The sequence below is a fragment of the Nonomuraea sp. CA-143628 genome, assembly GCF_050942315.1.
Taxonomy (GTDB): domain Bacteria; phylum Actinomycetota; class Actinomycetes; order Streptosporangiales; family Streptosporangiaceae; genus Nonomuraea.
On the sequence record NZ_CP192072.1, the window covers coordinates 7370591 to 7428261 of the forward strand.

Genomic DNA, 57671 nt, shown 5'->3' on the forward strand with positions numbered 1-57671 from the left:
TTGTGCCCAACGTGGACGTATGCCGAGGCGCTTGGCGCACTGCAGGGTGCGACCGCTCGTGACGACCGGCTCACCACCGCGTACGCGGCCGCTCTCACGGCCCCGCCCGAGCAGGACCCGATGCTTGTCGAGGCGTTTCGCGCGATGGCGGCCGACCCCGACCAGGGGATCCGGCAGGCCGTCGTGGTGGCGACCGGCTATTGTCCGTGGCCCGCACTGGTGGAGATCGTCCGGCGGCTACGGGACACCGACCCGGTCGAGCACGTCAGAGAGAACGCGCGCCTCCTCTGGGACGGGCTTGCCCTTCCCATCGATGCGGCGCTCGGCCTCGAAGACCCCGGGAACCGGAGCTGAGCCGGAACAGGTCCCTTAAAGAGCACCTGGAACCGTCAATACACCGAGATGTGCGGGTGGTCGTAGTGGTTGGCCGTGGTGCCGCCGCGGTCTGACATCGTGCGCCAGGAGCCGGTCCTGGAGTGCCAGATCCGCTGGCGGTAGATGATGTACATGATGCCCAGCCGCTTGGAGTTCTTGATCGCCCAAGCGGCGATCTCGTTGCCGCGCGCCACCTCCGCGGCCGTCGGCATCGAGCCGCCGCGACTCAGCATGAAGTCGCACGCCCTCCCGAGCGGGTGCTCGCCGCCGTCCTGGATCGCCCGATAGCAGCCGATTCCATTGGGTACGGCGAAGCGCTCCTTCACCAGGGTCTTGACCAGGCGCATCCGGGGAGTGATGTTGTCGGAGCCCTCGGGGAGCTGCGGGACCCAGGTGCCGTCCGACCGCCGGACCCCGGGCGCCTGGTAGAGCTTGTCGATCTTGTCCTTGATCTTCTTGATCAGCTGCTCGGCCTTGTCCTTGCGTTTGCCGAGGTCCGCGACCTGGTCGCCGAGTTCCTTGGCGCGGGCGGCCGCCTCCTCCTCGGCCTGCTTGCGGTCGTCCCTGACCTTGGCGAAGCCGCTCAGCCTGGCGCTCTGCTGGTCGACCAGGTGGTTGGACAGCGCGAGGCGGCTCATGAGCGCGGAGGGGTCCTCGTTCGCCGAGAGCATGGTGGCGGGGCTCGGGGGGCCGCCGTTGGTGTACTGGGCGACGGCCATCAGCCTGAGCTCGGCCGACTCTCGGTCGTAGACCTCCTGGGCGGCGGCCAGCTTGTCCTGGGCGGCCTTCTCCGCCTTCTCGGCCTTCTGCTGGGCGATGCGGCCGTTGTAGTACTCGGTGATCAGCTTGTCCGACTGCTTCCCCAGGGCGGCCAGCTCCTTCTTGAGCTGCTTGATCGTCGGCTTGGGGGCCGCGTGTCCGGGCGTGGCCAGGCTCACTAACAGGAACACCGCCGTCATCATCGCGGTGAGCGCTTTGGTGAGGATCGGACGGCGCCGCCGGTCGGCGGGGCATGCAACCGCCACACTTCTCCTTCGCCCGAACTGCGGGGCTCAGAAGTACGCCCCCTATCCGAGGCTAGATAGTAGGGGATCATCTGTATCGGTCGGCAAATCAGCAAATTTTGGTATGGGCGAAATGTCCGGCGCGTGGGGCGGGTCACGGCTTGTCGACGTCCGGCGGAGGACAGGACGACGTGTGCGAGGAGCGGGCCCGCCTGGCTCTGCGGACGGCCCAGTGGCGGCCGAGCAGCGCGGAGCCGGGGATCAGTACGGAGCCGAGCAGGCCGCTCCCGAGCCCGAGGCCGAGGTCGACGTCGAGCAGGCCGTCCTTGCCCTTGAGCACGGGTACGTCGATCGACACCTTGACCGACACCGAGACCAGCGGCCCGGCGGCCTTGGTCGGGGCGGGGGCCTGGGTGTCCGGGGGGCTGGTGGTGGCCGGACGGGCGGACGGCTTGGGCTCGCTGGTGGCGGGCTTCGTGGTCGACGCCTGCTTGGTGGTCGTTGGGGAGGCGGAGGGCTTGGAGGTGGCCGGACGCGTGGTCCGCGTCGGCTCCGGCCCGCGGGTGGGCTCCTGCGAGCGGGTACGGATGGGCTCCTGCGAACGGGTGCCGTCGGGCTCAGGGGACTCGGTGGGCTCGGTGTGGTCCCCGGTGACCACTGGATCCGCGGCGTCGGTGCTGGGCGGGGGGCTGGCAAGATCGCTGGGCCCCGGGGTGAGGATGGACGGCTCCGCCGTACCGGATGGCGTGGGGATCAGGGCCGACTCGGCGGGCGCGCTGACCGGCGGAAGCCCGGCGAGGCGCTCCGGCGGCGCGTCGTTCCAGATCACGAACGCCGATGCCACCGCGGCGGCGGTCGCGACCACCAGGCCGCCCGTCACCGCGAACTTGGTCACCGGCGCGAGCGCGGTGCTGAACAGGCTCGTGCCGCCGTTCGCCGACGTGGGCAGCGGCCGCGACAGAGGCAGCGAAGAGGCGAGCGGGACGGTCAGCAGGCCGAGCCCGGCCCGGCCGCGTACCTCCCAGCCGGTGCCATAGGCGGTGTCGGCGACCTCCTCCAGCTCCGCCAGGAACGCCTCGGCCGACTCCGGCCGTTCGGCGGGGTCCTTGGCCAGGCCGTGCCCGACCAGTGCCCGCATCGGCTCCTCGATGTCGGCCAGCGGGGGTTCGGCGTGCTGATGCTGGTAGGCGAGGGCGGCGAAATTGTCCGCGATGAACGGCCGGTGCCCGGACAGGCACTCGAAGAACACCACGGCCGCCGCGTACACGTCCGACGCCGGCCCCGCAGGGGCGTCCGCCCACTGCTCGGGGGCCATGTAGGAGGGGGTCCCGGCGAGTGGGGCGTTCTCACCGGAGTGGGCGGCGACGCCGAAGTCGACGAGCTTGCTCTGGCCGTCCTGGGAGACGATCACGTTCTCGGGCTTGAAGTCACGGTGTACCACGCCGTGCCGGTGCGCCTCGGCCAGCCCGAGCAGGGCGCCCTTCAGTACGGCCAGCGCCGCCTCGGGGCCGGTGGCGCCCGCGTGCTGTAACAGGCGGCGCAGGGTGATGCCGTCCACCAGCTCCATCACGATGCAGGCGTCGTCATGGCCTTCGACGTAGTCGAGCAGGCGGGCCGTGTGCGGGCTGTCGAGCTCGCGGATCAGCCCGGCCTCGGCGCGAAAGCGTTCGACGAACAGCTCGTCGTCGCGTAATCGCGCGGCGAGGTGCTTGATCGCTACGGGCGTCCCGTCGGACGTGCGTAAAGCGAGCATCACCCGTCCGGTCCCGCCGTGTCCGAGTTCCCGAATTTCGGTGTAGCCGGGAACATCCATCGGGGGGACCTCCAGAGACGGATAAAGATCCTTTCACCCGACGCTATCCCGTGGTAACGCCCCGTGTCGAGAGTGCTACCGGTCTCTGCCTCAATCGGTATTTTTACTACTTCTCATAGTAGGTCGGGCAGCTGGAATGGAGCAGGTGCGGCAAGGCGACGGCGGACGTCAGCAGGTCAGGCCGCCGGAACGGAAGGGGCCTGGGCAAGGAGGCGGCGGATGTTCCGGGCGGCGGTACGGCCCGCGCGGTTGGCGCCGATCGTGCTCGCTGAAGGGCCGTAGCCGACGAGTTGCAAACGCGGCTCGGCGATCACCTCGGTGCCGTCCACCCTGATCCCGCCCTCGGGCTCGCGCAGCCGCAGTGGGGCGAGGTGGTCGAGGGCCGAGCGGAAGCCGGTGGCCCAGATGATCGTGTCCGCTTCCACGTACCGTCCGTCATCCCAGCTCACCCCGCCGGCGGTGATGCGGCCGAACATCGGCAGCCGCTCCAGCGCCCCCTTGGCCAGCGCCTCCCGGACGACCGGTGTGTACCCGAGCCCGGTCACGGCGACCACGCTCTGCGGCGGCAGCCCGGCGCGTACCCGTGCCTCGACCAGGGCGACGGCGTCGCGGCGCGCGTCCTCGCCGAAGTCGTCCAGCGGGCGGAACACGGGCGGCCGGCGGGTGACCCAGAGGGTGCTCGCGGCGACGCCGGCGATCTCGGAGAGCACGTGCGCGGCCGAGGTCCCGCCGCCCACGACGACCACCCGCCGCCCGGCGAACTCCTCACGTCCCCGGTACGCCGCGTAGTGCAGCTGACGGCCGCGGAAGGAGCGCGCGCCCGGATAGTACGGCCAGTACGGGCGGGTCCAGGTGCCGGTGGCGTTGACCACGGCCCGCGCCGCCCACTCCCCCGCCCCGGAGGTGACCACGAGCCGCCCGCCCTCCCCCGGCGCCACGGCCGTCACCTTGACCGGCCGTAGCACGGCGAGCCCGAGCTCCCGTTCGTAGTCCGCGAAGTACTCGGGGACGACCACAGCCGCAGGCCGCCGCCCGTCGGCCTCGGACAGATCAGCACGACCGGTCCCAGGCGGATCGGCCTGATCGGCTCCGGGCGGGGTGCCCACCGGTGGATCGGAGCGCCGCGCACCGGGAAGGTCGAAGATGCCGTGCACCTTGTCCATGGTCAGCGACGGCGACCGGTGCCGCCACGCCCCGCCCGGCCCGTCGCCCGCGTCCAGCACCAGCGGCTCGAAGCCGAACCGGCGCAGGAAGTACGCGCTCGACAGCCCGGCCTGCCCGGCCCCGATCACCACGACGTCGATCTCGTCCACGTACGGATGCAACCTGCGAAGCCCCGGCGCTCTTCCCGGGAAGAACGATCAGGGCCTCGGCGCTCTTCCCGGGACGAGCGCAGCGTCCCGGGAAGAGCGATCGGGGCCGCGGCGGCCGCCCCCGCGTCACCGCCGCGGCCCCCACCGGTCGAACCCCGCAGGGCCGCCCGGCGGTCATTGGGCCCGTCAAACCGTCGATCCATCAGACGCCAGCCCGTCAGAGGGCCGACCCGTCAGACCGTCGATCCATCAGACGGGCGACCCATGACGGGCTAACCATTCAGACGGGCGGCGCGGTCCATCAGACGGGCGGTGGGACGGTGTGCAGGCTGCGCGGCGTGACCGACCGCGCCAGCCGATACGCGGCCGCGGCATCCACGAGCCCCGCCCCGGTCGCCCCGTCGAAGCCCTCCCCCGCGAGCTCCCCGGTCCCGCTCTTGCCGTCGACGACGTCCCGCGCCGAGGCCCTGAGCAGCGCCTTCACCAGGTCGGGCGACAACCCCGGCTGGACCTGCTTGAGCAGCGCGCACACCCCGGCGATCTGGGGCGCGGCGGCGCTGGTGCCGCTGATCACGCTCCAGCCGTCGTCGGGCGCGGTGCCGTCCTTGACGGGGTAGCCGGGACCGGCCAGCGAGGAGTCGATGACGTCGCCGGGCTCGGTCGGCAGCATGATGTAGAGCGCCCTGGGCTGCCGTCCGACCAGTCCGCAGACGTCGGGCACGTGCCGGCCCGGGTAGATGAGGCTGTCGAAGCTGCTCGCATAGTCGGACGCCTCCATCTTGAACTCCCCGTTGACCTGGGTCTCCTCCACGTACACGCCGCCCGCGGCGATGACGTCGGGCATCATCGCGGGGAAGGAGATGTGGCCGTTCCCGGCGGAGAAGCAGACCGTGATGCCGCGCACCCGTACGGCCTCCAGCACCGCTAACTCCAGCGGCCGCAGGAAGTTGGGCAGCCCGGTGAGCCCGTTGAGGTCGTAGCCCCAGCTGTTGGTCAAGACGGCGGGCGACAGGTCGACGGCGGTCTTGAACGCGAGCGTGGCGTTGCCGCCCATCTTCACGCCGACGAAGTCCACGTCACGCGCGCAGGCGAAGATGTTGGCCGCCTCGGCCGTGCCGTGGCCGTACTCGTCGTGGTCCACACGGGCGGCGTCCGGCGCGAGGGTGGCGTTGTAGTTGTAGCCGTGATGCGGATAGAAGGGATGCTTGTAGAAGCCGGTGTCGACCATGGCCACGAACACCCCCCGGCCGGTCACCCCCCGCTCGTGCACGTGGCAGGCGCGCAGGAGGAGCCCGACGTCGTCCGGCACGCGCAGGTGGTGATAGGAGACCCTGGGCGGCAGCGGCGAGCCGTAGAACTGCGGCGGCGCCTGCGGGTAGGCCCGTTCGACCAGCGGCTCCAGGTCGGCGGGCAGCGTGAACGGGACCCCGGACACATGCGACAGATAGGAGACCTCGTCGCCCGGCTCGGCCGCCGCGTCGGCCGGCGCGCCGCGCAGGGTGTGCGGCCTGACTGCCACGCGGGTGTTGAACGTCTCCTCCCACAACCGGCGCGGGCCCTCCGCGCTGATGGAGAACGTCCCGACGTGCCGGACGACGAACCCTCGGCGCTGCAGCGCGAGCGCGGTCTGCGCGGCCCGGTCCGGCGGTGGCCTGAGGTCGTCCAGGCCCGCGGCCTGTACGGCCGACGACTCGGCGAACATGGAGCCCCGGCCCGGCGGCCGCACCACTGCCTCGAAGTGGACGGTGGACTCGCGGCGTTCGGTGATCGTGGTCATGCTTCCCCCTCGGGGCGTGTCAGTGGGTCAGTGCAGGTCGGGAGGCCCGGCGAGATGGATCCCTGTGACAAGTCCCCGCAGTTCGCGGGGGATGGCGGGCTCAGGCAGGCCGAACGTCCGCTCCCAGACCTCTTCCGGGGCGCTCACGCTGATCGTCGGGCCGAGGTGCAGAACGCGCAGGCCGAGCCGGCGCAGCACGGCCGCCGCCTGGTGCCGTCGTCCCGGCACCGGCTCCACCTCGGCGGAGATGACCCGCCGCCCAGGGGACACGTCCGTGAAATCCGGCATGTCCCCAGAGTCGGGTCCGTGAGCGAATCCGGCCTCAGGTGACGGCTGAGGGCTAACCCTCAATGCGGAGGGCCAGCCCTCAATGCGGAGGGCCAGCCCTACAGCCCTCAATGCGGATGGCTAACCCTGGATGGGGCTCCTGCCACGGGCCAGAATCCGCTCGGCCCTCGCCCGGCAGGCGTCGGCCGACTCCTGCTCCCCCAGCACCTCGTACGCCTCCGCGAGGTCGAGCAGGGTGCCCGCGACGTCGGGATGGCCGCCCCCCAGCACGCGCTCGGTGCCCGTGAGCGCGCTGCGCAGCAGGTCCCGCGCCTCGGCGGCCCGGCCGTCGGCCAGCATGGCCTGGCCCAGCCGGCGGACGCCGAGGTGGACGTGGGCGTGGTCGTCGCCGTAGGCGTTCCTGAACACCTGGATCGCCCGCTCCTGGTGGTCCCTGGCCAGCTTCGGCTCGCCGGTGTCCAGGTAGACCAGGCCGAGGTTGGTCAGCGGCATGCCCACCTCGCCGTGGCCGGGGCCGTAGCAGAACTCCAGGATCGACAGCGCCCGCTCGTGGCTGACCCTGGCCTCCTCGAAGTGGCCCGAAAGGCGCAGCGCGTACCCGAGCTTGTCGAGCGTGTGGGCGACCTCGGGGTGCTCGTCGCCGTACACGGCGGTGAGCATGGACGCGGCCTGCTCCTGCAGCTTGACGGCCCGCTGCGGGCGGCCGGTGTCCTGGACTATCAGCCCCAGCCCGGACAGGGTGTGCGCGACGTCCGGGTGGTCGGAGCCGAGGATCGTCCGCGCGGTGGCCAGCGCCTTGGTCAGCCATTCCTGGCCGGCACGCAGGTCGCCCGCCGTCCACGCGGCGAAGCCCAGCTCCCGGCTTACGCGGGCGATCTCCCTGCGGTCCGGCTCTCGCCGGGCGGTCAGGATGGCCAAGGCGCGTTCGAGGGTACGCCTGGCCTCGGGCAGGCGGCGCTGGCAGACCAGCACGTTGCCGAGCCGTCGCAGGACGCGCGCCACGGCCGGGTCGTCGCCGCCCAGGGCGCGTTCGGCCAGCACCAGTGCCTGTTCCTGGGCGGCGCGGGCGCCGTTGACGTCGCCGGTGAGCTCCAGCAGGTTGCCGTGGTCGGACAGTACGGCCGCCAGGTCGGCGTCGGCGCCCGGCTGCCGCCTGACCAGCCGCAGCGCCAGCTCGAACAGCTCCTGCGCCCGCTCGAACGCCGCCCGTACCGTGAGGTAGTGGCCGGAGCCGCAGAGCATGCGCGGCAGGCCGGGCACGACGAGGTCCGCGCCGTCGGCCTCCTGGCCGAGGTGGATGACGTCGGGGATGACGCTGTCCCAGGTACGCCAGGTGGTGGGGTTCTCGGCGTCGGCGGGCACGACCGAGCTCAGGATCTCGACGGCGCAGGTCACCCAGGTACGCCGCTCCTCGTCGGGCAGCCTGGCCCAGACCGCCGCCTTGACGAGCGGATGCATGCGCAGCCGTCCCCTGTCGCGCTCGACGAGCGAGTGGCGCAGCAGGTGGGCGATGGCGTCCTGCAGGGCCAGCTCGTCCTTGACCGCGTCCCCGAGCGCCGGCGGCAGGACGTCCGGCATGGAGTCCAGCAGGTCGAGCGAGACGCCGCCGGGGCCCAGCGTCGCGCACAGGTGCAGCAGCTCGATGGCGACCGGAGACGCCTGCGCGACCCGCTCGAAGGCGAGCTGCCAGACCGTGGCGAACGCCTTGTCGCGGGTGAGCAACTGGTCGGCGCGGCGACGGAACAGGTCGCCGTACTCGTCGAGCTTCATGCCGGTCTGCTCGCTGTAGGCGGCGGCCTGCTCCAGCGCGAAGGGCAGGTCACCGAGTTGTTCGGCCAGCGCCCAGGCGCCACTGGTCCTGGCCACGCGCGTGGACAGGAAATCGACTGACTCGGCCCGGGAGAAGGAGCCCACGCGCACGCCCACGGCCAGCTGGCCCCAGGCGGGGTTGCGCGAGGTCACGATGACGTGCCCGGCCCGCAGGGACGACAGGAACGCCTCGATCAGCGTGCCGTCCTCGACGTCGTCGAGGATGAGCAGCCAGCGATCCATCCCGGCCAGGCGCTCGGCCAGCGCGGCGAGGATCTCGCCCCGGTCGGCCTGCTGACGTACGCCAAGACGCAGCGCCAGCTCCGCCAGCACGCTCCAGAAGGCGACCGGCTCGACGGCCGGCGCCTCCCAGACCACGTCGTAGTCGGCGGCGTGCCGGTGCGCGTACTCCAGGGCGATTTGCGTCTTGCCGGTGCCGCCGAGCCCGTGCAGCGCCACCACACGGGGCGGTGGGCGCGTCGTCGGCTCGGTCAGCGCGCCCTCGATCTCGGCCAGGATCTCCTGGCGGCCGGAGAACACGTGGTTGCGCGAGGGCAGGTTGATGATCCGCCGCGGCGGCGCGTCCTGGCGCGGCGGCGGGGCGGGGCTGCCGTCGAGTCCCGGATCGTGCAGCAGGATCGCCTGGTGGGTGGCCTGCAGCGCCGGGGCGGGGTCCACGCCGAGCTCCTCGGCCAGGATCCGGCGGACCCGGTCGTAGACGTTCAGGGCGTCGCCCTGCCGCCCGCACCGGTAGAGCGAGCGCATGAGCTGGGCGACGGACCGCTCGCGCAGCGGATGCTCACTGACCCGCTGCTCCAGCCGCGGCAGCGCCTCGGCGTGCCGTCCCAGGGCCAGCTCGGCGTCGGTCCTGCCCTCCTCGGCGCTGAAGCGTAACTCCTCGAGCCTGATGGCGTCGCACTGCGCCCACGGCTCGGTGGCGAACTCCGTCAGCGCGGGGCCGCGCCACAACTCCAGCGCCTGGCTGTACAGCGCCACGGCCGCCGCCCAGTCCTGCTGGGCCAGCGCGCGGGCGCCCTGCTCGACCAGCCGCTCGAAGCGGAAGGCGTCCACCTTGTCCGGCTCGACGACGACGCGGTAGCCGGAGCCGTAGGACTGCAGGATGTCGGCGCCGTTGAGCGCCTTGCGCAGGCGTGACACGTGCGCGTGCAGCGCGCTGAGGGCGCTCTTGGGCGGTGTCCCGCTCCAGACGTACTCGATGAGCTGGTCAGAGCTGAGGACCTCACCCTGGTGGAGGAGGAGGACTGCGAGAATGGCCATCCGCTGCGGTCCGCCGAGCGCGACGGAGTCGCCCTCGATCATGACGTCGAACGTGCCCAGAATCCGGATGTCCACGCCTCTCCTCTCCTCTTGCCTGCGACTGTAACCCGGTTCAGATTGGGCAGACAGGCAGGAATACACAGCCAAGGAGCCCGGCGCCATGGCGAACATCGACGAGATCATCGGCCAAGCCCCGCCCCGAAGCATTTGGGAGGCCGTCTGGCCCCAGCGTGAGAGCTATCACCCGTCGCCGTCCGACTGGCGCGACGAGGTCATCTATTTCCTGCTGCCCGACAGGTTCAGCGACGGCCGCGAGCACGGGCGCGAGCTCGTCGACCGGGCCCGGCCGGCCAACTCCCGCCCGGCCGGGTGGATGTGGAACCAGTGGGCGGCCTCCGGCCGGGACCGCTTCCAGGGCGGCACCCTGCGGGGGGTCATCTCCAAGCTCGGCTACCTGCGCGACCTCGGCGTGACCGCGCTGTGGATCGCGCCCGTGTGGAAGCAGCGGCCCGTCACGACCGTGGACGGCGTCCCCGCGCCGGACGACCCACACGGCTACTCCATCCAGCACTTCCTGGACGTCGACCGAAGATTCGGCACCCGCGAGGACCTGGTGGAGCTGGTCGGCAAGGCCCACGAGCACGGCATCCGGGTCATCCTCGACATCCTCATCAACCACACCGGCGAGAACTGGGACTACGACCTCGGCACCCCCGGCTCCCCCCACTACGTGGTCCGCCCGCCGTACGCGGGCCAGGACGGGAAGCTGCCGTTCGGCGCCTGGCGGGACGGCACCGGGGGGCGCCTGCCGCACGGCACCGCGCCCACCGAGCCCGACCACGGCGTGTGGCCGAGCGAGCTGCACGACCCCGACGCCTACACCAGGGCGGGCGGCGACGGGCTCGGCTGGGGCCAGGGCGGCGACGACGAGCCGGACGCGCCCTACCGGCGGGCCGACTGGTTCAGCCGGGACCTCGACCAGTCCAAAGAGCTGCAGACGCTCATCCGTATCTGGACCTACTGGATGGCGCTCACCGACATCGACGGCGTACGCATCGACACGCTCAAGCACGTGCCGCCGCGCGACGCCACGCTGTTCTGCGGAGCGCTCAGGGAGTTCGCCGACGGGCTGGGGAAGGCGAACTTCCTCATCGTGGGAGAGGTCGGCGGCGGCGACACGATCGAGGAGCGCTACCTGGACCTGATCGGGCGCAACCTCAGCGCCGTCCTGGAGACCGGCGAGACGCGGCGGCTCCTGCGCGACGTCGCGCTCGGGCGGGAGGGCTTCCCCTTCCCCGACGCCGTCGAGGAGTTCTTCCGCAGGTTCGCCACACGGGGGGTCTCTCATCGCTCTCTCGGTTCCGTCTACGTCTCGATGGTGGACGATCACGACGATCTGTCGATCGATCCCCAGCTCCGGTTCGGCGCGCTGACCCCGCCGGGCCACAGTGAGCCCGATCCCCGCCAGGTCACGGTCGGGGTGGCGCTGTTGCTGTACTCGCTGGGCATCCCGTGCCTCTACTACGGCATCGAGCAGGGGCTGACGGGCCCGGAGGAGAGCGAGCGGGGGTGGCTCATGGGCGAGGGGTGGGGCCGCCGCGAGCTGTCGGGGGATCGGTATCTGCGGGAGGCCATGTTCGGGCCGGAGCATCCGCGCAAGGCGGGCGCCGCCGGGCGGCCCGCCGATGGCGAGTCGCCGACCGCGGCGCACCTGTTCGACACGGAGTTGCCGGGGTTCGGCCCGTACGGCACCACGAGTCACCACGTCTTCGACCAGGACAATGAGGTCTACCAGCGGGTCAGGATGCTGCTGGCCGCGCGGGCGGCCCACCGGGCGCTGCGGGCCGGGCGGCAGTACCTGCGCAGGCTCGGCCGGGCCGACGGCGGCTACGCGCTCCCCCGGCCCGGCGACGTGCTGTGCTGGTCGCGCGTACTGGCCGGGACCGAGATGGTCTGCGTGGTCAACCCGAGCCTGACCGAGACACGCGGCGCCCTCGTCGAGATCGACGGCGCCCTCAACGCCCGCACGCAGGAGCTCACCGTGGTCGCCAACACGGCCGAGATCGGCGGGGTGACGAAGCACCCGCTCAGGTCGGCCGTGACCGTGCTGCCCGGCCCGGGTGCCTCGCGCCACATCGAGCTGCAGGATCTGCCTCCCGCGTCCGCGCTGGTCCTGACGAACCAGCCCGTCAACTGAATCCGGCTCAACCAGAAAGGTGGTCCGCCAACCGCATCGCCAAGGCCGTGAGCGTCAGCGAGGGGTTCGCGGCCGGCGATGTCGGGAAGACCGACAGGTCGCAGACGTAGAGGTTGTCGTGCCCCCACGCCTTCAGGTCGGGGTCGACCACGCCCATGCCGGGGTCCTCGCTCATCCGCAGCGTGCCGACCTCGTGACCGACCGCCCCGAGATCGGCGGCGAACGGCTCCGAGGCCGCCGGGTCGCCGCCCATGATGCGGATGATCCGGCCGCCGATCTCCCGCACCGCGGCGAGGTAACCGGGGATCTCGACCGGCTTCATCGTGATCACCGGCCGGCCGGTGTCCGGGTCCAGCTCGACGGTGTTGCCGTCGAGCAGCGGCACCGAAGGGAAGAAGACGATCTCGCAGTCCATCCTGGAGACGTCCGCGTGCGCCGGGACGGCGTCCTCGTCCACCCGGTACTGGTTCAGCCCCACACCCATCTCCACCACCACGTTGAGCGGCATCGCGCCGACCGAGCCGCGCAGCAGGATCTTGACCGAGTCGTGCGCGGCGTATCCGGGCGCGTCGCTCGGCAGCGTGAACTTCCAGACGTACGTAGGGTGGTCGGTGATCCCCTTGCCCACCCACTCGTTGTCGATCCGCGCCCGGCGGGCCAGCACGGCGCTGCCCACGGTGCCGGCCGCCATGATCACGCGCCCACCGTCCGCCACCCGGAACACCCGGTCCTTCCCGGCGATCAGGTCGCGGGCGCGCACGGCCGCCACCCTGGTCCGGCCGCCCGAGCGGTCCCACTCGAACCCGACGACCTCATGGTTGAGGTTGACGTGCAGGCTCTTGTTCCAGCCGTCGCGCAGGCGGTCCTCCATCAGCAGCGCCGCCGTCGAGAAGATCCCTGAGGGGATGCCCAGCCGGTGCGCCACCGAGTTCTCGGCCGCCACCTGCACCTCGTGCTGGCGGAAGCGCTTCATCTGGGTGCGGAGCAGCTCCTTGATCGTCCTGCGGTAGTCGCTGAGCGTCGGGCGCGTGCCGTGCATCAGGTCGGTGGCCTCGTCGTACCACTCGGTACGCAGCTCCTCGCGGACGCCGCGCGGCCACGACTCGAACTCCCGCCCGTCCATCTTCGGGATCAGCGCCCCCCAGAAGACCGACTTGCCACCCAGGCAGAACGCCTCGGCGACCTGCAACCCGGACGAGCTCGTCCGATAACGCGCCGACCGGTACTGGTACCACAGACCCCACACGGTCCGGTCGGCCTCCGCGCTGGAGCTCTGCTGCCTGGGCATGTTGCCGACGTGGGTCGAGAACAGGTACCCGCCGGCCTCCAGCACGAGGATCTGCGGCATCCGCCCGCCCTTGGCCGCGGCCATCCTCGTCAGCTCATGGGCCAGCACGCCGCCGCCCATGCCGCTGCCGACCAGGATGTAGTCGTACACCGCGTCCTCGTCCAGTTTGGGGGCGAAGTGACGGCGGGCCGGGAGCGGGTTGGTGACGATGATGTCGTCACGGGTCGGGAACAGCTCCGACTGGGTGCCGGTCATCGTCTCGATCCGCTCGCCCGCCGCGATGTCCGCGGGCCCGGCGGTACGGTTGCCGTCCAGCGCCTCCCACGCCCCGTCGCAGTGGAACTTGAACTCCACGGCCGTCCCGGCGGGCGGCCTGTCGAGCTCCACCCGCCACTCGTCCGCGCCCTCCACATAGCGGCAGGGCACGCGGGCCCGCCAGCCGTCGAGGCTGCTGAACACCCCCAGCCTCGCGTCGGGACGGATCGCCCCGCCCCTCAGCACGATCGTGAACGTCTCCCCAGCCATGCAAGCCCCCTCGCATGTCGCGCTAAATCTCCCGATGCTGGTATAGCTCGCGCCGCTTAACCTTCGCTTGCAGTCGGCGACAAGGGAGATGCGAGCGCGCAAGAGCACTGTGTGGGCATGCGAGAACGAGAGCTGGAATCGCTGACGGACCGCTTCGAGCTGGCCCGCCGGGGTGAACCGGGGCTGGTCCTGATCCACGGCCCCGCCGGCATCGGGAAGAGCACCCTGCTGCGCCGGTTCCTGGCCACCCTTGACGACCAGGCGCACGTGATCGCCGCCGACGCCGTGGAGAGCGAGTCGGCCCTGCCGTACGGCGTGCTCACCAGGATCGCCGGTCTGCAGCCCGCGGACCCGTTCGAGGCGGGGGCCCGGCTGCGCGACCGGCTCGACGAGCTGCAGGAGGCGCGGCCGGTGGTGCTCGCCGTCGACGACGCGCACTGGGCCGACTCCGTCTCGCTCACCGCGCTCGCGTTCGCCTGGCGACGGCTGCGGCCCGCCCGCGTCCTGGCCGTGCTGACCAGCCCGGACCCCTACCAGCCCGCCTCGCTCCAGCCGCTGCTCACCCGAGAGATGTCGGTACGGCTGGCGCTGACCGGTATCGGCGCCCGGCAGGTGCGCGCGCTGACCCACCTGCCCCTGACCGAGCAGGCGGCCGGACGACTCTGCGAGCACACCGGCGGCAACCCCCGGCACATCCTCCAGGTCCTGGAGGAGACGGACCTCGACGAGCTGGCCGACCCGCAGATCCCGCTGCCGGTGCCGGGACAGCACGCCCGCGACGCCCTGGCCCGGCTGGCCTGGTGCAGCGAGCCCGCCCGGTCGCTGGTCGAGGCGGCGGCGGTCCTGGCCTGCGACATCGGGCCGGGCGGCACCGGGAAGGCGGCGGGCGAGGTCGCGCTCGGCGGGTCGGGACGAGCGACGGCACTCGGCGGGGCCGGACGCGCGGCGGGTGAGGTTTCGCTCGGCGCGGCCGCCAAACTGGCGGGCGTCGGGGCGCCGCTGTCGGCGCTGGAGGAGGCGCTGGGGGCCGGGCTGCTCGTGGAGCGGCCGACAGGTGCCGGGATCCTGATCCGCTTCTCGTACCCGCTGCTCAAGGGGGCGGTCTATCAGCACATGGGCCCCACCAAGCGGCTGCGGCTGCACGCCGCGGCGGCGACGCTGACCGAGGACGAGACCACCCGGCTGGAGCACCTGCTGCGAGCCGCCGAACGTCCCGGCCCGGAGCTCGTGCGCGACATCGCGGCGGCGGGCCGACGCAGGGCCGCGGCGGGCGAGTGGGGACAGGCGGCGCGGCTGCTCGCGCAGGCGGCCCGGCTGGACCGGGAGCCGGGCGCCGACGCCGTCGAGGCCCTCCTGTTCGACGGCCGCCCGGCCGAGGCCCACGCTCTGGCGGTACGGCTCGGCGCCGACGAGCCGGCCACCCGGCCAGGCACCTCTGCGACGGCTTCCTCAGGGACACCCACCGAACCCCGCACCTCCTCGACGGCTCCGTCAGGCGCTGACCCAGATGCGGCGTCCCCCAGCATCGGTGCGGCCTCCCGGAACAGTCCGGTGTCCCCGTCGATCTCCGGCGTCGACGCGGCCTCCCCGACGGCGGACGGTCGTTTCGCGCGAGGGGTGCTGGCTCACTACGCCGGCCGTACCGATGAGGCGCGGGCGGCGCTGGCCGAGGCGCGGGACCGGTGCGCGCGGCCCGCGCTGCTCGCCAGGATCGACGCCTGGAGCTGCCGCCCCGAGCCCGGCGACTATCTGCGCCTGATGCGTCACTCCGGTGGGCTGGGGGGCTCGCCACCGGCCAGGCTGCTCACCGCTGTGATGGGCAGCCTGGCCGGCTTCCACCAGGGGCACTGGGACGAGGCGGCGGCCCTGGGGCAGCTCGCCGCCGCGGTCGCCGACGAGCTCGGCCCGTGCTGGATGTCGGCGCACGCCCACGCGGTGGCGTCTCTCGTTCCCGCGGCCAGGGGTGACTGGCAACGCGCCGGGCAGCACGCCGAGGCGGCCCGGCGGCTGGCCAGGGACGCTACGGCGCCGGTGGCGGTCATCGGCCCCGCGTACGCCGCGGCCCACCTGGCCGCTGCCCGGAACCGGCCGGACGAGGTGATCGCCCTGCTGACACCGCTGCTCGACCTGTTCACCGCCACCGGCCAGACCGCGTCCACCTCACCCGACCAGCCCGCGAACACCTCACCCAAGTGGACCGCGGATGCTCAGCCCGGTCTGCCCGACGCGACGGCGTACGCCCAGTCCGGGCCGCCCAACGCGACGGCCTACACGCAGCCTGGTCTGCCCGACGCAACGGACCAGGCCGAGCGCGGGCTGCTGCCGTGGGCCGATCTGCTGTTGGACGCGCTCATCACCGAGGGCGACCTGCGCCGGGCCGGTGACGTACCGGCCGGGTCTGCCGGTGTCCGGGCGCGGCTGCTGGCGGCGGGGCACGAGACCGAGGCGGCCACGACGGCGTTCGAGGCGGCGTGCGCGGAGACCGGGGAGCCGTTCGGCCGGGCCAGGATCCTGCTGGCGTACGGGTCGTTCCTGCGCAGGCTCGGCCGCCGGGCCGCCGCGGCCGAACAGCTCAAGGAGGCGCTGCGGGAGCTGGAACGCCTGGAGGCCGTGCCCTACGCGCAACGCTGCGAGATCGAGCTGGCGGCGTGCGGGCAGCAGCACGCGGTCTCCCCCCTCGGTCTGACGCCGCAGCAGGACGCCGTGGCCCAGCTGGTGGCCACCGGGCTGACCAACCGGCAGATCGCCCGCGAGCTGCTGCTGAGCGTCAAGACGGTCGAGTACCACATCAGCCAGGTGTACGCCCGCCTGGGCGTGTCGTCCCGCGTCGCCCTGGCCAACGGCGTCCGCGCCCGCGCGGGCTCCTCGTCAAGCTGAGGGGCCGTTCAGAGCGCACACTCCAGAACGGGGCGGCCGCGCACGCCCGGCTCGGCGGCGAACAGGGCGCCCGCGGCCGGCTGTTCCACCCGGTCGACGTCGAGGGCCGAGGTGGTGATGAACAGCTGGTCGAGGTTGTCGCCGCCGAAGGCGACCGCGGTGACCTTGCGTACCGGGAGCCGGACGACGGCCTCGAGACGGCCCTCCGGGCTGTAGCGGTGTACGGCGGCGCCGCCCCACAGCGCCACCCACACACCGCCCTCGGAGTCGACCGTGAGCCCGTCGGGGGCGCCATCGGCCGGGTCCACGACCGCGAACGGCCGCCGCCCGGTGAGCCCGCTCTCCCGGTCGTAGTCCAGCACGTCGACCCGCCCGGTGGTCGTGTCGGCGTAGTAGGCGAGGTCGCCGGCGGGGCTGAAGTCCAGACCGTTGGAGATCGTGACCTCCGGCAGCACCACGCGCAGCCCGCCACCGGCCTCGGCCACGTAGAGGGAGCCGCGGCCCGGGGTCTCGTCGTAGGCCATGCTGCCGATGTAGAAGCGGCCGTCGGAGTCGCAGCCGCCGTCGTTCATGCGTACCGACGCATCGCTCCACGCCTCGCCGAGCGAGCGCAGCGGCGCGTCCAGCTCGTCGGAGTCGGCCAGCAGCAGCTCCCGCTCGGCCGCGACCACATAGCCCGCGCCGCCGGCGCGCGGGCGGATCGTCGCCGCGACCGCGCCGACGTGGCGGCGGCGGACCGAGCCGTCCGGGTCGAGCGCCAGCACGTCGCCGGCCATCATGTCGACGAACCGGAGGCCGCCCCAGCGAGCGGACCACACGGGGCCCTCCCCGTGCTCGGCGACGGGTGCGGTCACGGTGTACGCGGCGATGGTCATGCCGATCTCCTCCAGCTGGGCTCAGACCTCCCCATTGTCGATCACGAACGGCCGACCGCCGGGTAGGTCCACCTCTGGCCCGTCGGCAGGTTCACCACGTCGGGTCCCTCCGCGCGGGCGTCCGCCAGGGATTTGGCCTCCATACCGGTGCCGTTGCGGCGGATCACGCGGGCGAGCAGGTCGTCGTCGCCATGGGCGTCGTGCACGGGAACCAGTACGCGCGCCCCCAGGGCGCTGCTCCCGGCCACGGCCTGCTCGGGCCCCATGACGATCGGCGGCCCGACGAACGCCCGCAGCCCGTTGACCGGCAGCAGCGCCAGGTCGACCGGCGGGTGTTCGGCCCGGTAGCGCTCCAGGAGCGACACGTCGCGGATCTCGCCGCCGAAGAAGACACGCAGCCCGCCGCTGCTGAGCACGTACGCGTTGTGGCGCCACAGGAGGGTGCGCCCGGCGGGGGTCGCCTCGATCGAGAGCTCCTCGGTGGGGTGGCCGCTCTGCCCCCATTCGAGGTGTTCCACCTGCCGGAAGCCGAGGTCCCGCGCCTGGCGGGCCATCCGGGGGCTGCTCACGAAGACAGGGGTGGCCGCCTTGCGGGGGAACGTCCGCAGCGCGCGCAGGTCCCAGTGGTTGGGGTAGGAGTGGCTGGCGATGATGGCGTCCAGCCGGGGCAGCTCGGCCACGGTCATGCCGAGCGGTTCGCCCCGGTGCAGGTGCCAGCGTTCGGTGAAGAACGGGTCGGTGAGTACGGCATGACCGTTGATCTCAAGAAGTACGCACGAGTTGGCCACGCGCGTGACGGCCAGTGCGGCTTGGTTGCTCATGCGGCCACGATGAAGGTTAATGTGCACATGAAGTCAAGCATGACCATCGGCGAGCTGGCCGCCCGGTTCGAGCTGCCCACGCACGTGCTGCGGCACTGGGAGAGCGCCGGGCTGCTGGCCCCGGCCAGGCACGAGAGCGGCCATCGCCGCTACGGCCCGGCCGACCTGCGGCGGGTGGCCATGATCTTGCTGGGCAAGGAGGCCGGATTGGGCCTGGGCGCCTTGCGCGAGGTGCTCGGCACGCCCGATCCCATGGACCACGCCGACCTTCTCAGGGGGCATCTCGCCGTGCTGGAGCAGCGCATCGCGCAGGCGCAGGCGGCCAAGGAGCTGATCGAGCACGCGCTGGCGTGCCCGCTGCGCTTCGACGAATGCCCGCACGCCCGCGAGCGGATCGAGGCCCGCATCCCGTGACGCGAGCCGGTGATCAGGCCGAGCAGGTGTTGAGCATCTCATGCAGCGCGGCCTTCTCCGCCTTCGTGATCCGCAGCGCGTAGTGCCGCTTGACGGTGATCCACGACCTGGCGTACGTGCACCAATAGCCGATGACCGGCGGCCGCCAGGTGATCGGCGTGCTGCCGCCCTTGTCGATGTTGGCGGTGGCGCTGACAGTGACCAGTTCGGGGCGGATCAGGTCGTTGGCGAAGGCGTGGCGCTGGGCGTCGGTCCAGGTGTCGGCGCCCGAACGCCAGGCGTTGGCCAGGGGGACGAGGTGGTCGACGTCGATGTTCGCCTCGCTGGTGAGCAGCTTGCCGTCGTAGCGGCTGTACCAGGTACCGGCCAGGACACGGCAGGACGCGTCGCGCCGGACCGCCTGTCCGTCACGGTTCAGGACGATCTCCCGGGTGTCGCACGCGCCCCGCTGCGGGGCCCATTCGGGCATGAAGCGGGTGTGGCTGTAGCCGAGGAGCGTGCCCCTCTCGCCGACGGTCAGGCCGTCGAGCGCCGTACGGGCTTCGGCCACCGAGATCGGGACGGGCATCGCGCGCGCGGTCGCGGCGGCGCCGGCCGGCGGGACGAGCAGGAGAGTCGCCAGGAAGGGGACCACGAACCGCCCTGAGAAGATGGTCATGGATTACCAGTAACAGCCACCCCAAAGGAATGTCACGAGAAGTAATTGAGATGGCACCTAAAGTGACTCCATCAAGTGATTGACGGAGCACCGGAGGCCGAACTAGTTTCGTTCCATGAGGGACAGCGACCAGGTCACCGTGATCATGAAAGTCGCGACACAGCTCTTCGCGGCACTCGGCTTCGACGGCACCTCCACCAGGCAGATCGCCGACGCGGCGGGCCTGAACATCGCCACCGTCAACTACCACGTCGGCGGCAAGCGGGAGCTCTACCTCGCCGTCATGGAGCGCGCCCACCAGGCCGAGCGCGCCGCTCTGGAGGGGGCGCTGGGCCGTCTGGGCGGCGACGACCCGGTCGCCGGGATTCACCGGCTGATCGACGACTACCTGGACTTCTGCGTGGTCCATCCCGAGGTGCCGGCGCTGTGGATGCACCGCTGGCTCTCCGACGCCAGCGACCTCACCGAGCTCGAACGGCACTACGTCCAGCCGCTGGTGGTCATGGTGACCGACGCCCTGCGTCCCTCGGTCGCGGCCGGGGTGATCGACCGCGCGGTCGATCTGGAGTACGCCATGTGGTCGGTGATCTGGTGCGTGCACGGGTTCGCCAAGGGCGGCGTGCTGGACGAGGAGGGCCACCGCAGGGGCGGGAGCGACACGGTGGCGCTGCGCCGCTTCCGCGCCCACCTGCACCTGACCGTGCACCGCATGCTCGGACTGCCCGGCGAAGCCCCATGAACCTGCCTGACACCGGGCGAACCACTGACGAGCTGCTGGCCGAGGTGGCCCGGCTCAAGGAGCACGATCTGCCGGTCAGGGGCGGCCAGGTGACCGCCTATGTCTACGACAGCGGCCGGGACGGCGTTCATGAGGCGGCGGCCCGCGCCTACGCGGAGATGCTGGAGGTCAACTGCCTCGACCCGACGGCCTTCCCCAGCGTGGTGGAGATGGAGAAACAGGTCGTCGGCGCCGTCGCCGACCTGCTGGGCGGCGGCCACGGCATCTTCACCAGCGGTGGCACCGAGTCGATCATGCTGGCGGTGAAGGCCGCCCGCGACGCGGCCGCGCGCGACCGGCCCAACCTGGTGCTCCCCGTCACCGCCCATCCGGCCTTCCACAAGGCGGCGCACTACCTCGGGCTCGAGGTCAGGCCGGTGCCGGTCGATCCGGTCACGTTCAAGGCCGGCGCGCGGGCCGTGGCGGCGGCGATGGACGACGAGACCGTGCTGGTCGTCGCTTCGGCGCCGTCGTACCCCCAGGGCGTGATCGACCCGGTCGAGGAGATCGCGGCCGTGGCCGCCGCGGCGGGAGTCGGCTGCCATGTGGACGCGTGCGTGGGCGGGTGGCTGCTGCCGTGGCTGCGCGCGGCCGGCGCGGCGATCCCGCCGTTCGACCTGTCGGTGCCGGGGGTCACCTCGCTCTCCTGTGACCTGCACAAGTTCGGGTACGCCCCGAAGGGCGCCTCGGTCGTGCTGTTCGCCGACCCGGCGACGCGCCGGAGGGCCTACTTCGCCTCGGCCGCCTGGCCCGGCTACACCGTCATCAACGCCACCGTGCAGAGCTCCAGGTCGGCGGGGTCGCTCGGCGGGGCGTGGGCCACGCTCCAGGCTCTGGGCCGCGACGGTTACCTGGCCCTGGGCCGGACCACGCTGGAGGCGACGGCCAGATTACGCGCGGGCATCGCGGCGATCCCCGGGCTGCGGGTGCTGGGCGATCCGGAGAGCTCGCTGGTGGCGTTCACCTCGTCGGAGCTCGACGTGTTCGTCCTGGCCGACGAGGCGCGGCGGCGCGGCTGGTACCTCCAGCCGCAGCTGTCGTACGCGGGCATCCCGGCCAACCTGCACATCACGGTCACCGGGGTGACGCTCTCGGGGATCGAGGCGCTGCTGAAGGTCATCGGCGAGTCGGCGGCGGCCGCCCGGACCCGCGGCCCGGCCGTACTCCCCGACGGACTGATCGACCTGGTCATGGACCTGGACCTGGAGGCACTGGACGACGCGGCCTTCGCCGAGCTGGCCGCGGCGGTCGGGGTGGACCTGCGGCCCGGCGCGGGGCAGCCGGAGATGGCGCTGGTCAACGCGGTCCTGGACGCGCTGCCCGCGCCCCGGCGGGAGGCGGTGCTGGTGCGCTTCCTGTCAGTGATCTACAGCTGACGGGTGGCGATCTGCAACTAACGTCGCAGTCCCGCGCCTTCGGGAGGCGGACCTCGGTCGTCATTCCAAGGAAGGACACGGAACGTCCTCCGGAAGGATGTCCCGCGCCGGGTCACGCGGGACCGTGGAAGCATGATTCGACTAGCCCGTATCGCCGCCTCGTGCGCCGTGGTCGCCCTGCTCGCCTCGTGCGGGACGGCCACCACGGCCACCCCGGCGGCCCACCCGAGCCACGCCGGGGGACATGGGGCCAAGGTCGCGCCGGTGGCCGCCCCCTTACGCGACGGCGAGCGGTTCGAGTCCCTGACGATGGCGGAGCCCTACACGCCGCACGCCCCCAACGGCGGCACCGACGACTACCGGTGCTTCGTCATCGACCCCAAGCTGACGAAACAGGCGTTCCTGACCGGAGCCCAGTTCCAGCCGCAGAACGCCGACATCGTGCACCACGCGATCTTCTTCCGGGTGGACCCCCGGCAGGCCGCCAAGGCGAAGACGCTCGACGACAGCACCCCCGGTCAGGGCTGGACGTGCTTCGGCGACGCCGGCGTGGACAACGCCTCCTGGGTGGCGCACTGGGCGCCGGGCACCAACGAGACGCTGCTGGACTCGCGCTACGGCTACGCGTTGCCGCCGGGCAGCAAGCTCATCATGCAGATCCACTACAACACGCTGAATGTGGAAGGCACCCCCGGGTCCGACAAGTCGGGCATCCGGCTGCGGCTCACCGACAAAACCCTGGAGCCGTTGGAGACCGCGCTGCTCCCGGGGCCGGTGGAGCTGCCGTGCACGCCGCAGGAGTCCGGCGCGCTGTGCGACCGGGCCGCCGCCGTCAAGGACGTGGCGCGCAGGTTCGGGCCGGGGTCCGAAGAGCAGGCCGACCAGCTGGCCAAGATGTGCGGCCCGCTCAAGCCGGGGCCGACGCAGCACTGCGACCGGCCCGTGCCGGGGCCCATGACGCTGCACGCGATGGCCGGGCACATGCACCTGCTCGGGCGCGCGATCAAGGTCGAGCTCAACCCCGGCACGCCCAAGGCGCGGACGCTGCTGGACGTCCCGAACTACGACTTCGACGACCAGGCGCTCCGCGTGCTGGCCAAGCCGGTCACCCTCAAGAAGGGCGACATGCTCCGGGTGACCTGCACGCACGACGCCGGGCTGCGCGCGCAACTGCCGCAGCTGCGCAAACTGCAGCCGCGCTACGTGGTCTGGGGCGAGGGGACCAGCGACGAGATGTGCCTGGGCCTCGCCATCTGGTCGAAGGCCACATAAAGGGGGTAGGGCGCACGCACACCGCCAGGCCGGTGTGCGTGCGCCCGTGGTCGGGTCAGCCGAGCATGACGCGATCCGGGCCGGGGGCCGCCGCCCGCGGTCGGGATGTCAGCCCAGCGTGACCCGGTCCAGGTTGGGGCCGCCGCCCGCGGTCGTGGCCGTGAGGCGGATCGTGTTGGCCCCTGCCTGGAGGTCTACCGTGACCGTGCCGTCGGCCCAGGTGTCCCAGTTCGTGGTGGCGGGGAACGACCGGGTGGTCACCGCCGTGCCGTTCACCGCGACCTCCATCGGCCGGTCCACCGCGGTCCCGTTGGCGTACCGGATCGTCAGGGGCGTGGCGCCCGCGGCGGCGGCGTTGACGGCGAACTCGACGTAGGAGCCCACGAGGTTGTCGTAGTTGACGAAGCCGGTCCCGGTGAAGCCCGTGTGGTTGGACTCGGCCACGCCCTGCGAGATCGTCGCGCTCTCCGCCTGGTACTCGGTGCCGGGCGAGGTGGCGGCCGAGACGTCGATGTAGTCCGCGTTCGGGCCGCCGTTCGCGGTGGTGGCCGTCGCGCGGATGGTGTTGGCCCCGGCGGTCAGCGGCAGTGTGAACGTGGCCGTCGCCCAGGTGTCCCAGTCACCGGTGCCGGGGAAGTCGCGGGTCAGCGTGGTGCCGTTGGCGGTGATGGTCATCGGGCGGTTGACCGTCGTGCCGTTGGAGTATCTGAGGGTGACGTTGGCATTGCCCCCCGCGGTGGCGTCGACGGTGTACTCGACGTAGGAGCCGACGACGTTGTCGTAGTTGACGAAGCCGGTGCCGGAGTAGCCCGCGTGGTTGGACTCGACGACGCCCTGCGAGATCGTCGCGTTCTCCGCCTCGTAGTGGGGGGTCACGGTGGTGGGCCGGGCGCGGATGAGGCGGGTCTCGCCGGGACGCAGGGTGGCGCTGTAGGAGGAGGCGACGGTGCCTTCGGAGCCGCCGGACCACAGGTTCGTCACCTCGGCCGGGCCAGTGAAGCCCACTTGCGACCAGGTGACGCTGACCGTGGAGTTGCCGGACGTTCCGGTGTTGTAGAGGGCCACGATGTAGTCGCCGTTCGACTCCCGTTTACGCCAGACCTGGTTGACACCACTGTTCACAACCCGGCCGGCCGCGACGCCGTCCTGGTCGACGGCGATGAGCCGGTCGTTGGTCAGCATGGCCAGGTCGGTCGAGGTGAGCGCGGTCAGGTCGGTGCCGAGCAGCAGCGGGCTGGAGATCATGGCCCAGTGCGTCATGTGCGAACGCCGCTGGTCGGCGGTGAGACCGACCTGGTCGCCGTTGCCGACCTCCAGGGAGTCGTAGTCGTTCCAGCCGCCGGGAGCGGCGTACTGCTGCCAGCTGGCGGCCGAGGTGAACCGGCTGGAGACGTGCGACCAGTCGGTGAGGGGGTACCCGCTCCCGTTCGAGCCGGGACCGCAGTAGCACTCGACGTCGCCCTGGGTACGCCAGCTGTTGGCCAGCCGCTTCCAGGTGGTGGCCTGGGCGATGGGCAGGTTGTTGGACAGCGCGAAGTTGATCGGCCGGCCGGTCTGGCGCAGCGCCTTGTCCCAGGCTTCGACGTCGGCGACCGTCGTCGCGTCCACGCCGTCGATCTTCAGGTAGTCGACGCCCCACGAGGCCATCTGGTTCGCCCAGGAGTTGATGAACAGCTGCGCGCCGGGGTGGGAGTAGTTCAGCCGGTACATGTTCTTGCAGTTGTAGTTCTTGTGCGTCTGGGAGGTGTCGGCGATGTCCTGCGCGTGGTACGAGGTGCCCTCGACGGGCTTGTTGGCGGTGACGGCGTTCTTGGCGATGCCGGGCGTGACGTAGAAGCCGAACTTCAGCCCCTTGGCGTGCACGTAGTCGGCCAGCGCCTTGATCCCGCCGGGGAACTTGGCGGTGTCGACAGCCCACCGCCCGAAGCCGTCGACCTGGAAGCCGTTGGAGTCGCACTTCTGGTAGAAGTCGTCGAGGTTGACGTAGACATAGCCGTGCGCGGCCAGGCCGCTGCTGACCAGCGCGTCGGCCTGGGCCTTCATCTTGGTCTCGTCGGGCCAGCGCCGCACGAAGCTCCAGCTGCTCCACCCCAGTGCTGGTCTGATCGACAGACCATTATCCGAGGCGGCGGCAGGCAGAATATTCATGAAAAAACCCGCTAAAAGCACCGCAACCGCGCAGATCGCTTTCCCTCTCACGGGGATTTCTCCTTTTTCTGTACGGCCAGCCCGGTGAGCGCCAAACGCTGTGCCGGGCCGGGGTCTGTCCAGGGGAACGCTCCTCCGGTGGAGCTGGCGCGCCGCCGCTACGTGCGCCTTCTTGACCATGGCTTCCGTTGGTGCCGGCCGCCGTGCGGGCGGTGCGCGTCCGCACGGCGGCCGGGGTTCAACCGATCGTGATCCGATCGAGGTTGGGACCGCCGCCGGCCGTGGTGGCGGTGGCACGGATGGTGTTGGCGCCCGCGTTCAGCGGCACCGTGATCGACTTGGTCACCCAGGTGTCCCAATTCGTCGTCGGGTCGAAGGCGAGCTCGTCCGAGGCGAGGGTGCCGTTGACCGTGATGTCCATCGGGCGGTTGGCCGTGGTGCCGTTGGAGGCGCGGAGGGTCAGCGTGGCGTTTCCGGCCGTCTCGGCGTTCACCGTGAACTCGACGTACGAGCCCACGAGGTTGTCGTAGTTGACGAAGCCGGTGCCGGTGAAGCCCGTGTGGTTGGACTCCGCCACACCCTGGGAGATCGTGGCGTCCTCGGCCTGGTAGTCGGTGGTGGTTCCGCCGCCGCCCGGTGTCACGTCCACGTCGATGTAGTCGATGTTCGGGTTACCGTTGGCCGTGGTCGCGGTGGCCCGGATCGTGTTGGCCCCGGCGTTGACCGGGGCCGTGAATGTGTCGGTGGCCCAGGTGTCCCATGTGCCGGTGCTCGCGTAGTCACGGGTGGCGAACACCGTCGTGCCGTTGACCGCGATCGCCGACGGCCGGTTGGTGGTGGTGCCGTTGGAGTACCGGAGCTTGATCGTCGCGGTGCCCGCGGCGGCCGCGGTGATGGACCACTGCAGATAGGACCCGGCGGCGTTGTCGCCGTTGACGTAACCCGTGCCGCTGTAACCGGTGTGGGAGTTCTCGAAGATCCCCTGCGAGATCGTCGCGTCCTCCGCCTCGTAGCGGCCCGGCGGAGGTGTCGTGCCGCCGCCGGCCGCGTACTGGCCGCCGACCCACGCCTCGTCCACCCGCCAGCGGGAGACGCCGTGGTGGCCGGTCTTGGTGAGCCTGACGTAGCGGGCGGTGGTGGCGGTCAGGTCGATGAACTGCACGCCGCGCGCGTTCGGCACGGTGCCGGTCTTGACCGCGCTCCCCCAGCTCGACCCGTCGTTGCTGACGTACACCTGGTAGCCGGAGACGCGGGCCGACCCGGACGACGGATAGACGGTCGAGTCCTCCCGCTGGTTGAACGCCAGATACTGGATCCGCTTGGCCGAGCCCAGGTCGAACGTCAAGGAAGCGGGCTCTGCGGCGTTGCTGTCCCAGTAGGTGAGGTAGTCGCCGTCACCCGCGGCCGAAGCGCCGTGGCCGCTGGTGGAGGAGCTCGCCGACAGCGAGACCCCGCTGTAGATGCCCTCACGACCGCTGGAGATCACCTTGAAGACCGTGTCGTACTGATCCCAGGAGGAGATGCCGCTCAGCGTCAGCGTCCCGTTGGCCTGCGTGAACGTCACCGGCGAGCCGGTACGCAGGTTCGTCACCGAGCTGATCCGGTAGCCGTTGTCGCGCACGGACAGCGTGCTGCCGGACGGCGGCGTGACGACGTGGATGTAGTGCCGGTTGGGATCGGTCTTGGAGATCGTCGTCACGCCGTGGGCGCCGTTGTTCCAGAAGCCCGGTTTGAGCCCGCCGAACATGTAGCCGCCGCCCTCGGTGCCGCCGAGCGACTCCCAGATCTCCTCCAGATAGGTGTTGGCGAAGTTGTTGAAGCTCACCTGCTGGGCGGGGAACTTGCCGTTGACCATCGCGGTCTCGGCCATCAGCGCCTTCACCGACGATCCGGCGTTGGTGATGAGCCGGCCCAGCGTGAGCTTGCGGTCCACCGCCTCGTCCGACCCGCCGTACCACCAGGGGCCGCCGGTCGGCAGCTTGAAGTCGGCCTCGATCAGCCTCGGCAGCGCCGTGTAGACCGCCTGCGGGTAGTCGTAGGAGGGCGACATGCCGGTCTTCTGCTCATTGCTGATCATGTCCATGATCGGCGTGTCTTCGTTGTTGTTCGAGATCGTCATGTCCGGGCGCTGCTGGTAGATCTTGGCGTAGAGGTTGTTGCTCTCCCAGTAGGCGTTGTCATTGTCGATCCAGAACCCGGCCAGCTTCGGATAGCGCTGCATCTGCTCGAAGAACTGCAGGTAGCTGAACTCCCCGAACCCGTCACGGGTGGTCAGGTCCACGTTGTGGCCGACGTAGCTGGAGAAGGCCGAGGAGTTGAGCCAGTCGCCGGAGCTGAGCCCCTCGTTGTGCCACTGCGGGTCGTCGGTCATGTAGTTGATGACCTTCAGCCCCTGCGCGTCGGCGGCGTCGATCAGCTCGCCCAGGAAGTCCCGCGTGGTGCGGCACGAACCGGGGATCGACGACGGGTACGGCCGGGCGTAGCCGAGCCTGCTGTGGAAGGTGGCCAGGACGATGTACTGGGCGTGCAGCTTCTTGGCCTCGTTGACCCAGTAGGAGGCACTCCAGCCGCCGTTGGTCACATCGGCCTCCCAGCCGCTGCAGCTGGTGTGCTGCGGCGAGGTGCGCTCGCCCCAGTGCAGGAAGAGGCCGGCGATCGAGTTGCGCAGGAACGCCTGGCGCGGGTGTTGCAGGTCGGCCCGGGCGGGCAGTGCGGTGAGCAGGCCGAGCAGGAGGGCGAGTACGGCGAAGACCGCCGTACGCGACACACGGGACATATGCGTGCTCCTAGGGTCCGGTGATGTCGAGGTAGTCGAGGTTCGGGCAGCCGTTGGCGGTGGTGGCGGTGAGCCTGACCGTGTTCGCGCCCGCGACCAGGTTGGCGTTGACGGTCTTGCTCGCCCAGGTGGTCCAGGCGCCGGTGCCCGCGAAGCTCAGGCCCGAGGCGACGACGGTGCCGTTGACCGTGACGTCCATGGGCCGGTTCGCGGAGGTGCCGTTGGCGTAGCGGATGGTGAGGGTCGCGGGGCCCGCGGTGCCCTGCTGGAACCCCCACTGGGTGTACGCGCCCGCCACGTTGTCGGAGTTGACGAAGCCGGTGCCGGAGTACCCGGCGTGGTTGGACTCGACCACGCCCTGCGAGATCGTCGCGTTCTCCGCCTCCAGGCGGGTCGCGGTGACCTGCACCTGCTTGTAGGCCCGCATGTTGGTGAGCAGCATGTAGCAGTTCTGCAGCGAGCCCGAGGTGTCGCCGAGCGAGCGGTAGATGCCCCACTTGGGGCGGACCCGGTCGCCCAGGAACGTGTCGCCGGTCTTGGTGGCGTCGACCAGCGTGGTGCTCCCGTCGCGCAGCACCCAGCGGACCGAGCCCGCGCTGCCGTCGCCGATCTTGATCTCGTACTCGGCGTCGATCCACTTGTCCTGCAGCGGCTCCAGGTCGGTCCGTCCGACCGTGATGTCCGGCTCGAAGATCTTGTGTTCGATGGTCTGCACCCCGTTCACCCGGCGCAGCGAGGTGACCGTGATGGGCAGGCTGCCGCTGCCGGGCATCTTGGTCTGGCTGATGTGGGTGAAGGTGGTGGTGGCCTTCAGCGAGCTCGGGATGAACATCGAGTACGTGACCCGCCACGTCTCGCCCTTCAGCCACTGCAGGTAGCCGCTGGGGTTGCGGGTGCCGGTCACCTCCTGACGCTGCCGGTCGGTCATCGTGTCGCGGTCGACCGTGTGCATGTTGAAGCGGAAGTTGTTGCCTTCGGCGAAGATGTGCGGCTGGCCGGCGGAGTGGGAGTCGGCGCGGTCGTCCTCGATCGTCTCGAACGCGCCGAGCCCGACCGAGGACGCCTCCGGCGCCCACATGAGCTGCCAGGCGAGCGCCGCCGCGGCCGGGCGGGCGGGCAGGTACGGGGTGAGGAGCGCGGCGCCTACGAGGGTCCCCAGCTGGCGTCGGGTGATGTCCATGGCTTCCTATCCGATGGTGATCTTGTCGAGGTTGGGGCCCCCGTTGGCCGTCGTGGCGGTCGTCCTGATCGTGTTGGCCCCCGCCGCGAGCTGGACGGTGAGCGTGGCGGTCTGCCAGGTGTCCCAGTTCCCGGTGCCGGCGAAGTCGCGGTTCACGGCCGTGCCGCCGTTGACCGCGATGGCCATCGGCCGGTTGACCGTGGTGCCGTTGGCGTAGCGGATCGTCAGCGTCGCGGCGCCCGCCTGCGCGGCGGTCACGGCGAACTCGACGTACGAACCGGTGACGTTGTCGAGGTTGACGAAGCCGGTGCCGGTGAAGCCGGTGTGGTTGGACTCCACGACGCCCTGGGAGATCGTGGCGTCCTCGGCCTGGTAGTCGGTGCCGCCCCCCGAGGCGGCCGCCACGTCGATGTAGTCGATGTTCGGGTTGCCGTTGGCCGTGGTCGCGGTGGCCCGCAGCGTGTTGGCCCCGGCGTTGACCGGCACGGTGAAGGTGTCGGTGGCCCAGGTGTCCCACGTGCCGGTGCTCGCGTAGTCACGGGTGGCGAACACTGTCGTGCCGTTGACCGCGATCGCCGACGGCCGGTTGGTCGTCGTCCCGTTGGAGTACCGGAGCTTGATCGTCGCCGAGCCGGCCACCGCCGCCTCGAAGGCCCACTCGATGAAGGCCCCCGCCGCGTTGTCGCCGTTGACGTAACCCGTGCCGCTGTAACCGGTGTGGGAGTTCTCGAAGATCCCCTGCGAGATCGTCGCGTCCTCCGCCTCGTACCGGCCCGGCGGCGGCGGTGTGCTCGCGCCCGGCAGGCCCCAGGCGGCGCCCGGCGTGGCGATCGGCACCGGCGCGATGACCAGGTCGGGGACCGCGCCCGCGTAGAGGAGCACCTCACGGTTCTTGGGCAGGGTGATGCCCAGGACACCGCCACCCAGATCCGAGACCGTGGCGGGAGCGCCGTCGTCGAGCACGGCGGTGACCGTGCCGGTCAGGCCGTGGTCGAGCTTGAGCGGCTCACCCGCCAGGCTCCTGACCCGGACGAAGCGGGTCGTGCCCGCCTGCCGTACGGCGGAGACGAGGAAGGCGCCCTGCGTACGGAAGTCGTGCAGCGTGACGTCGGGCCACGAGCCCGGGATGGCGGGGAAGACGCGGACGACGCCGCCCCAGCTCTGGCAGAGCAGGTCGTGGATCGACTGCGAGGCCGACAGCGGCGTCTCGATGACCGGTCCGGCCTCGGTGTAGTGGGTGTTGGCCCGGCACGGATAGGACGTCGAGGGGTCGAAGAACTTCATCAGGTAGGACAGCGCCGTGTCGCCCCGCCGCATCATGGCGTACATGGAGGCGGCGCCGGTGTAGCTGTAGCCCCGGTGCGCGCCGGTCAGGGCGTGCCAGCGGACGATCGACTTCTCGATCAGCGAGCGGTTGCCCGTCTGATCCCAGTTGACCAGGTAGAGGGGATAAATCATCAGAAGGTGGGAGTAGTGGCGGTGGGACTGCGCGTACGGCGTGCTGCCGCCGATCATGTAGCCGTTCGTGTCCGTCGGGTACGACACGAGCGTGCTCAGCACCTGCTGCCACTTGGTCTTCAGCGCGTCGTCGATGCCCAGGCGGGCCGCCGAGTCGAGCAGCGTCTGACAGCCCCACCTGATCAGGGCCAGGTCGTAGTTGGTGTCCTGCGGCGGGACGGTCGGGTACTCGGGCGACAGCGTGCTCGGCAGGTGCAGCTTGCCGTCACTGCCACTGGCCAGGAAGTGCAGGTAGTAGTTGATCGCCCGGCGCAGCAGCGGGAACAGCGTGTCCCTCAGCAGCGCGTCGTCCATCGTGTGCCGGTAGGACAGCCACACGTTGTGCAGCGCCCACGTCAGGTCGCCGACCTCGGCGCCGCTGCCCGGCGTGCCGACGCTGCGGTTGGCGAACATGTCGGAGCTGCGGCCCACGCCCGAGGAGTCGCTCCGGTACGCGCTGCCCACATTGGCGGTCAGCTGCGGCCGGTTCTGGTCGAGCGTGCTGGTGACCGAGTCGAGCTCCAGGTGGTTGGAGCCGTGGATGAGCCAGTACTCCAGCTGCACGTTGAGGTTCCACCACACGCCGGGCCACGGGGTGGGCTCCAGCCACGGGCCGGTCGTCGCCATCACCGGCGCGCCGGCGCGGGTGGCGGAGGCCACCTTGTAGAGCTGGATCCAGTGGAAGCTCTGCAGCCGCTGGTCCGGGAAGGAGACGAAGCTCTTGCGGTAGAAGGCGTGCCACCAGGTCCGGTGCGCCGCCCGCAGCGCGTCGTAGGTGCCCGCGTTCTGGATCCGGCCGAGCGAGGTCGTCTCGGCCGCGGTGCCGGACGGGAAGCTGTGGGCGACCGACAGCAGCAGGAGGTTGCCGCTCTGCCGGTAGGCGGTGGCGGTCTGCCCTCCCCCGGCCAGCCCTTGAAGCACCTGCTTGACGTCGCCGGTGGTCTTGGTCGTGTAGGCGGGGTTGTGGGTGTAGCCGGACGGCGGGTCCTCCGACGCCTGCCTGGGACTGTCGGCCACCTCCGGGTGGAAGGTCCACCGCACCTGCTCACCGCCCGTGACCGAGGCGCTGGCCACGAACGTCTCGTCATGGATGAACGCGGTGAACGTGATCTTCCCCGACGAGGTGGTGACGGTGCCGGTCAGCTCGGCGTCCCACAGGCTCAGCCGCCAGTCGACGGCGGTGATGGTGCCGACGGGGTCGAGCGTGAGATGGCCCACGGGCAGCCGGCAGGTGCCGAACCCGCTGCCGAACTCCGGCCGGTGGTCCTGGACCCGCCCGTGCTGGGTGGTGAAGCGGATCTTGTTGGCGTCCGGCTCCTTGTAGATCATGCTGCCGAGCAGGCCGTCGCCCAGGAACGGGCCCTCGTGCCAGAGCGTGGGCAGCTTGGCCCACAGCAGGTCCTGCTCCCGCAGGAACGCGGCCCACTGGGCGTCCGAGGTCATCCGGACGTCGAGCGTCCAGGGCGCCGCCGACGCCTCGGCATGGGCGGGGACGGCGGTAGTGCCGGTCAGCGCGGCCGCGGCCAGGGTGCCGAAGGCACCGCCCAGCACCACCCGGCGCGTCGGCTTGCTCTCACTGTCGTCGGGTTCCATCACGCGAGGTTCTCCAGCTGCTCAGGGGGGTGACAGGCGGCCGCGCCGAAGCGCGGCCGCCTGGTGAGGGGGCGTGCGTCACTGGATGTTGGAGCGCCTGATCACGTCGGCGCTACCGTCGCCGTTGTTGTCGGAGTTGGTGGAGCCGAACCAGATGGCGCTGGCGTTCGGCACCTTCTCCACCGCGCGGAGCCGGCCGTAGGTGCTGTTGAAGTAGGAGTTGACCGTCGAGACGTTCTCGCCGTTGAGCACGATCCGCCACAGCCGCTGGCCGCGCAGCGCCGCCATGAACACCGTGTTGTTCACGATGGCGATGCCGCTGGGCGAGGCCTCGGAGACGCTCCACGTGTACTTGGGGTTGGTCATGCCGGTGGTGCTGCAGGTGCCCTCGCAGGTGGGCCAGCCGTAGTTCTTGCCCGGCTGGATCAGGTTGAGCTCATCCCTGGAGGAGTTGCCCAGCTCCGACTCCCACAGCCGCCCGGCCGAGTCCCACGCCAGGCCCTGCGGGTTGCGGTGGCCGTAGCTGTAGACGCGGGTGTTGAACGGGTTGCCGGGAGCGGCCGCGCCCGTCTTGGTGATGCGCAGGATCTTGCCGTTGAGCGAGTCGAGGTCGGGCGCGTTACTGCTGCTCTGCGCGTCACCGGTGGTGACGTACAGGTAGCCGTCGGGGCCGAACCTGATGCGGCCGCCGTTGTGGTAGCGGTTCTTGTCGATCATGCCCTGCAGGATCGCGGTGTAGCCGCTGAGCGTGGTGCCGTTGAAGTTCATCTTCGCGACCCGGTTGCCTTCGGAGGCGGTGTGCATGAAGAACACCTCCTGGTCGGTCGTGCCGTTCCAGGTGGGCGAGAAGTCCAGGCCCATCAGGCCGCCCTCGCCGTCGGTGGTCACCACGTTGGGCACGGTGCCGACCTGCGTCTTGGTGCCGGACGGGGTGATCTTGAAGACCTTGAACGAGTCCCGCTCGGTGACCAGCGCGTACGAGCCGTCGGGCGCCCAGGAGATGTCCCACGGGATGTCCCAGCCACCGGCGATCGTGGTCGGCGTCTGCGGCACGGTGCCGCAGCTACCGGTCGTGAACGACGCGGACGCCGCGCTCGGGGTGGACAGCTGGTTGGCACTGTCACGGGCGACGACGTCGAGGGTGTAGGTGTGCGCGCACTCCAGCGGCACGCTGGCGCTGGTCGCGGGCGGCGTGCCGGTGACCGTCTGCAGCACGGTGCCGTTGGCGTGGTCGCGGATCAGGTAGGCGCGGACGCCGTTGTCATCGGTCGAGGCGGCCCAGGTCGCGGTGGCCGAGGTGGGCTGCACGCCGGTCACGGTGGGCTGGCCGGGCTGCGACGGCGGGTTGTCCGCGGGCGCGGGCAGCGTGCGGCAGTTCGCCTCCGGGCTGCTCAGCGACACGTTCCCGGACGCGTCGCGGGCGAACACCGAGATCTGGTACGCGAAGTCGGAGTTCAGCCCCGTCACCGTGTACGGCGGCGCGGGCGCGGTGGCGATCTGGGTGCCCTGGTGGAAGATGTCGTAGGCCACGACGCCGACGTTGTCGGTCGAGGTCGGCCAGTCCAGCCGGATGCTGTTGTAGGTGATGTCGCTGCACACCGGCTGACCCGGGGCGGTCGGCTTCTCGGTGTCGCCGGGGCCGCTGACGCGCAGCCGGTCCAGGTTCGGGCCGCCGTTGGCGGTGGTCCCGGTGGCTCTGATCGTGTTGTTGCCGGCGTTCAGCGTGGCGTTGACGCTGATCTCCTGCCACGTGGTCCACACGCCGGTGCTGGGGAAGGACTGGCTGGCCGCGACGGTCGTACCGTTGACCGTGACGCTCATCGGCCGGTCCACGGTGGTGCCGTTGGCGAAGCGGAAGGTCAGGGTCTGCGGCCCGGCGGTCGCGGCGCTCACCGCGAACTCGACGTAGGAGCCGGCCACGTTGTCGTAGTTCACGAAACCGGAGCCGGTGTAGCCGGCGTGGTTGGACTCGACGACGCCCTGCGAGATCGTGCCGTTCTCCGCCTGGTAATCGGTGAAGTTCGAGCCCGAGGCGACCTCGGCCTCCAGGTAGTCCCAGTTCGGGTTGCCGCCCGCGGTGGTGGCGGTGGCCTTGATCGTGTTGGTGCCGGCGACGACCGGCGCGGTCAGCGTGACCGTCGCCCAGGTGTCCCAGTTCGTGGTGGCGTTGAACGCCCGCGCCGCGGCGACGACGGTGCCGTTGACGGCGATGTCGCTCGGCCGGTTGGCGCTGGTGCCGTTGGCATAGCGGAAGGCCAGCGTGGCGGTGCCCGCGCTGGGCGCGTTGATGGTCCATTCGACCGAGGATCCGGCGACGTTGTCACCGTTGACGAAGCCGGTGCCGGAGTATCCGGTGTGGTTCGACTCCACGACACCTTGCGAGATCGTGGCGCTCTCCGCCTCGTATCGAGTGGGCGCCGCGACGGCCGGAGGGGCCACGACCGTCAGCGCCCCGGCGAAGAGCGCGAGGACACCGGCGAGGACGCGGTACCTGCGTAAGTTCATTCGATCACTCCTGCGGGGGGTGGTATCTCGGCGAGAGATTGGAGCTTTTCATCGTGTTCCCACAAATAGTCACAACCGTCAACAGATTCTAGATCTTGGAACGCTCCAATCTTTAGGAAACTTTCCTAACCCCACTTATGGTCATCCGGAGAAGAGGTCGGATGTCCTGACGCCTGGACACGGAGAGAGCCGGGATGTTTGGCTATGCGGCAGGCGAAAGGTTGGATCTGTCTCTCGACGCACTCGATGGCGCGCCAGGCATTTCACCGCACTCAGGACAGCCGAGAGACATCACAGGTCAGAAGATCACAGGTGAGACCTAGGATGTCTCACCTGTGACGCTCACCAGCGTGAGGAGAGTCCCTTGCCCCTCAGAATCCGACATCGAGCGGTGGCCGTGGTGGCCCTCGGTGCCCTGCTGATCCAGCCCGTGCCCGCGGCCGTCGCCGCGGCCACGCTCCACGAAGCCGAGAACGCCACCATCTCGCAAGGCGTCGTGGAATCCAACCACGCCGGGTTCACCGGCACCGGTTTCGTCAACTACGACAACGTGAGCGGCTCGTCGGTCGAATGGGCGACCGACTCACCGCAGGCGCGCCAGGTGCGGCTGATCCTGCGGTACGCCAATGGCACCACGGTCGACCGGCCGATGAACATCACCCTCAACGGCACGACCATCGCGACCGGCCTGTCCTTCCCCGGCACCGGGGCGTGGACCACCTGGCAGACGGTGACCGTACAGGCCTCGCTGGTCGCCGGAACGAACACCGTGCGGGCCACCGCGACGACCGCGAACGGCGGCCCGAACGTCGACTCGCTCACCGTCGACGACGGCACCACGGGCGGCGGGACCGACTGGTCCAAGGCCGTCGTCGACTCCACGATGGCCCGCTTCACCCCCAGCTCGCTGGGGGGCTGGAGCTACCCGCAGGGCTTATACCTGTGGGGGCAGTATCTCGTCTGGCAGCGCACCGGTGACGCCCGCTACCTGCAGTACATCAAGGACTGGGCCGACCGCTTCGTCGACAGTTCGGGCAACATCTCCAACAGTTTCGGCAACCTGGACAGCATGCAGGCGGGCAATGTCCTGCTGGCCCTGTTCAAGGAGACGGGCCAGGCCCGCTACCGCACTGCCGCCACCAAGATCCGGACCCGGCTGAACACCTACCCGCGCACCTCCGACGGCGGCTGGTGGCACTCCACCTCCGACTCGCGCCAGGGCCAGCTCTGGGGCGACGGCGTCTACATGGCCGATCCGTTCCTCGCCCGCTACGGCGCCTGGGTCGCGGGCGACACCTTCACCAGCACCGAGCCCGCCAAGCAGATCGAGGTCTACCACAGCCACCTGCGCCGCACCTCGGGCACGGCCGCCGGGCTGCTCTACCACGCCTACGACGAGCCCGGCGGCCTGACCGCCTCCTGGGTGAAGCCGTCCCTGGGCAACACGAACGGGATCTCGTGGTGCCGGGCCATGGGCTGGTTCGGCATGGCCACGATCGACATCCTCGACCTCATCCCCGCCGACCACCCGCGCCGGGCCGCGCTGATCAACATCATCCGCGACCTGGTGCCCGCCTACGCCCGCTGGCAGGACCCGGCGACCGGACGGTGGTTCCAGGTGGTCACCGAGACGACGAACTCCGCCAACTGGACCGAGACGTCCTGCTCGGCGATGTACACGTACACGATCTCAAAGGCGGTCGAGCGCGGGTATGTGGACGCTTCCTACCGCGCCAACGCCGACCGAGGCTACCAGGGGGTGCTGAACAAGATCTCACTCGGCCAGGACGGGCGGACGAACCTCGCGGATGTCAGCGAGGGCACCAACGCCAGCGACTCACTCAGCTACTACTTCAACCGGGGGCGGCCGGTGAACGACTTCCACGGCCTGGGCGCCTTCTTGATCATGAACGAGCAGATGATGCGCGTCGGCCCCGGCAGCTGACCCGCACGGCTCCCCTGGGACCGGTGCGCCCGCGTCGGTCCCAGGAAGTCGAGTCGTGATCAAAATGTTCCTGCTACTCGGAGATCATCCCCCATATCCGACTTACGCTACGACGGACGGCGCACGGGGATGGGGATGGGGGATCGCATGGCGACATTGATGACGCGGATGGCCGCTGCCTTGAAGGGCGAGGTCCGGGCCGACGAGCTCGAGGCGTACCGGCGGGCAGGCGGGATCGTGTACACCGAGCTGGAGCAGGCCGAAAGCCTCCGGAGCCGGTTGGCCCTGGAGGGGGTGAACTTGTGGCACGGCCCGCAGGGAGCCGCCGGGCAGTTGCTGTGCGTGTGGAACGCGTTCGTCCTCCAGGCCATCGGCGAGCACCTGCTCGACGCCGACTACGCCGCCGACCCCCGCACCTCCGGATTCGTGCCGCCGGTGACCGCCCAGCAGGTGGGCGCGTGCTTCGCGCAGGTCGAAGGCTGGGTATCGCGGGCGCGGCAAGCGGCGGGCAATCCCGGCTACCTGGTGGAGCAGGAATTACTCCTCCCGGCCGACCTGCCCGAGTGGGCCGAGGCCGACCCGTGTCCGCTGCCGCACCTGCACGGCATGCTCGCCGCCTCCCGCGCGATCCGTCAGCACGCCGAGGTCGCGCTCGGCGTCTTCGAGAAGACGGTCGCCGACGCCGACCGGCACACGGACGCCTTGCGCCGGCTCAGGCAGCTCGTCGCCGAAGCCGCGACCGCCGCCGACTACGCCGAGGGACTGCTGGACACCGACCCGAACCCGCGGATGCACGAGGCGATCGAGCAGCGGCTGCAGCGGGCGCTGGAGATCTACTACCACCTCGGCCAGCTGACCGCGATGCCGCAGCTCATCGCCGACTACAAAGGGGTGGACGCGAGACGGGCCGTGCCTCCCGTCGCGACGCCGCCGGTGAACCCCCGCGGTTTCGATCCCTGGTGCCTGACCGACCCGCAGAAGCGCGGCGTTTGGCAGGCGGATCCCCGTGCCCGGCAAGCGATCAAGGAGATGTGGGAGTACGACCCCGACGCGGCCCACACCCTGCGCATCCAGGCCGAGATCGACGCCGCCTTCGCCAGTGGCGCCATCACCTACGCCACCGACGCCGGGGGCAAGCCGTACGGCAGCTACTACTGCTGCCCGTGGGCGGCCATCTACCTGGTCCGGCGGCCGATCGTCATCGGTGGTACCCGGCTTCGTACGATGCAGCAGTTCACGTACGAGGTGTCGGCCGAGGACGTACCGAAGGGCGGCCGGTTCAAACGCGAGATCATCGTGTCCAACTTCAGGCCCACGGACGAGGTCGACTACTGCGACCCCGACGGCCTGCACGGAGACTGAGCAGCCTGGTCTGAAGCTCCATCGCCACTCGCCGAGTGCCGAGCATGCCGGATGATCGGATCCAGCACGCTCGGGCACCCGGCGAGGTGGTGGCTGGTGGCGGTGGCTAGTGGCCCATCACCGGCCTTACCCCGGCGCTCGGGATCGGCAGATGCTCGCGGATGAGCAGCCAGCTCGCGGCCAGCACCCACAGCGCGGTGAGCACCCCGGGTACGAACGCCACCAACGCGCCGCCGGGCGCCAGCGGACCGCCGGTGATCGCGACCGTGAACGCGCCCAGGACGCTGACCACGGCGACGACGATGGCGCACCAGGCCATCCACTGCGGGAATACGTGCGTGCGCATGATGGCGGCGGCCGAGGCCGCGAACGGCACGGCCAGCGCGATCCCCATGATGGCGTCCATCACGGTCAGCGAGATATACGGCCCCGCGGCGATGGCCAGCAGCGGCCGATGCGTGGTGACCGCGTAGGTCATCCCGGCGAACACGGATATGCCGATGAATCCGGTGGCGGCGAGGACTATGTACCCCGCGAGCACCATCGCGGGCGCGTCACTGGTCTCGTCAGAACGGCGGAAGGCAGTGGCCAGCGCCACGCCGAACCACAGGAACAGCGCGGTCGCGATGGCGTACAGCAGTGCCGCCGCCAGAACCTGGGCCCGGCGCTCGACCAGATACCCCGAGATCGTCATCGCGGATTCCGTGATCTGCGGCGCGTTCCCCATCACCAGGCGCCCGATGATCGCGACCACTATGGCTACGACGCCTGCCACTCCACCCCAGCGGAGTTCATGACTTTCTTTCATCGAAGTCACCTCCCACCTGCCATTATTCGGCGCTTTCGGTGAGTCTGGCAGGGCCAAAGGTCCCAACCTCGCGGGGCTGTCAAAGCCCGAAAGGGCATGGCCGGGTCGCCCCAACCCGGGGGCACCGTCCTGCCGAGCCCGGCACCATGGGCCACTGGAACCGCGCAGCCCGTTGCCGTGTTTGTCGGTGTCGGCGCGTACGTTCACCCCGAAACCACGTTCGAGATGGTGATGACCATGACCACGATCGACGAGCAGGCCGCCGTCCTCGCCCTCGCCAAAGCCACCCACGACCGGCCCTGGTTCCTCACCGCCCGGGTCATCCTCGACACCGGCAGCGCCCTGGAGGTGCTCGACGGCGGCTGCGCGAGCCGGGACACGGACGACCGGGCGCACGCCGCCACCGTCGCGGCACGGGTCCGGCCCGGCGACCTGACCTGGGCGCGCGGTCTCGTCACGACCATGCGCGGCAACGGCGTCCACCTCGTCACCGTGCTTGACGACGCCTACCCCGGCAACCTGATGTGGGCCTACGACCGGCAGCCGTTCCTGTGGATCTGCGGCGGCATCCTCCCCACCGATCACCGAGCCGTCGCCGTGGTCGGCGAGGACGACGCCACCCACGCGACGGCCGCGGCCCGCGCCCTGGCCCAGGCCGGCATCACCGTCGTCGCGCCCCTGCGCTCGGCCCTGGACGCGGCCGTCCACCAGGCCGCGCTCGACGCCGGCGGCCGCACCCTCGCCGTCCTGGCAGGCGGCATCACCAAGCCGTCGACCGTAGGCGAGTACGCCAGTGTGGCCGAGCGGATAGCCGGCTGCGGCGCGCTCGTCTCCGCGTTCTGGCCCGACGCCGCCCCAAGCGATCGGACCGCCACGCTCGCACGCGTCGTGACCTGCGGATTGGCAGACAGCTTGTACGTCATTGACGGAGCCGACGGCGGAGCGTCCGCCGGGCACGTCGAGCAGGCGCTGCACACCGGCAAATACGTCTTCCTGTCCCAGCGGCTTCACCAGGAACAACTGTGGGCCGCGCGGGCGGGCCTCCGGGGAGGCATGACTGCCGTCCAGGACATTGACGAGCTGACCAAGCAGGCGGTCAATCTCGTAGACATGACCCCTCGCACGAACACCTGTTGATCATGGGTGACGCCGAGGCGTTCACCCGCGAATTCCTGCCGCTGTTTCGCCCCGTTCCACCGACGCGGCCAGGCGTGTGCCGGATCTGCCACTCCGGCCCGAACAACGCCGGCCACACCGGCGAACCCTGGGCCACCTGCGCGAGCTGCAAGCGCACCACGATGAACTTGTACGGCCACACCCCGCACGTGGTGCCGATCTCGCTGACGACCAGGAACACGCAACTCTACGACGTTCTCGTCCGGGAGAGAGACCTCAACGGTGCCGGCGGGCGGCGCGGGCGGGGCGACTTCCTGGCCGCGACGGTGGCCCACTTCTACCACCGGCATGTCCGATGCCTGGAAGGGCTGGCGGGTGGGCCGTTCACGCTGGTGGCCACGATCCCGAGCAACGACCCCGAGTTACCTGCCCGGCCCTTGCACATCATGTGGGAGGTCGTGGAGAAGGTGGGCGCGCTGGCTCCATTGTGGCGACCTCCGATCCTGCTGGAGGCCGACACCACGTTCGCGCCGGTGCTCGCCGACCGTCGCTCCCACCGGGACGCCTTCCGGATCCTCTGGCCAGGCTGGGTGAGCGGGGCGCGCGTCCTGCTGGTGGACGACTTGTTCGTGTCCGGCGCGCATGTGCAGAGCGCGGCGTCCGCACTGATCGAGTCCGGGGCGGCGGCGGTGGTGGCGCTCGTGATCGCACGGTTGATCAACCCGGCGTCGAGAAGCCCGCACAGCGCCGGCATCTGGCAGGAGGCGTGCGAACGACCCTTCAGCTTCGCCCACTGCTGTGTCTGCGACCCAGCCCGCGGAACTGGCGCTTGACTCAAAGCGCCAGCCGTCGGCGAGCTGTTCGTCAACTCCAGAACCCGCCGACCGGCGACGGGGTGTATGTCACCACCAAGACTTTGTTCCACGCGAAGGCGTACTTGTTGAAGGTGGCCTCGTCCGGGATCCAGCGGAACGCACCCGCCCAGGAGTCATAGATGTAGACGGCGTTCGTCCCGTCTTTCCTGACCAGGTAAGCGTTGCTCCAAGTGCGGACTCCTCCGAAGCAACTCGACACGGTGTCGCGGGGCCACACGCTGATGCCGTCCCAAGTGTTCCAGAGCTGGAAGTAGACGGTTTCGTTCGGCACGGCGTACGCGGCGGGGCCCGGGCCCACGAGGTACACCCTCTTGGTCGTATCGCCGCTCAGCTGGAATCGCTGTCCCGACTGCGGGCAGGCGAATACCCCGGCCTTTCCGGCCGACGCGGCGTTCGACACCCCGGCTGTCCCTAAGGACAGGAGCAGCGCCAGCGTGGATACCAGGACGGTGCGGACTAACCTCCGGTTTTCGGACATGGATCCTCCTTGTGAACGACTGCGATCCGAGCTCGGTGCCAGTCTCGACGCGAGATGACCGGTAAACCAGGGCATCCGGCGGGCATTTTGCAGACATATAGCGAAAAACTGCTCACCGCCCAGTTATCTTCCTGCCAACGACTCCAGGATTTCTGACCAGTTATGACCGAATTCTGCTTGACATAGGGGTGGACAATCTCAATCTATGCGGAAAGTGCAGAGAAATTTTTCTCAAGATCGAAATACGGAGGCGGAATGAAATCAAGCGGAACGATGCTCACCACGGTCCTCAGCCTCTTATGTCTGACCTTCTTGGTAGTGCCCGCGCAGGCGGCGGCAGGGCTGTCGGTGTGGACGATGGACGCGGCCGACCGGCCCTTCACCTCGTCCCCGGTGGGATCCACCCAGTCCATCGCGCTGTACGCGGCCCGCGGGGAGTTCGAGGCCGCCCAGATCCTGGCCCGGTCCACCTCCGCGCAGAGCGGCGTATCGGTCAGTGTGAGCCCGCTGACCGGCCCGGGAAGCCAGTTGGTGCCGACGGTTCGGCTGGAATACAACCATCCGACGATCCAGAAGATCGGCGCCACGCGCCAAGATCCGCCGGACGGCGGTTCCGCCTACTACGACGCCCTGGTGGAGAACGCCACGCAAAGCCCGGCGGCGAACACGACGCTGGCCTGGTTCTACCAGGTGTTCGTACCCGCGGGTCAGGCACCCGGCGTCTACACCGGCAACGCCGTGGTCCAGAGCGCGTCCGGCAATGTCACCGTGCCCGTGAGCCTGCGCGTCTACGACGTCACCGTCCCGCCGGCCAACGAGTCGACCTTCAAGATGAACAACTGGTTCACCTCCGCCGGCTGGGACTACGCGGGCACGATCGACGCGATTCCGGACCAGTACGGCGTCAAGATGTTCGACGAGGACTGGTGGACGGTCATCAAGAACTTCGCGGCCAACCACGCCAAGCACCGCAACAACGTGATCTACGCCGACTTCCAGGCGCTGCTCATTCCCCGGTCGACCGTGGACGCGGCCGGAAACTTCACCTTCAACTGGGATGACTTCGACCGGTTCGTGAAGCTGTTCGAGACCGCGGGCGCGCTGCAGTACATCTACACCCCGACCCTGATAGAGGGAGGAAACCAGCTGGAGATGCTGGTCCCCGCCGACGGGGTGAAAGGCGCGCTCAAGCGGGTCCTGGTGCCCTACGGCGACGCGAAGGCCGGCGCCTACCTGGACAAGGTGCTACCGGCGCTCAAAGCGCACCTGGATCTCCTGAAGTGGACCGACAAGTTCTACATGAGCGCGGTGGACGAGCCGCGCTTCGACTCCGACTGGTACAAAGCCGCCAACTGGCTGTACGGCAAGTACCGCCAGTACTTCCCCACCCCCCGCACCAACGAGGCGCACAACGAGCTCTACCCCGCCACCGAACCGTCGCTGACCACGCTGACGCCGGCCACGTTCCTCTACCAACCCAACATCGCGCACTACCAGTCCCAGCGGCTGGCCGGGAAGGACTTGTGGCTCTACACCGCCAACATCCCGGAGAGCGACTACATGAACCGCTTCATCAGCCACCACCTGGCCGAGACGCGGCTCCTGCCGTGGCTGGTGTGGAAGATCGGCGGCACCGGATACCTGCACTGGGGCTGGAACTACTGGTGGGATTTCAACAGGCCGGGTCAGCACATCGATACCTTCAAAGACTCCCAGAGCGGCGACGGATGGCTGGTACGGCCCGACAAAAACGCCCTCAACGTCTACGACAGCCTGCGCAGCGAGGCCCAGACGGACGGCCTGGAGGACTTCGAGCTGCTCAACCAGCTCGCCAAGACCAAGCCCGTGGCCGCCCAGGCCATCGCCAACAGCCTGATCCTGGACGCCACGCACTACGAGCGCTCGGGCACCGAGGTGGAGCAGCGGCACAAGCAGATCCTGGACGAGCTCTCCGCCGACTCCCCGGACCTCGCCTTCCCGTACAACGACGACTTCGGCACCGCCGGCCAGCACTGGCGCACCACCAGGGGCTCATGGTCGGTCAGCGGGCAGGAGTACGTCCAGGCCAGCACCGCCGCCGACTGGGGAGTGACCTCCGTCCTGGAGGGCCGGGCCTATCGGGACGTGGCCGCCGGCGTCGACCTCAAGATCACGGGTGTGTCGCCCGACGGCGGCAGCGCCAACTGGGCCGGACTCATGGTTCGCAGCCTCAACGGCTCGGACATGGACACCGGCTACCTCATCGCCCAGCGCGACAACGGCAAGGTGTTCGTCTACCGCAACGGAACCCGCCTGGCCGAGGCCGACGCCCCCGGCTACGCGGCGGGCCAGTGGAATCGCCTCCGGGTCGTGGCCAAGGGCAACACGCTGAAGGTCTACAGCGGCACCCGCCAGGCCCCGGTGCTGACGGTGACCGACGCGGCCTTCCCTGTCGGCAACGTCGCCCTCGTCACCGGCGGCGCCGCCGCCCGCTTCGACAACGTGCACATCAATCCCATGACCAACACCGCCGAGGGCGCCGGCATCACCGCCTCCAGTTCGTACGAGGCCGACGGCTGGGGAGCGGGCTCGGCCGTGGACGGCCGCCGTTCCTCGGTCACCGGAGCCCTCGGCTGGAGCAGTTCCGACAGCAAGAACGCCGACCACACCGAGTGGGTCCAGGCCGATCTCGGCTCGGCGCGCCCGGTGAGCCGGGTGGACCTGTACCCGCGCGATGACGGCGCCAACGCCGGCTCGGGCTTCCCCAAGGACTTCACCATCGACGTCTCAGCGGACGGCTCGACCTGGACCAACGTCGCCACCGTGACCGGCTACGCCAAGCCGGGCGCCGGAGCGCGGACCTTCCCGTTCGCCCCGGTCAGCGCCCGCTACATCAAGGTCACCGGCACCAAGTTGGGCACCGACCAGTTCGGCGAATACCACATGCAGTTCGCCGAGATCGAGGCCGCCGGAGGCAACCTGGCCGCCGGCCGTACGGTCACCTCCTCCAGCTCGGTGGAGTATCCGGCCGAGAGCTGGCTGCGCGTCAACGCCACCGACGGGGTGCGCCACTCCAACCTCTGGTACTCCATGGGCTGGAGCAGCCTGATCGGGACGACAGAACACCCCGAATGGCTGCAGGTCGACCTCGGCGGCCCCACCCGGGTGGGGCAGGTGACCCTCTACGCCAGGAACGACGGCGCGAACACGGGCGACGGCTTCCCCTCCCGCTTCACCGTCGAGATCTCCCCCGACGGCTCGGCCTGGACCACCGTCACGACTCAGAACGGCTACCCACGGCCCGGCGCCGATGGCCAGACCTTCACCTTCGATCCGGTCACCACCAGATATGTGCGCGTCACCGGGACGGGCAAGGTGATGCAATTCGCGGAGATCGAAGCGGGCCAGGCCCGGTAACGTGCGGCCACCTGACTGGTGAGAGGGGCGAGCTCAGCCGAGCTCCGCCCCTCTCACCAGGCTGGATGAGCACTACGTCGACGTCGCTCGACGGCCATGCTCGACAAGTCTCCACTCCTGCCAATGTCGGCCGCGATCGAGATAATCGGCCAGCCCTCGAGCGAGCCGGTCGAGGCGGCAGCCGTCCCCGTTGCCGCGGGCATGGTCGATGAGGGCCAGCAGCGTCCGATGTTCACGCTGGTACCACTCCATGGCCTGCTGGTAAGTAGCGATGGACTCCGGCCTGACATTGAGCGCCAAAGGATCGACGGGGATGCCGTCGTGCGGCAGCCCGGTCAACTGGTGTGAGGCTGCCAAACTGGTGAGGAGATAGTGATCGAAGACGCGGCGCTCGGCCTGGTGACGTTCCGTGCGCGACTCTTGGGCCTCGGCCAGTTCAACGGCGTAGGCGCGCATGAGGTCATGCAGCTGATATCGGCCGGGAACGGATTCCGCGATCAAATGTGCGCGGTGCAGCTCTGCCAGCAAGGCGCGCGCCTGGCGTACCGGCAGATCGCACATGCTGGCAGCCGCCGGAACACCGATGTCGTGTGCTGGGTGCATGCCAAGCAGCCGGAACATCCGGGCGGCCGCCGCTCCGAGGGTGCGATAGGACCAGGAGAACGCGGACCGGACATCGGCAAACGGGTCTTCGCAGGACAGCACGTCCAGCCAACTGCTGGCGGCATCCGCTTCAACGGCGAGGTCGTCGAGGCTGAAGCCGGGATGGATGGACGCGCGTGCCGCCACAACGGACAACGCCAGCGGTAATCCAGCACACCCCGCGGCAATCTCCTTCGCGGCCTTCTGGGCCGCGACCACGCGCTCGGCGCCGAGCCGTTCGGCCAGCAGCCGCAAGGAGTCACCGTTGGACAGCGGATCGAGCACAAGCGGGCTGGCGCCCGCGGCCACCAGGCCGGGCAGCTGATCGCGGCTGGTCACGATGACCAGGCACCCGCTGCCACCAGGAAGCAGCGGACGAACCTGACCGGCATCGCGTGCGTTGTCAACGACGATCAGCAGCCGCATTCCGTTCACCACGCTGCGCCACAGCGCCGCCTGAGCGTCCGCGCCGGCGGGGATCCGCTGCGCGACAACACCCAATGCGCCAAGGAAGCCGCGGATCGCCTCAGCTGGATCAGCCGTGTCCGCGCTTGGCGCGAATCCCCGCAGGTTCACATACAACTGGCCATCGGGGAAACGGCCGGCGACCAGGTGCGCCCAGTGCATCGCCAACGCGGTCTTGCCGATCCCGGCGCATCCGGCGATGACCACCACCTTGGGACCCGTCCGCATGATCTGTTCGTCCGGTGTGAGCATGCCGTCGAGTGTGCGCAGTTCCTTGGATCGGCCGACGAAGTGCGCGGGGCCGGGCGGGAGCTGGCGCGGCATGGTCATCGCAGAAGCCGGCGCGTGGGACGACGTGTCCGTGTCGTCTTTGAACCCGCGCGCCCCTGGATGGGTGTGGCTCCTGAGCGATGCGGCGACCAATTGCTTCTGCTTTCCAGGGTCCAGCCTCAGTGCTTCGGCCAGGGCCAAGAGCGACGAGCCGCGTGGGCGGTGGGGTTCGCCGTGCTCCAGCCGACGAAGGGTCCGGGGGTTCAGTCCCGACCGTTTGGCCAGCTCCTCCTGTGTCAGCAGTGCCTGCTCGCGCCAGGTTCGTATCAGCACGCCCAGAGGTGGTTCTTCGCCGGCCGGGCTGACGCCGGCTCCGTTTCGCGGCTCTTCGCGCATCAGCCGCCCTCCTCCCGGCAAGCGGCACCAGCTGGCTTGTGTGGGCTCCATGTGAGCGGCGTCCCTTCGTAAACGTGGTGTGAGGTGCGACGGACGATGACGTCTCGAAATCGACTCGACCTGCTCCAAGAAGGCACATCGGGAACGGCTCAGATCAGTCATCGGATCTTCTGTGAGCGGCGCGGGGGGATCGGCTCGGCGCCCAGGAGCCGCGTATAAAGCGCGTGGGATTCGAGCGCGGGTACGCCGGAAAGCCGCCGGGCGGCCAGCCATGCCGCGGCTGCGGCTCCCCCGCCGGCGCGGTGAATCTCCGCATCCGGCCATACCTTCCGGACCGACGCGCGGACGGCTTGAGAGAGCGGATTGGCTGTGGTCAGCAAGCTGCCCCCGAGCACGATGGGGCTGGTGGCGCCAAGGATCCGGATGGCGTTGAGCGATGCGGTGAGGTGCTCGGCGGCCCGCCTGGCGATCAGCCTCGCTTCGACGTTTCCGCCTTCCGCGGCTGTCAGGATGAGAGGGGCGAGCTTGGCCAGCTCAGCAGGTGGCATGCGATGAGCCGCGTCGATGGTGGCGCTGGTCGAAGCCAAGGTTCGCCGCTCAGCGTGCGCCACTCCCAGTGCGTGCAGGATCTCGCGGTGGAGGTCGGATGGCGGGTGGCAGCGGTCCATCGCGGCGAGCGTGGCTCGTATGCCCTCGCGCCCGATCCAGAAGCCGGAGCCGAGATCGCCGAGCAGCCAGCCGTGCCCGTCGGCGCATCGCACGATGGTGCGTTCGCGGATGGCCGCGGCGACCGCCCCCGTACCGGATACCAGGACGCTGCCCTCGGCGGAGTCGGTACCTGCCACGTACGCGAGAGTGACGTCGCTGACCATGGTCGGCGTGCACCGCAGTCCAGCCTGCCGCCATCCCGCACGAAGCGCCTGGGCGATCTCAGGGTCGTGAACGGCGACATCGCCGCCCGCCAGGCCGAAGACGGCCGCCTTGACGTCGGCCGGATCGACGGCGACCAGTGCGGCGCACAAGGCGTCACGGATGGCGGTGATCGCGGCCGGGCCGCGCGAGACCGGGTTGCCGCCGCCTGCCCGGCCGACGCCGCGCAGGCGCCCGAACAGGTCGGCCACGATGACGCGGCTGGAGGTGCCGCCGATGTCCATGCCAAGAACGAGCGTGACGCTCATCCGACGGCTCGCGCGGTGAAGAAGAGCCCTGTCATAAGAGCCTCCGGATCCGTCCGGCGTAGCGCTCTTCCAGGATTCGGTTGTGATCGTCGCCGCCGGCGATGTTGGCGGACAGGTAGACAGGGACCTGCTCACCCGCCTCGTCAAGGCGACGCACGACCTCCGCCACGACCATCTGCGCCAGCAGACCGGCGCTGATGGAGGAGATCCCGCAGGCCTTGGCGCCCGAGGCCATCGGCAGCAGCGCGTCACCGTGCGGGGCCCCGTTGTCCAGCACGACGTCGGCGAAGTCGATCAACCGGAGTTTGGACGGGTGACGGGAGGTGGCCTGCGCGGTGTGCCGGGTCGAGGTGAAGGCGATCAGTGCGTGCCCCAGCCGCGTCACCAACTGGGCCATCTCCACGACGCACCCGTTCACACCGGAGTTGGACGCGATGACGAAAGCATCCTCCGGGCGAGGAGCGGCCAGCTCGTAGAGCTGGTAGGCGACGGCCGGGTCCCGTTCCAGAAACGGATCGAACAGCACCTCGCGCGGGGAGTCTCCGAGGGTGACCAGGTCGCGCAAGGCGATCTTGTTGGTCGGCACCAGCCCACCGGCTCTGCCGGCGATCTCCATCGCCAGCCCCTCCGAATGCCCGGTACCGAACGCCTGGACGACACCGCCCGCACGGATCGATTTCGTGATGAGGTCGGCCGCGGCCTGGACCGCGGGCGCCTGCTCGGAGACGACCTGCTCCAGGATGGTCCTGGCCGCCACGAGATAGGCGGCGGCACTTGGGCGATGCTGATCAGACACCACGACCCCCATATGGAGAAATATTTCCCACTCCGACTCACTGTGGAATCGAGCAACTGGCCATGTCAAGGACATTTATCGGGCATTCGCGCCTCGTGATACGTTGACAGCCAACATAGCGAAGAAAAATTTTTGACGAATAGAGATTCGCATGTCACAGAGCGGCGTCATCGAGCGCATCCGCGCGCTGCTGCCCACCATGCCTGGCGCTCAGCGTACGATCGCCGAGCTCGCACTCGGCGATCCGGCGGCGGTGGCCGGGCTGACCATCGTCGAGCTGGCGGAGCGGTGTGGGGTCTCCACCGGCACCATCACCAGGTTCTGCCGGTCGCTGAACCTGAACGGCTACGCCGCCCTGCGCATCGCCCTCGCCTCCGACAGCGGCCGCACCGGCCCCGACGCCTGGGTCGAGCACATCGGCACGAACTTGACCGAGGCGGACGACATTCAGCAGGTCGCCCGTGTCATTTCCGCCAACATCGGACATGTCGTCACCGAGGCGATCGCCAACCTCGACCTGGCCGCCGTGGAGCGCGCGGCCGGCCTGCTGGCCGCGGCCCGCCGGGTGATGGTCTACGGGGTCAGCGGCAGCGCGACCACGGCCTCGGAATTGCAGCAACGGCTATGTCGCATCGGCCTTCCCGCCTGGACCTTCACCGACACGCACATGGCCCTGACCGGTGCCGCCCTCATGTCCCGTGGCGATGTCCTTGTGGTCTTCTCCCAGAGCGGGCGCACTCGCGAGGTCGTCGATCTGCTCACCGAAGCGCGCTCACACGGCGTCCGGACCGTGGCCCTTACCAGCGACCTGACCTCCCCTGTCGCCCGCCAGGCCGAGCTCGTCCTGGCCACCAAGGTGCACCCGGCCGGCTTCAGCACCCAAACCATCCTCGGCCGACACGCCCAGCTGGCCGTCCTGGACGTGCTCTACATCGCCGTCACCCAGCGCACCTTCGAACAGACCACGGAAGCCATGGCCCTCACAGCACAAGCCATTCGGCCGTACAAGGTCGACGACGCGGCCGACACCGTCGACACGGGACAGGAACAGCCTTAGGGCCCGGCCCGTTCCGGCTATATCGAACGGACGCGAACGCCACGGCCGTGGTGAGGACCACCATCAGGAGCATGGTGCCCAGCGGATTCTTCCGCGCGCGATGGGCACGTATGTAGGCGACCGGGGGCCACTGTTCGGGAGCGTTGTCACAGATCGGGGCGCTGACTTGTCTGAGCTGGTGCACGGCCGGATCGAGCCGGCCACTTCCGGGAAGGAATCGTGATGAGCACCGATCACGCTCAAGCCCACCACCTCGACAACCCCGACAAGAGCGGGCCACCACCGCAGATCGACGTCGTCGGCAGCGTGCCGGGGGCGCCGTCCGCGCCGGAGGGGGCCGAAGCGATGACGCTCCGCGTCACGCTGCCGCCGAACAGCCCTGGCGCGCCGCCTCACCGGCACTCCGGGCCCGCGTACGGCTACGTGATCAAGGGCGCCGTCAACTTCGAGCTCGAAGGCGAGCCCATGCGGGTTCTCCGGCCCGGTGACGCGTTCTGGGAGCCCGGTGGCGACGTGATCCACTACCAGGACGGCAACCACCTCACCGACGAGGAGTCGCAGTTCGTGGTGACGATGTTCTGCGCGCCTGGACAGCCGATGCTGATCCCGGTCAGCCCGGAAGAGCTGGAGGCTCGGCGAGACCGTCGCGCCCCACAGTCATGACCAAGGTCTCGTTGACCGCCCTGGTTCGCGATCAGCTCACGCTTGCCCGCGAGGCGGACAGCGGCCGCAGCGCCACCACTGTCCACGGGGGACACGATCGTTCGCTGCGGCAGACCGTCATGGCGTTGCGACAGGGCGAACACCTGCACGAACACGAGCATCCTGGCGAGGTCACGGTGCACGTACTGCACGGGCGGATACGGCTTGTCGCCGGGCCCGACTCTTGGGACGGGATGCCCGGCGATCTGCTGGTCATGCCCGAACGCCGCCACCGCGTGGAGGCCGTACAGGATTGCGCGTTCCTGTTCACCACCGCACGCTGAAAGCCGAGAAGGCGGGAACCGGTTTCGGTTCCCGCCTTCAGCGTCGCCAGGCGGTTGTTCGACCAGACCCGGGTGCCGGTTTTATCGCACGGACGCGAACGCCACAGCCGTGGTGGAGGCGATGGCCGTGGTGAGGACCACCATCAGGAGCACGGTGCCCAGCGGGTTCTTCCGCGGGCGCGGTGGCGGGGCGCGATGGGCGCGTACGTAGGCGACCGGGGGTTTGGGCGTCGGCTTGAGGGTCGGTGTGGGTTTCGGCGTCGGCTTCGCCGGCTTGATGCGGACGGGCTGGGGCGCGATGTGGGGCACCCGCACACGCTTGGGTGTCGGCCGCTGAGTCGGCTTGGGTTTCGCGGGGCGGGGAGTGATCACGACCCGCACCCTGGGCGTCACCTTCGGGGTGGCCACGGGCTGCGGGGTGACGACGGGGCGCGGCTTCACGATCACCACACTCGGCGGCTTCACCACGGTCGGCGGCTGCGCCGCCGGTGCCGCGCATTTCCCGATGTGTACGCTCACCAGCGGCACGTCCACACAGACGGTCGCCTCGACGCCGACCTTCACCGTCACGTCGCCCGGATCCGGGTCGGCCGCGGCGGGAGCGCTCGCGGACAGCGCCAGCAGCGTGCCCGCCAGGAGCAGCGGCATGCGCCAGGCCCCCACGGTCACACGCCTCCGGCTATCCGGGCGAACTCCTGCAGCGCGCCTTTGTACGCCTCCGGCCCCACGGCCAGCGGTCCGTCGAAGGCGTGGGAGATGTCCCAGGTGAGGTACACGCCGAAGCCGAGCATCGCGGCCATCGCCACCAGCGGCAGGATCGCCAGCCCGGTCGGCCGCGCTCCGGCCAGGAACGGGAACAGGATGACCAGCAGCCCGGTGAGGATCGTCAGGGCCAGCAGGCCGTCGGGCGGCGTCGCGGCGGCGTCGGCGGTGCGCTGGGAACGGGCGGAGGCGAGGGCCGCGAGGTGGTCGAGCACCGCGGTCTTGGCCTCCTTCTGGTCGGTGGTCACCTGTAGCGCGGCGACGCGGGCCCGGAGCGCGTCGAGTCGCTCCGTGCCGACGGGATCCATCGAGCCGCGTTGCATGACGGGCCACTCGTCTCGGACGACGAACGTCATGTAGTCGCGCAGCCCGGCGCGCACGACGTCGGGGGCGGTGCCGGGCAGGCCGGACGCCGACCAGTAGGCCTCCACGGCGGCCTGGCTCTCGGTGTGCGTGTTCTGGCTCGCGGAGTCGGCGGTGGTCCACGGCACGATGATCGCGATGGCGAAGACCAGGAGGAACAGGGCGGACAGCATCGCGCCCGCGTGGCCGGCCGACGGCCCGCCGGCGTCGTTGTCGTCGCTGCCCTTCTTCGTGAGCCTGAACAGGGTGGCCGCGAGCGCCACCACACCCACCGCGGCCACGGCCGCGATTACGTATTGCAGCATAAGGATCTCCCCAATCCCCACCGAACACCGAGCGTGACATTACTATCACAGACCGCGCTGCTACTCAGGGGATAGATTGCGCTACAGTACGTCACCGATCGGTAACGGTCAGGCGGAGATCTCGCAGCGGAAAAGGCGTCCCACGCCGCCGCCGGGTCGTTCAGCTGCCCGTGGTCAAAACCATGCGGAAGCGGGCCTGGCCGGAGAGCATCTTCTGGAACGCCGCCTGGGCCTCCTCCAGCGGGACCTCCTCGGTCCACGCCCGGACACCGCTCTGGGCGGCGAACCTCATGGTGTCCTGGATGTCGACCGCGTTGCCGGAAGCGTGCCCGTACATCCGCCTGGCCGCCCCCACCAGTTGCAGGGGCGTGACCCGCAGCGGTTCCATGTCGACGCCGACGATGATGAGCTCACCGCGGGGCCCCAGACCGTCGAGCGTCGCCGACATCGCCTCGGCGTTGGTCACCGTCGCCAGCACCACCTTGGCTCCCCCGCACGCCCGCAGCGCGTCGGCCACGGGCGCGGCGGCGCTGTCGACGTAGTGGGCGGCGCCGAGCTTGTGCGCCAGCGGCGCCTTGTCGGGACCGCGGGCCAGCGCGATGGTGTTGAAGCCCATCTTCGCGGCGAACTGCACGCCCAGGTGCCCCAGGCCGCCCACACCGAGGATCGCGACGATGTCGCCCGGACGCGCGGAGCTGTGGCGCAGCGCGTTGTACACGGTCACGCCGGCGCAGGCCAGGGGCCCGGCCTCCACCGCCGTGAGCTCGTCCGGGATCGCGGCCAGGGCGACGGCCGGCACCACGACGGAGTCGGCGAACCCGCCCGCGTACGCGGCACCCGGCACCTGGAGCTCGGGGCACAGGATGCCGTCTCCCTGCCGGCAGGCGTCGCAGTGACCGCAGCTGCCTCCGTACCAGCCGACCGCCACCCGATCACCGACGGACCAGCCGGTGACGTGGTCGCCGACCGCGTCGACGCGTCCCGCGATCTCGTGCCCCGCCGTGACGGGGAAGGTGGTGCCCGGGATGTGGCCGGAGGTGATCAGCGCGTCGGAGTGGCATACTCCGCACGCCTCGACGGTGATCCGCACCTGGCCCGGGCCCGGCTCCCGGGTGTCCGCCCGGACGAGAGACAGGCCCCCGCCAGGCTCGCCGACCTGCATGGAACGGTGCGTGGCCGAAGAAGACATGGCGTCTCCTTTTCGTCATGGGAAGTTCGTCTCATGGGAACCGGCGACCCGCTGGAGCGGCCGTCACAAGTTCGTCTCATGGGAAGCGGCGGCCTGCGGAGCGGCCGTCACAAGTCCATCGTTCCACTCTGCTCTTTGACCACTTGTCTGACCCCCGGTAAACCTGGGCCACCAGAGCCGGTTTCCTGACAAGTCCCGTTTCGCGGCCCCGGCGGCTGGACGGATCGCCGAGGAGATCTCGGCGATCGGCGAGAAACGTCCAGCCTGACGCTCCGTGTCAGGAAATATCGGGAGCATGGGCGCCGTGAACCTTCTCAACGGCCGCAGATTCGTGATGGTGAGTTCGACGGCGAGCGTGGTGGACCAGGAGCGGCCCACCGCGTTCGACTACTGGGAGGCCGACGGGGTGGTGTGGGGCAGCTACACGGGTGACACCGTCACCCACGGCCGTTTCGTCGGCACCAGGGACGGCGACCTGGTCTCCATCGCCTACGCGCACGCGCTCAAGGCCGGGGGCAAGGCGGGCGGCCAGAGCAACAGCCGCATCGAGACCGAGGCCGACGGACGGCTGCGCCTGGTGGAGGAGTTCCAGTTCGAGGGCGACGACACCCGGCACGTCAGTGTGTGCACCGAGGTCGTCACCGGCTGACCTCTTCGTCCTTCCGCTTGATCTACCCGTCCTTGCGCAGGGCGGCCCTTCCCTCCGCGGCGCCGACGAAGCGCATCTTGCCGAGCGGCACGTCGCCGGGGGCCTCCTGGGCCGCCCGCCGCGCCGGACGGGCCTTGTCACGGTCGCTGGGCAGCACGTACGGCCGCCTGAGCACCTCGTCCAGGATGAAGACCGTCTCGGTCGCCTTCACGGCCGGGATGTTGGCCAGCCGGTCGGTCACCATGGCGTGGACCTCGGCCACGTCCGACATCCGCACCTGGATCATCGCGTCGTGCTGGCCCGTGGTGATCGCGCAGTACTCGACCTCGGGCATCCTGGCCAGCTCGGCCCTGAACTGCTTCCACATCTGCTGCCGCACGGTCACGAAGATCAGCGCGGTGATGCCGAGCCCCGTCCTGACGTGGTCGATCTCGGCGGTGAACCGCTTGATCGCGCCGTCGGCGCGCAGCGCCTCGAAGCGGGTGTAGGCGTTGGCCCGGGAGATGCCCACCCGCTCGGCCAGTGACGAGACCGAGATCCTGCCGTTCTCCCGCAGGACCTCGAGGATCTTCAGGTGGACGGCGTCGAGCTCCAGGCCGATGCCGATCCGTCCAGGCTGACCGCTACCGCTGGCACCATTCCTGGAAATTTCACTCATAGTTACCCCCAGCCCATTTATATACGTCTCAGCGACCGCACAGTGCCTGGACGTTCTGCCCGACAATCCTCGACATCTTTCGGCCAACCGTCCAACTGGAGGACTCAATGGCGACCCGCTCGCAGACGGCGGCTGTGCTGCTCGCCGGTGCACTCGCCCTCGCCGCCTGCGGAAGCGGCGGTTCCCAGACCCCCGTCGCCCAGAGCGCCGGCGGCAAGACCCTGGTGATCGACACGTCCTTCGACCTCAAGACGGCCGACCCCGGGCGCACGTACGAGCCGACCGGCCTGACCGTCGAGAAGGCGATCTACGAGACGCTCCTCACCTTCGACGGCGCCGACGTGACCAAGCCGGTGCCGGCGCTGGCCGAGTCGTACGAGCTGTCCAAGGACGGCAAGGTGCTCACGCTCAAGCTCAAGCAGGGCGCGACGTTCGCCGACGGCTCCCCCGTCACGGCGGACGACGTGGTGTTCTCCCTGAACCGGGTGCGTGACATGAAGGGGACCCCGTCGTTCCTGCTCGACGGCGTCGAGGTGGCCAAGGAGGGCGACTCGACGATCACGCTGACCTCCAAGGCGGCCAACCCGGCGCTGCCGTTCATCCTGCCGAACCCGGCGCTGGGCATCATCAACAGCAAGCTGGCCAAGCAGCACGGCGCGACCGCGGACGCGCAGGACAAGGCCGAGCAGTACCTGAACGCCTCCTCCGCCGGCTCGGGCCCGTACACGATCGAGTCGTTCAACGTGAGCAGCCAGGTCGTACTGAAGGCGAACCCGAAGTACTACGGCACCAAGCCCGCCTACGACAAGGTCGTCATCCGCAACGTCGAGTCCGCCACGCAGAAGCTGAACGTCCAGCGCGGCGACAGCCAGGTGGCGCTCAACCTGTCGGGCGACCAGGTGACCGGCATGCCGGCGAACCTGCAGGTCAAGAAGACCGCCTCGGCCAACGTGATCTTCCTGCTGGCCAACCAGGACGACAAGGTCAGCAAGACGACGCCGAACGCCAAGTTCGTCGAGGCCGTGCGCAAGGGCGTCGACTACGCGGGCCTGCTCGAACTGGCCGGTGAGGGCTCCACGCAGGCGCCGGGCGTGATCCCGTCGCAGCTGCTGGGCGCGCTGCCCGCCGACCAGGCGGCCAAGCGCGACGTCGAGGGCGCCAAGGCGGCCCTGGCCGCGAGCGGCGTGGCCAACCCGACAGTGAAGCTGGAGTACCCGAGCGAGCTGACCGTGAACGGCCTGTCGTTCCAGCCGCTGGCCGAGCGGATCCAGGCCAACCTCAAGGATGTCGGCATCACGGTGGACCTGCAGCCCGCGCCGGTCACCACCGCGCTGGACAACTACCGCAACGGCAAGGAGGAGATGGGCCTGTGGTACTGGGGCCCTGACTACCCGGACCCCAGCGACTACCTGGCCTTCCTGCCGGGCAAGACCGTGGGCCTGCGGGCGGGCTGGAAGGCCGGCGCGGCCAAGGAGATCGAGGCCGCGGGTGAGAAGGCCGCGGTCGCGATCGGCGACGACGCGCGCAAGCAGGCGTACGCCGACGTGCAGACGAAGCTGAACGCCTCGGGCCCGTTCATCCCGCTGATCCAGCCGAGCCAGAACATCGTGACGGCCGCCTCCGTGACCGGCCTGGAGTACCACCCGGTCTGGACCGTCGACGTCGCCGACCTCGGCGCGAAGTAGGCATGCCCGCCACGTCCGCCCCGCCCCGCCCGTCCAGGCGGCGCGGGGCGCATCCCCTCGCCCGGTTCCTGATCCGGCGGATCCTCATGGCGCTGCTGCTGGCCTGGGGCATCACGCTGGTGACGTTCGTGCTGACGAACCTGGTGCCCGGCGACCCCGTGGCCGCGAACCTGGGCCAGCGGGCCCTGGGCGACCCGGCCATCGTCGCGCAGTGGCGCAGCGAGCACGGCCTGGACAAGCCGCTGTGGGAGCAGTACCTGCTGCATCTCCAGGGCGTCGTCCACGGCGACCTCGGCACCAGCCAGCAGAGCCACCGGCCGGTGAGCCAGGACCTGGCGGAGTTCGTCCCGGCGACGCTGGAGCTGGCCGGGGCGGCGATCCTGGTCTCCCTCGTGCTCGGCGTGGCCTTCGGCGTGATCGCCGCGCTGCGCAGGGACCGGCTGTCGGACCACGCGCTGCGGGTGCTGAGCCTGATCGGCATCTCGGTGCCGACGTTCTGGCTGGCGCTGGTGGCCTTCTACGTGTTCTTCTACCGGCTGCAGATCACCCCGGGCAGCGGCAGGGTCGACGCGGCGCTGGGCAACGCCCCGGCCGTGACCGGCTTGCAGACGGTGGACGCGCTGCTGGCCGGCCGGTGGGACATCTTCGGCTCGGCCGTCGGCCACCTGATCACGCCCGCCCTCGTGCTGGCTCTGTACACGATCGGGCTGCTGACCCGCTTCACCCGCTCGGCCGTGCTGGAGGTGCTCGGCCAGGACTACGTGCGGGCCGCCCGCGCCAAGGGCCTGCCGGGCCGGACGATCCTGTTCCGGTACGTGCTGCGCTCGGCGCTGGTGCCGATCATCACCGTCGCGGGCCTGGCGTTCGGCAGCCTGCTGTCCGGCACGGTACTGGTCGAGGCGATCTTCGCCTGGCCGGGCGTCGGCCAGTACGCCTACAAGAGCGCCACCACCCTCGACCTGCCCGCCGTCATGGGCGTCGGGCTCGTGGTCGGTGTCGTCTACCTCGTCATCAACCTGATCGTGGACGTGCTGTACGGCGTCATCGATCCCCGAGTGAGGTTGCAGTGAAACGGGATCCCCTGGCCCGCAAGGGCCTGACCGGGCGGCTCCCCCATGCCTGGCGGCAGCCGCTGGCCGTCGTGGGCGGCGTGATCGCGATCGCCTGGCTGGTGATCGCGCTGGCCGCGCCGGTGCTCGCGCCGCACGACCCGCTGGCCCAGGACCTGCCGCGCCTGGCCGCCCCGGGGCCAGGTCATTGGTTCGGTACGGACCAGCTCGGCCGGGACATCCTCAGCCGGGTCATGCACGGCGCGCGGGTGTCGATCCCGCTGACGCTGATGCTGGTGGCGCTGTCGGTGCTGATCGGCGGCCTGCTCGGCGCCTGCGCCGGATATTTCGGCCGATGGGTGGATGAGACGATCATGCGGGTGGCGGACCTGGTGTTCGCGTTCCCGACGGTCATCCTGGCCATGGTGGTGGCCGCGGCGCTCGGGGCGAGCCTGACCAACGCGGTGCTGGCCGTACTCGTCGTGGCCTGGCCCGCCTACGCCCGCGTGACGCGCGGGCTGGTGCTGGGCGTACGGGAGCGGGAGTTCGTGCTGAGCGGGCGGCTGCTGGGCTTCTCGGCCTGGCGCTCGCTGCGCGTGGACGTGCTGCCGAACGTGACGGGCCCGGTGCTCGTCCTGGCCACGCTCGACATCGGCACCGCGCTGCTGCTGCTGTCGGGACTGTCGTTCCTCGGCCTCGGGGCCAAACCGCCGTCTCCGGAGTGGGGCGCGATGGTGGCCTCCGGCGTGGAGGTCTTCGACAGCTGGTGGGTGGCGACCTTCCCCGGCCTGGCGATCCTGACCG

General features: G+C 70.1%; 43 protein-coding genes (2 of these 43 running past the window's edge). 19 read left to right on the forward strand and 24 right to left on the reverse strand.

The genetic code is table 11. The features are described from left to right. Positions 1-354 carry the 3' portion of a hypothetical protein gene (locus ACQP2T_RS33835; RefSeq protein ID WP_433508943.1) on the forward strand. 246 nt of this gene lie to the left of the window's left edge, so only the last 354 of its 600 coding nucleotides appear in the window; its start codon lies off the left edge, out of view; its stop codon occupies positions 352-354. 35 nt (positions 355-389) lie between these two features. On the opposite strand, the gene ACQP2T_RS33840 is transcribed toward ACQP2T_RS33835, so the two are convergent. The 6 genes from ACQP2T_RS33840 to fxsT all read right to left on the reverse strand — a co-directional run bounded on the left by ACQP2T_RS33840 (position 390) and on the right by fxsT (position 9732). Then, the gene (locus ACQP2T_RS33840) at positions 390-1400 is read right to left on the reverse strand and encodes a coiled-coil domain-containing protein (protein WP_433508944.1); all 1011 of its coding nucleotides are present in this window, start codon (positions 1398-1400) and stop codon (positions 390-392) included. A 133-nt stretch (positions 1401-1533) separates the two neighbouring features. Next, positions 1534-3132: a protein kinase domain-containing protein gene (locus ACQP2T_RS33845; RefSeq protein ID WP_433508945.1), complete on the reverse strand. Its 1599-nt coding sequence runs from the start codon at positions 3130-3132 to the stop codon at positions 1534-1536. 236 nt (positions 3133-3368) lie between these two features. Beyond that, positions 3369-4505, reverse strand: a complete 1137-nt coding sequence (locus ACQP2T_RS33850) for an FAD-dependent oxidoreductase (protein ID WP_433508946.1) — start codon at positions 4503-4505, stop codon at positions 3369-3371. A 301-nt stretch (positions 4506-4806) separates the two neighbouring features. After that, positions 4807-6282, reverse strand: coding sequence for a S8 family serine peptidase (locus tag ACQP2T_RS33855; RefSeq protein WP_433508947.1), 1476 nt, complete (start codon positions 6280-6282; stop codon positions 4807-4809). 27 nt (positions 6283-6309) lie between these two features. Continuing rightward, a complete protein-coding gene (locus ACQP2T_RS33860) occupies positions 6310-6570 on the reverse strand; it encodes a hypothetical protein (protein WP_433508948.1) in 261 nt (86 codons plus the stop codon). A gap of 120 nt (positions 6571-6690) precedes the next feature. Then, positions 6691-9732: an FxSxx-COOH system tetratricopeptide repeat protein gene (gene fxsT, locus ACQP2T_RS33865; protein ID WP_433508949.1), complete on the reverse strand. Its 3042-nt coding sequence runs from the start codon at positions 9730-9732 to the stop codon at positions 6691-6693. A gap of 85 nt (positions 9733-9817) precedes the next feature. On the opposite strand from fxsT, the gene ACQP2T_RS33870 reads away from it, so the two are divergent. Next, the gene (locus tag ACQP2T_RS33870; protein WP_433508950.1) at positions 9818-11854 is read left to right on the forward strand and encodes an alpha-amylase family glycosyl hydrolase; all 2037 of its coding nucleotides are present in this window, start codon (positions 9818-9820) and stop codon (positions 11852-11854) included. Positions 11855-11861: 7 nt separating this feature from the next. On the opposite strand, the gene ACQP2T_RS33875 is transcribed toward ACQP2T_RS33870, so the two are convergent. Continuing rightward, positions 11862-13667: a GMC oxidoreductase gene (locus ACQP2T_RS33875; RefSeq protein WP_433508951.1), complete on the reverse strand. Its 1806-nt coding sequence runs from the start codon at positions 13665-13667 to the stop codon at positions 11862-11864. Positions 13668-13784: 117 nt separating this feature from the next. Between ACQP2T_RS33875 and ACQP2T_RS33880 the strand changes: the two genes are divergently transcribed. After that, positions 13785-16544 carry an AAA family ATPase gene (locus ACQP2T_RS33880; protein ID WP_433508952.1) on the forward strand — a complete coding sequence of 920 codons (2760 nt, stop codon included), beginning with the start codon at positions 13785-13787 and terminating at the stop codon, positions 16542-16544. Between the two features lie 8 nt (positions 16545-16552). Here the strand turns inward: ACQP2T_RS33880 and ACQP2T_RS33885 are convergent, their stop codons facing one another. Together ACQP2T_RS33885 and ACQP2T_RS33890 are read right to left on the reverse strand one after the other, a co-directional pair. After that, positions 16553-17419, reverse strand: coding sequence for an SMP-30/gluconolactonase/LRE family protein (locus ACQP2T_RS33885; RefSeq protein WP_433508953.1), 867 nt, complete (start codon positions 17417-17419; stop codon positions 16553-16555). 41 nt (positions 17420-17460) lie between these two features. Beyond that, the gene (locus tag ACQP2T_RS33890) at positions 17461-18240 is read right to left on the reverse strand and encodes an MBL fold metallo-hydrolase (RefSeq protein WP_433508954.1); all 780 of its coding nucleotides are present in this window, start codon (positions 18238-18240) and stop codon (positions 17461-17463) included. Positions 18241-18267: 27 nt separating this feature from the next. Here ACQP2T_RS33890 and ACQP2T_RS33895 point away from each other — a divergent pair, with 27 nt between their 5' ends. Continuing rightward, a complete protein-coding gene (locus ACQP2T_RS33895) occupies positions 18268-18654 on the forward strand; it encodes a MerR family transcriptional regulator (protein ID WP_433508955.1) in 387 nt (128 codons plus the stop codon). Positions 18655-18667: 13 nt separating this feature from the next. On the opposite strand, the gene ACQP2T_RS33900 is transcribed toward ACQP2T_RS33895, so the two are convergent. Continuing rightward, on the reverse strand, positions 18668-19312 hold the full coding sequence (locus tag ACQP2T_RS33900) for an HNH endonuclease family protein (protein ID WP_433508956.1): 645 nt from the start codon (positions 19310-19312) through the stop codon (positions 18668-18670). Positions 19313-19427: 115 nt separating this feature from the next. Here ACQP2T_RS33900 and ACQP2T_RS33905 point away from each other — a divergent pair, with 115 nt between their 5' ends. From ACQP2T_RS33905 to ACQP2T_RS33915, 3 genes are all read left to right on the forward strand, one after another. Next, the gene (locus ACQP2T_RS33905; RefSeq protein WP_433508957.1) at positions 19428-20051 is read left to right on the forward strand and encodes a TetR/AcrR family transcriptional regulator; all 624 of its coding nucleotides are present in this window, start codon (positions 19428-19430) and stop codon (positions 20049-20051) included. Further along, the gene (locus tag ACQP2T_RS33910) at positions 20048-21466 is read left to right on the forward strand and encodes a pyridoxal phosphate-dependent decarboxylase family protein (protein ID WP_433508958.1); all 1419 of its coding nucleotides are present in this window, start codon (positions 20048-20050) and stop codon (positions 21464-21466) included. The genes ACQP2T_RS33905 and ACQP2T_RS33910 overlap by 4 nt, the downstream gene beginning before the upstream one ends. Positions 21467-21598: 132 nt before the next feature. Beyond that, a complete protein-coding gene (locus ACQP2T_RS33915; RefSeq protein WP_433508959.1) occupies positions 21599-22738 on the forward strand; it encodes a monooxygenase in 1140 nt (379 codons plus the stop codon). Positions 22739-22846: 108 nt separating this feature from the next. Here ACQP2T_RS33915 and ACQP2T_RS33920 read toward each other — a convergent pair whose 3' ends face one another. From ACQP2T_RS33920 to ACQP2T_RS33940, 5 genes are all read right to left on the reverse strand, one after another. Further along, positions 22847-24886, reverse strand: coding sequence for a carbohydrate-binding protein (locus tag ACQP2T_RS33920; protein ID WP_433508960.1), 2040 nt, complete (start codon positions 24884-24886; stop codon positions 22847-22849). Between the two features lie 238 nt (positions 24887-25124). Next, complete coding sequence (locus tag ACQP2T_RS33925) at positions 25125-27662, reverse strand: carbohydrate-binding protein (RefSeq protein WP_433508961.1); 2538 nt, start codon at positions 27660-27662, stop codon at positions 25125-25127. A 10-nt stretch (positions 27663-27672) separates the two neighbouring features. Continuing rightward, positions 27673-28842: a carbohydrate-binding protein gene (locus ACQP2T_RS33930; RefSeq protein ID WP_433508962.1), complete on the reverse strand. Its 1170-nt coding sequence runs from the start codon at positions 28840-28842 to the stop codon at positions 27673-27675. A gap of 6 nt (positions 28843-28848) precedes the next feature. Next, on the reverse strand, positions 28849-31932 hold the full coding sequence (locus ACQP2T_RS33935; RefSeq protein ID WP_433508963.1) for a glycosyl hydrolase family 95 catalytic domain-containing protein: 3084 nt from the start codon (positions 31930-31932) through the stop codon (positions 28849-28851). Between the two features lie 78 nt (positions 31933-32010). After that, positions 32011-34437 (reverse strand): PQQ-dependent sugar dehydrogenase, encoded by a 2427-nt coding sequence (locus ACQP2T_RS33940; RefSeq protein ID WP_433508964.1) that lies wholly within the window; start codon positions 34435-34437, stop codon positions 32011-32013. Between the two features lie 364 nt (positions 34438-34801). Between ACQP2T_RS33940 and ACQP2T_RS33945 the strand changes: the two genes are divergently transcribed. Beyond that, positions 34802-36382: a glycoside hydrolase family 88 protein gene (locus ACQP2T_RS33945; RefSeq protein ID WP_433508965.1), complete on the forward strand. Its 1581-nt coding sequence runs from the start codon at positions 34802-34804 to the stop codon at positions 36380-36382. Between the two features lie 147 nt (positions 36383-36529). Continuing rightward, entirely contained in the window at positions 36530-37744 is a 1215-nt protein-coding gene (locus ACQP2T_RS33950; RefSeq protein WP_433508966.1) for a hypothetical protein, read from the forward strand. A 106-nt stretch (positions 37745-37850) separates the two neighbouring features. Here ACQP2T_RS33950 and ACQP2T_RS33955 read toward each other — a convergent pair whose 3' ends face one another. Then, entirely contained in the window at positions 37851-38552 is a 702-nt protein-coding gene (locus tag ACQP2T_RS33955) for a hypothetical protein (protein ID WP_357953315.1), read from the reverse strand. A gap of 237 nt (positions 38553-38789) precedes the next feature. Here ACQP2T_RS33955 and ACQP2T_RS33960 point away from each other — a divergent pair, with 237 nt between their 5' ends. Then, positions 38790-39689: a DNA-processing protein DprA gene (locus ACQP2T_RS33960; protein ID WP_433508967.1), complete on the forward strand. Its 900-nt coding sequence runs from the start codon at positions 38790-38792 to the stop codon at positions 39687-39689. After that, the gene (locus tag ACQP2T_RS33965) at positions 39686-40501 is read left to right on the forward strand and encodes a hypothetical protein (protein ID WP_433508968.1); all 816 of its coding nucleotides are present in this window, start codon (positions 39686-39688) and stop codon (positions 40499-40501) included. Before ACQP2T_RS33960 ends, ACQP2T_RS33965 begins: the two co-directional genes overlap by 4 nt. A 31-nt stretch (positions 40502-40532) precedes the next feature. Here the strand turns inward: ACQP2T_RS33965 and ACQP2T_RS33970 are convergent, their stop codons facing one another. Then, a complete protein-coding gene (locus ACQP2T_RS33970) occupies positions 40533-41021 on the reverse strand; it encodes a hypothetical protein (protein ID WP_433508969.1) in 489 nt (162 codons plus the stop codon). Between the two features lie 318 nt (positions 41022-41339). Between ACQP2T_RS33970 and ACQP2T_RS33975 the strand changes: the two genes are divergently transcribed. Continuing rightward, complete coding sequence (locus ACQP2T_RS33975; RefSeq protein ID WP_433508970.1) at positions 41340-44417, forward strand: discoidin domain-containing protein; 3078 nt, start codon at positions 41340-41342, stop codon at positions 44415-44417. A 72-nt stretch (positions 44418-44489) separates the two neighbouring features. Here ACQP2T_RS33975 and ACQP2T_RS33980 read toward each other — a convergent pair whose 3' ends face one another. From ACQP2T_RS33980 to ACQP2T_RS33990, 3 genes are all read right to left on the reverse strand, one after another. After that, positions 44490-46190 (reverse strand): ATP-binding protein, encoded by a 1701-nt coding sequence (locus tag ACQP2T_RS33980; protein WP_433508971.1) that lies wholly within the window; start codon positions 46188-46190, stop codon positions 44490-44492. Positions 46191-46348: 158 nt separating this feature from the next. Then, entirely contained in the window at positions 46349-47368 is a 1020-nt protein-coding gene (locus ACQP2T_RS33985) for an N-acetylglucosamine kinase (RefSeq protein WP_433508972.1), read from the reverse strand. A 31-nt stretch (positions 47369-47399) separates the two neighbouring features. After that, positions 47400-48164 carry a sugar isomerase domain-containing protein gene (locus ACQP2T_RS33990; protein ID WP_433508973.1) on the reverse strand — a complete coding sequence of 255 codons (765 nt, stop codon included), beginning with the start codon at positions 48162-48164 and terminating at the stop codon, positions 47400-47402. A 151-nt stretch (positions 48165-48315) separates the two neighbouring features. On the opposite strand from ACQP2T_RS33990, the gene ACQP2T_RS33995 reads away from it, so the two are divergent. From ACQP2T_RS33995 to ACQP2T_RS34005, 3 genes are all read left to right on the forward strand, one after another. Next, positions 48316-49221 carry a MurR/RpiR family transcriptional regulator gene (locus ACQP2T_RS33995; protein WP_433508974.1) on the forward strand — a complete coding sequence of 302 codons (906 nt, stop codon included), beginning with the start codon at positions 48316-48318 and terminating at the stop codon, positions 49219-49221. A gap of 222 nt (positions 49222-49443) precedes the next feature. Then, a complete protein-coding gene (locus ACQP2T_RS34000; protein WP_433508975.1) occupies positions 49444-49884 on the forward strand; it encodes a cupin domain-containing protein in 441 nt (146 codons plus the stop codon). A gap of 11 nt (positions 49885-49895) precedes the next feature. Next, the gene (locus tag ACQP2T_RS34005) at positions 49896-50207 is read left to right on the forward strand and encodes a LuxR family transcriptional regulator (protein ID WP_433508976.1); all 312 of its coding nucleotides are present in this window, start codon (positions 49896-49898) and stop codon (positions 50205-50207) included. A gap of 81 nt (positions 50208-50288) precedes the next feature. Here ACQP2T_RS34005 and ACQP2T_RS34010 read toward each other — a convergent pair whose 3' ends face one another. From ACQP2T_RS34010 to ACQP2T_RS34020, 3 genes are all read right to left on the reverse strand, one after another. Then, on the reverse strand, positions 50289-50876 hold the full coding sequence (locus ACQP2T_RS34010) for a hypothetical protein (protein WP_433508977.1): 588 nt from the start codon (positions 50874-50876) through the stop codon (positions 50289-50291). Further along, the gene (locus tag ACQP2T_RS34015; protein WP_433508978.1) at positions 50873-51637 is read right to left on the reverse strand and encodes a hypothetical protein; all 765 of its coding nucleotides are present in this window, start codon (positions 51635-51637) and stop codon (positions 50873-50875) included. Before ACQP2T_RS34015 ends, ACQP2T_RS34010 begins: the two co-directional genes overlap by 4 nt. 160 nt (positions 51638-51797) lie before the next feature. Further along, positions 51798-52826, reverse strand: coding sequence for an alcohol dehydrogenase catalytic domain-containing protein (locus ACQP2T_RS34020; RefSeq protein ID WP_433508979.1), 1029 nt, complete (start codon positions 52824-52826; stop codon positions 51798-51800). Positions 52827-53130: 304 nt separating this feature from the next. Here ACQP2T_RS34020 and ACQP2T_RS34025 point away from each other — a divergent pair, with 304 nt between their 5' ends. Continuing rightward, a complete protein-coding gene (locus tag ACQP2T_RS34025; protein WP_357645519.1) occupies positions 53131-53475 on the forward strand; it encodes a hypothetical protein in 345 nt (114 codons plus the stop codon). Positions 53476-53497: 22 nt separating this feature from the next. Here the strand turns inward: ACQP2T_RS34025 and ACQP2T_RS34030 are convergent, their stop codons facing one another. Continuing rightward, positions 53498-54133, reverse strand: coding sequence for an Lrp/AsnC family transcriptional regulator (locus ACQP2T_RS34030; RefSeq protein WP_357953344.1), 636 nt, complete (start codon positions 54131-54133; stop codon positions 53498-53500). A gap of 107 nt (positions 54134-54240) precedes the next feature. Between ACQP2T_RS34030 and ACQP2T_RS34035 the strand changes: the two genes are divergently transcribed. The 3 genes in view from ACQP2T_RS34035 to ACQP2T_RS34045 are tightly spaced (at most 2 nt apart) and all read left to right on the forward strand, a layout consistent with a single transcriptional unit that may run on beyond the window. Further along, a complete protein-coding gene (locus ACQP2T_RS34035; protein ID WP_433508980.1) occupies positions 54241-55818 on the forward strand; it encodes an ABC transporter substrate-binding protein in 1578 nt (525 codons plus the stop codon). 2 nt (positions 55819-55820) lie between these two features. Continuing rightward, positions 55821-56888, forward strand: coding sequence for an ABC transporter permease (locus ACQP2T_RS34040; RefSeq protein ID WP_358182423.1), 1068 nt, complete (start codon positions 55821-55823; stop codon positions 56886-56888). After that, positions 56885-57671, forward strand: the 5' portion of a protein-coding gene (locus ACQP2T_RS34045) for an ABC transporter permease (RefSeq protein WP_433508981.1). It continues 89 nt past the right edge of the window; only the first 787 of its 876 coding nucleotides appear in the window; its start codon is at positions 56885-56887; the stop codon falls past the right edge of the window. The genes ACQP2T_RS34040 and ACQP2T_RS34045 overlap by 4 nt, the downstream gene beginning before the upstream one ends.

Coding starts and splice junctions, on each gene's coding strand:
- ACQP2T_RS34000 (WP_433508975.1), top strand. CDS start 49,444: ATGAGCACCGATCACGCTCAAGCCCACCACCTCGACAACCCCGACAAG.
- ACQP2T_RS33880 (WP_433508952.1), top strand. CDS start 13,785: ATGCGAGAACGAGAGCTGGAATCGCTGACGGACCGCTTCGAGCTGGCC.
- ACQP2T_RS34040 (WP_358182423.1), top strand. CDS start 55,821: ATGCCCGCCACGTCCGCCCCGCCCCGCCCGTCCAGGCGGCGCGGGGCG.
- ACQP2T_RS33970 (WP_433508969.1), bottom strand. CDS start 41,021: ATGTCCGAAAACCGGAGGTTAGTCCGCACCGTCCTGGTATCCACGCTG.
- ACQP2T_RS33860 (WP_433508948.1), bottom strand. CDS start 6,570: ATGCCGGATTTCACGGACGTGTCCCCTGGGCGGCGGGTCATCTCCGCC.
- ACQP2T_RS33940 (WP_433508964.1), bottom strand. CDS start 34,437: ATGAACTTACGCAGGTACCGCGTCCTCGCCGGTGTCCTCGCGCTCTTC.
- ACQP2T_RS33995 (WP_433508974.1), top strand. CDS start 48,316: ATGTCACAGAGCGGCGTCATCGAGCGCATCCGCGCGCTGCTGCCCACC.
- ACQP2T_RS33925 (WP_433508961.1), bottom strand. CDS start 27,662: ATGTCCCGTGTGTCGCGTACGGCGGTCTTCGCCGTACTCGCCCTCCTG.
- ACQP2T_RS33955 (WP_357953315.1), bottom strand. CDS start 38,552: ATGAAAGAAAGTCATGAACTCCGCTGGGGTGGAGTGGCAGGCGTCGTA.
- ACQP2T_RS33985 (WP_433508972.1), bottom strand. CDS start 47,368: ATGAGCGTCACGCTCGTTCTTGGCATGGACATCGGCGGCACCTCCAGC.
- ACQP2T_RS34030 (WP_357953344.1), bottom strand. CDS start 54,133: ATGAGTGAAATTTCCAGGAATGGTGCCAGCGGTAGCGGTCAGCCTGGA.
- ACQP2T_RS33845 (WP_433508945.1), bottom strand. CDS start 3,132: ATGCTCGCTTTACGCACGTCCGACGGGACGCCCGTAGCGATCAAGCAC.
- ACQP2T_RS33885 (WP_433508953.1), bottom strand. CDS start 17,419: ATGACCATCGCCGCGTACACCGTGACCGCACCCGTCGCCGAGCACGGG.
- ACQP2T_RS33950 (WP_433508966.1), top strand. CDS start 36,530: ATGGCGACATTGATGACGCGGATGGCCGCTGCCTTGAAGGGCGAGGTC.
- ACQP2T_RS33920 (WP_433508960.1), bottom strand. CDS start 24,886: ATGAATATTCTGCCTGCCGCCGCCTCGGATAATGGTCTGTCGATCAGA.
- ACQP2T_RS34035 (WP_433508980.1), top strand. CDS start 54,241: ATGGCGACCCGCTCGCAGACGGCGGCTGTGCTGCTCGCCGGTGCACTC.
- ACQP2T_RS33870 (WP_433508950.1), top strand. CDS start 9,818: ATGGCGAACATCGACGAGATCATCGGCCAAGCCCCGCCCCGAAGCATT.
- ACQP2T_RS33930 (WP_433508962.1), bottom strand. CDS start 28,842: ATGGACATCACCCGACGCCAGCTGGGGACCCTCGTAGGCGCCGCGCTC.
- ACQP2T_RS34015 (WP_433508978.1), bottom strand. CDS start 51,637: ATGCTGCAATACGTAATCGCGGCCGTGGCCGCGGTGGGTGTGGTGGCG.
- ACQP2T_RS33890 (WP_433508954.1), bottom strand. CDS start 18,240: ATGAGCAACCAAGCCGCACTGGCCGTCACGCGCGTGGCCAACTCGTGC.
- ACQP2T_RS33980 (WP_433508971.1), bottom strand. CDS start 46,190: ATGCGCGAAGAGCCGCGAAACGGAGCCGGCGTCAGCCCGGCCGGCGAA.
- ACQP2T_RS33900 (WP_433508956.1), bottom strand. CDS start 19,312: ATGACCATCTTCTCAGGGCGGTTCGTGGTCCCCTTCCTGGCGACTCTC.
- ACQP2T_RS33910 (WP_433508958.1), top strand. CDS start 20,048: ATGAACCTGCCTGACACCGGGCGAACCACTGACGAGCTGCTGGCCGAG.
- ACQP2T_RS34020 (WP_433508979.1), bottom strand. CDS start 52,826: ATGTCTTCTTCGGCCACGCACCGTTCCATGCAGGTCGGCGAGCCTGGC.
- ACQP2T_RS33905 (WP_433508957.1), top strand. CDS start 19,428: ATGAGGGACAGCGACCAGGTCACCGTGATCATGAAAGTCGCGACACAG.
- ACQP2T_RS33960 (WP_433508967.1), top strand. CDS start 38,790: ATGACCACGATCGACGAGCAGGCCGCCGTCCTCGCCCTCGCCAAAGCC.
- ACQP2T_RS33855 (WP_433508947.1), bottom strand. CDS start 6,282: ATGACCACGATCACCGAACGCCGCGAGTCCACCGTCCACTTCGAGGCA.
- ACQP2T_RS33935 (WP_433508963.1), bottom strand. CDS start 31,932: ATGGAACCCGACGACAGTGAGAGCAAGCCGACGCGCCGGGTGGTGCTG.
- ACQP2T_RS33895 (WP_433508955.1), top strand. CDS start 18,268: ATGAAGTCAAGCATGACCATCGGCGAGCTGGCCGCCCGGTTCGAGCTG.
- ACQP2T_RS33875 (WP_433508951.1), bottom strand. CDS start 13,667: ATGGCTGGGGAGACGTTCACGATCGTGCTGAGGGGCGGGGCGATCCGT.
- ACQP2T_RS33915 (WP_433508959.1), top strand. CDS start 21,599: ATGATTCGACTAGCCCGTATCGCCGCCTCGTGCGCCGTGGTCGCCCTG.